41 protein-coding genes (1 of these 41 running past the window's edge) are annotated in these 57671 nt (G+C 70.9%); 20 read left to right on the top strand and 21 right to left on the bottom strand.

The window, feature by feature from the left end:
• The 7 genes from KUA19_RS38810 to KUA19_RS38780 form a co-directional block, all read left to right on the top strand.
• On the top strand, positions 1 to 901 hold the 3' portion of the coding sequence (locus KUA19_RS38810; protein WP_217404420.1) for a beta-ketoacyl-[acyl-carrier-protein] synthase family protein. Its footprint begins 365 nt before the window's first position; only the last 901 of its 1266 coding nucleotides appear in the window; the start codon falls outside the window, past its left edge; its stop codon occupies positions 899 to 901.
• 328 nt (positions 902 to 1229) lie between these two features.
• Positions 1230 to 2339, top strand: coding sequence for a 4-hydroxyphenylpyruvate dioxygenase (gene hppD / locus KUA19_RS38805; protein ID WP_217404418.1), 1110 nt, complete (start codon positions 1230 to 1232; stop codon positions 2337 to 2339).
• Positions 2340 to 2380: 41 nt separating this feature from the next.
• The gene (locus KUA19_RS38800) at positions 2381 to 3283 is read left to right on the top strand and encodes a phytanoyl-CoA dioxygenase family protein (RefSeq protein ID WP_217404416.1); all 903 of its coding nucleotides are present in this window, start codon (positions 2381 to 2383) and stop codon (positions 3281 to 3283) included.
• A gap of 35 nt (positions 3284 to 3318) precedes the next feature.
• A complete protein-coding gene (locus tag KUA19_RS38795; RefSeq protein WP_217404414.1) occupies positions 3319 to 4107 on the top strand; it encodes a DUF3050 domain-containing protein in 789 nt (262 codons plus the stop codon).
• Between the two features lie 81 nt (positions 4108 to 4188).
• Positions 4189 to 5199 (top strand): methyltransferase, encoded by a 1011-nt coding sequence (locus tag KUA19_RS38790; protein WP_217404412.1) that lies wholly within the window; start codon positions 4189 to 4191, stop codon positions 5197 to 5199.
• 74 nt (positions 5200 to 5273) lie between these two features.
• Entirely contained in the window at positions 5274 to 6236 is a 963-nt protein-coding gene (locus KUA19_RS38785; RefSeq protein ID WP_217404410.1) for a thiamine pyrophosphate-dependent dehydrogenase E1 component subunit alpha, read from the top strand.
• On the top strand, positions 6236 to 7213 hold the full coding sequence (locus tag KUA19_RS38780) for an alpha-ketoacid dehydrogenase subunit beta (RefSeq protein ID WP_217404409.1): 978 nt from the start codon (positions 6236 to 6238) through the stop codon (positions 7211 to 7213). Before KUA19_RS38785 ends, KUA19_RS38780 begins: the two co-directional genes overlap by 1 nt.
• Positions 7214 to 7319: 106 nt before the next feature.
• Here KUA19_RS38780 and KUA19_RS38775 read toward each other — a convergent pair whose 3' ends face one another.
• The 6 genes from KUA19_RS38775 to KUA19_RS38750 all read right to left on the bottom strand — a co-directional run bounded on the left by KUA19_RS38775 (position 7320) and on the right by KUA19_RS38750 (position 20266).
• Positions 7320 to 7625 (bottom strand): immunity protein TriTu family protein, encoded by a 306-nt coding sequence (locus KUA19_RS38775; protein WP_217404407.1) that lies wholly within the window; start codon positions 7623 to 7625, stop codon positions 7320 to 7322.
• Positions 7622 to 14533, bottom strand: coding sequence for a TreTu family toxin (locus KUA19_RS38770; protein WP_217404405.1), 6912 nt, complete (start codon positions 14531 to 14533; stop codon positions 7622 to 7624). Before KUA19_RS38770 ends, KUA19_RS38775 begins: the two co-directional genes overlap by 4 nt.
• A 261-nt stretch (positions 14534 to 14794) precedes the next feature.
• Positions 14795 to 15841: a S1 family peptidase gene (locus tag KUA19_RS38765; RefSeq protein WP_308167895.1), complete on the bottom strand. Its 1047-nt coding sequence runs from the start codon at positions 15839 to 15841 to the stop codon at positions 14795 to 14797.
• Between the two features lie 303 nt (positions 15842 to 16144).
• On the bottom strand, positions 16145 to 16846 hold the full coding sequence (locus KUA19_RS38760; protein ID WP_217404401.1) for an SGNH/GDSL hydrolase family protein: 702 nt from the start codon (positions 16844 to 16846) through the stop codon (positions 16145 to 16147).
• Entirely contained in the window at positions 16836 to 18701 is a 1866-nt protein-coding gene (locus KUA19_RS38755) for an MFS transporter (RefSeq protein ID WP_217404399.1), read from the bottom strand. Before KUA19_RS38755 ends, KUA19_RS38760 begins: the two co-directional genes overlap by 11 nt.
• Positions 18701 to 20266, bottom strand: coding sequence for an AMP-binding protein (locus KUA19_RS38750; RefSeq protein ID WP_217404397.1), 1566 nt, complete (start codon positions 20264 to 20266; stop codon positions 18701 to 18703). The genes KUA19_RS38755 and KUA19_RS38750 overlap by 1 nt, the downstream gene beginning before the upstream one ends.
• Before the next feature lie 408 nt (positions 20267 to 20674).
• On the opposite strand from KUA19_RS38750, the gene KUA19_RS38745 reads away from it, so the two are divergent.
• Both KUA19_RS38745 and KUA19_RS38740 read left to right on the top strand, forming a co-directional pair.
• Entirely contained in the window at positions 20675 to 21916 is a 1242-nt protein-coding gene (locus tag KUA19_RS38745; RefSeq protein WP_217404395.1) for a GDSL-type esterase/lipase family protein, read from the top strand.
• A 1-nt stretch (position 21917) separates the two neighbouring features.
• The gene (locus tag KUA19_RS38740; protein ID WP_217404393.1) at positions 21918 to 23144 is read left to right on the top strand and encodes a cytochrome P450; all 1227 of its coding nucleotides are present in this window, start codon (positions 21918 to 21920) and stop codon (positions 23142 to 23144) included.
• Between the two features lie 120 nt (positions 23145 to 23264).
• On the opposite strand, the gene KUA19_RS38735 is transcribed toward KUA19_RS38740, so the two are convergent.
• The 4 genes from KUA19_RS38735 to KUA19_RS38725 form a co-directional block, all read right to left on the bottom strand.
• A complete protein-coding gene (locus KUA19_RS38735) occupies positions 23265 to 23624 on the bottom strand; it encodes a hypothetical protein (protein WP_217404391.1) in 360 nt (119 codons plus the stop codon).
• A 93-nt stretch (positions 23625 to 23717) separates the two neighbouring features.
• Positions 23718 to 23840 carry a hypothetical protein gene (locus tag KUA19_RS44325; RefSeq protein ID WP_302563713.1) on the bottom strand — a complete coding sequence of 41 codons (123 nt, stop codon included), beginning with the start codon at positions 23838 to 23840 and terminating at the stop codon, positions 23718 to 23720.
• 1 nt (position 23841) lies between these two features.
• On the bottom strand, positions 23842 to 24576 hold the full coding sequence (ppgK, locus tag KUA19_RS38730) for a polyphosphate--glucose phosphotransferase (RefSeq protein ID WP_217404389.1): 735 nt from the start codon (positions 24574 to 24576) through the stop codon (positions 23842 to 23844).
• 9 nt (positions 24577 to 24585) lie between these two features.
• The gene (locus tag KUA19_RS38725) at positions 24586 to 25968 is read right to left on the bottom strand and encodes a pyridoxal phosphate-dependent decarboxylase family protein (protein WP_217404387.1); all 1383 of its coding nucleotides are present in this window, start codon (positions 25966 to 25968) and stop codon (positions 24586 to 24588) included.
• A gap of 80 nt (positions 25969 to 26048) precedes the next feature.
• On the opposite strand from KUA19_RS38725, the gene KUA19_RS38720 reads away from it, so the two are divergent.
• From KUA19_RS38720 to KUA19_RS38705, 4 genes are all read left to right on the top strand, one after another.
• On the top strand, positions 26049 to 26657 hold the full coding sequence (locus KUA19_RS38720) for a GNAT family N-acetyltransferase (RefSeq protein WP_217404385.1): 609 nt from the start codon (positions 26049 to 26051) through the stop codon (positions 26655 to 26657).
• 78 nt (positions 26658 to 26735) lie between these two features.
• Positions 26736 to 27959 (top strand): cytochrome P450, encoded by a 1224-nt coding sequence (locus KUA19_RS38715; protein WP_217404383.1) that lies wholly within the window; start codon positions 26736 to 26738, stop codon positions 27957 to 27959.
• Positions 27960 to 27970: 11 nt separating this feature from the next.
• Positions 27971 to 29161: a macrolide family glycosyltransferase gene (locus KUA19_RS38710; protein ID WP_217404381.1), complete on the top strand. Its 1191-nt coding sequence runs from the start codon at positions 27971 to 27973 to the stop codon at positions 29159 to 29161.
• Positions 29162 to 29194: 33 nt separating this feature from the next.
• Positions 29195 to 30064 (top strand): hypothetical protein, encoded by an 870-nt coding sequence (locus KUA19_RS38705; protein ID WP_217404379.1) that lies wholly within the window; start codon positions 29195 to 29197, stop codon positions 30062 to 30064.
• 24 nt (positions 30065 to 30088) lie between these two features.
• Here KUA19_RS38705 and KUA19_RS38700 read toward each other — a convergent pair whose 3' ends face one another.
• From KUA19_RS38700 to KUA19_RS38690, 3 genes are all read right to left on the bottom strand, one after another.
• Positions 30089 to 31633, bottom strand: a complete 1545-nt coding sequence (locus KUA19_RS38700) for an AMP-binding protein (protein ID WP_217404376.1) — start codon at positions 31631 to 31633, stop codon at positions 30089 to 30091.
• 184 nt (positions 31634 to 31817) lie between these two features.
• Complete coding sequence (locus KUA19_RS38695) at positions 31818 to 32381, bottom strand: hypothetical protein (RefSeq protein ID WP_217404374.1); 564 nt, start codon at positions 32379 to 32381, stop codon at positions 31818 to 31820.
• 46 nt (positions 32382 to 32427) lie between these two features.
• Positions 32428 to 34077 carry a hypothetical protein gene (locus KUA19_RS38690; RefSeq protein WP_217404372.1) on the bottom strand — a complete coding sequence of 550 codons (1650 nt, stop codon included), beginning with the start codon at positions 34075 to 34077 and terminating at the stop codon, positions 32428 to 32430.
• A 57-nt stretch (positions 34078 to 34134) separates the two neighbouring features.
• On the opposite strand from KUA19_RS38690, the gene KUA19_RS38685 reads away from it, so the two are divergent.
• A complete protein-coding gene (locus tag KUA19_RS38685) occupies positions 34135 to 35409 on the top strand; it encodes a hypothetical protein (protein ID WP_217404370.1) in 1275 nt (424 codons plus the stop codon).
• Positions 35410 to 35471: 62 nt separating this feature from the next.
• Complete coding sequence (locus KUA19_RS44835) at positions 35472 to 36236, top strand: CBM35 domain-containing protein (RefSeq protein ID WP_217404368.1); 765 nt, start codon at positions 35472 to 35474, stop codon at positions 36234 to 36236.
• Between the two features lie 14 nt (positions 36237 to 36250).
• Here the strand turns inward: KUA19_RS44835 and KUA19_RS38675 are convergent, their stop codons facing one another.
• From KUA19_RS38675 to KUA19_RS38660, 4 genes are all read right to left on the bottom strand, one after another.
• On the bottom strand, positions 36251 to 37222 hold the full coding sequence (locus KUA19_RS38675; RefSeq protein WP_217404367.1) for a quinone oxidoreductase family protein: 972 nt from the start codon (positions 37220 to 37222) through the stop codon (positions 36251 to 36253).
• 469 nt (positions 37223 to 37691) lie between these two features.
• Positions 37692 to 39818, bottom strand: coding sequence for a RecQ family ATP-dependent DNA helicase (locus tag KUA19_RS38670; protein ID WP_308167894.1), 2127 nt, complete (start codon positions 39816 to 39818; stop codon positions 37692 to 37694).
• Between the two features lie 327 nt (positions 39819 to 40145).
• On the bottom strand, positions 40146 to 40868 hold the full coding sequence (locus tag KUA19_RS38665) for a TIR domain-containing protein (protein WP_254550802.1): 723 nt from the start codon (positions 40866 to 40868) through the stop codon (positions 40146 to 40148).
• Positions 40869 to 40885: 17 nt separating this feature from the next.
• The gene (locus tag KUA19_RS38660) at positions 40886 to 42070 is read right to left on the bottom strand and encodes a helix-turn-helix domain-containing protein (RefSeq protein WP_254550808.1); all 1185 of its coding nucleotides are present in this window, start codon (positions 42068 to 42070) and stop codon (positions 40886 to 40888) included.
• 659 nt (positions 42071 to 42729) lie between these two features.
• Between KUA19_RS38660 and KUA19_RS38655 the strand changes: the two genes are divergently transcribed.
• Positions 42730 to 43698 (top strand): GNAT family N-acetyltransferase, encoded by a 969-nt coding sequence (locus KUA19_RS38655; RefSeq protein ID WP_217404363.1) that lies wholly within the window; start codon positions 42730 to 42732, stop codon positions 43696 to 43698.
• A 147-nt stretch (positions 43699 to 43845) separates the two neighbouring features.
• Here the strand turns inward: KUA19_RS38655 and KUA19_RS38650 are convergent, their stop codons facing one another.
• Positions 43846 to 45336: a SigE family RNA polymerase sigma factor gene (locus tag KUA19_RS38650; protein WP_217404361.1), complete on the bottom strand. Its 1491-nt coding sequence runs from the start codon at positions 45334 to 45336 to the stop codon at positions 43846 to 43848.
• Between the two features lie 105 nt (positions 45337 to 45441).
• Complete coding sequence (locus tag KUA19_RS38645; RefSeq protein ID WP_217404359.1) at positions 45442 to 47367, bottom strand: FAD-dependent oxidoreductase; 1926 nt, start codon at positions 47365 to 47367, stop codon at positions 45442 to 45444.
• 105 nt (positions 47368 to 47472) lie between these two features.
• Between KUA19_RS38645 and KUA19_RS38640 the strand changes: the two genes are divergently transcribed.
• Positions 47473 to 48174 carry a hypothetical protein gene (locus KUA19_RS38640; RefSeq protein ID WP_217404357.1) on the top strand — a complete coding sequence of 234 codons (702 nt, stop codon included), beginning with the start codon at positions 47473 to 47475 and terminating at the stop codon, positions 48172 to 48174.
• A 46-nt stretch (positions 48175 to 48220) separates the two neighbouring features.
• Here KUA19_RS38640 and KUA19_RS43550 read toward each other — a convergent pair whose 3' ends face one another.
• Positions 48221 to 53884 (bottom strand): ThuA domain-containing protein, encoded by a 5664-nt coding sequence (locus KUA19_RS43550; RefSeq protein ID WP_308167893.1) that lies wholly within the window; start codon positions 53882 to 53884, stop codon positions 48221 to 48223.
• Between the two features lie 355 nt (positions 53885 to 54239).
• On the opposite strand from KUA19_RS43550, the gene KUA19_RS38615 reads away from it, so the two are divergent.
• From KUA19_RS38615 to KUA19_RS38605, 3 genes are all read left to right on the top strand, one after another.
• The gene (locus KUA19_RS38615; protein WP_254550801.1) at positions 54240 to 54803 is read left to right on the top strand and encodes a YceI family protein; all 564 of its coding nucleotides are present in this window, start codon (positions 54240 to 54242) and stop codon (positions 54801 to 54803) included.
• A gap of 218 nt (positions 54804 to 55021) precedes the next feature.
• A complete protein-coding gene (gene dusB, locus KUA19_RS38610; protein ID WP_308167892.1) occupies positions 55022 to 56143 on the top strand; it encodes a tRNA dihydrouridine synthase DusB in 1122 nt (373 codons plus the stop codon).
• A 38-nt stretch (positions 56144 to 56181) separates the two neighbouring features.
• Positions 56182 to 56733 (top strand): DinB family protein, encoded by a 552-nt coding sequence (locus KUA19_RS38605; RefSeq protein ID WP_217404353.1) that lies wholly within the window; start codon positions 56182 to 56184, stop codon positions 56731 to 56733.
• A gap of 45 nt (positions 56734 to 56778) precedes the next feature.
• Here KUA19_RS38605 and KUA19_RS38600 read toward each other — a convergent pair whose 3' ends face one another.
• Entirely contained in the window at positions 56779 to 57501 is a 723-nt protein-coding gene (locus tag KUA19_RS38600) for a helix-turn-helix domain-containing protein (RefSeq protein WP_217404351.1), read from the bottom strand.
• Positions 57502 to 57671: the final 170 nt, after the last annotated feature.

The following is a 57671-nucleotide window of genomic DNA, read 5'->3' as shown; positions in this document are numbered from 1 at the left end:
CCGGACCCAGAAGGGCAGGCTCGGGGTCAGCCCGTACCTGCTGCCGGGGATGCTGCCGAACATGGCCACCGCCCGCATCGCCATCAAGTACGACCTGCGCGGCTACAGCTCCTCCATCGGCACCGCGTGCGCGGCCGGCGCCCAGTCGATCGCCGAGGGCATGCGCATCCTGCGCAACAACGAGGCGGACGTGGCGGTCGTGGGCTGCGGCGAGGCGCCGCTGTTCCCGACCCTGGCCGACACCTTCGGCAACACCCGGGCCCTGGCCAAGGGGTGGGCCGACGACCCGGCCGCGGCCAGCCGCCCGTTCGACCGGCGCCGCAACGGGCTGGTGCTGGCCGAGGGCGCGGGCGTGTTCGTGCTGGAGCGGGCCGCCGACGCGGACGCGCGCGGGCGTGCGGCGTACGCCACCCTGCACGGCTGGGGCGGCACCACCGACGCCCACCACCCGACCACGCCCCGCCCGGACGGTGAGGGCCAGGCCGTGTGCATGCGCCGGGCGCTGGCCGATGCGGGGCTGACCCCGGCCGACATCGGCTACCTCAACGCGCACGCCACCAGCACCAAGCTCGGCGACATCGCCGAGTCGCTGGCGGTCAACTCGGTGTTCGCCGGGGCGATGCCGCCGGTGAGCTCGAACAAGGGCGTCACCGGGCACATGCTCGGCGCGTCCGGCGTCATCGAGGCGGCGGCGACGGTCATGGCGGTCGGGCGCGGTGTCCTACCTCCGACAGTCAACCTGGAGGACCCTGATCCGGCGTGCGATCTCGACCATATTCGGGGCAAGGCCCGGCATAATCCGATCACTTTTGCTCTGTCCAATTCATTCGGATTCGGCGGACATAATGTGAGCCTTGTCCTGGGTCGACCCACCACGCGACTCAGCCGTTTCGGTGATTAGCGACTCCACGGAACGGCCAGTCGAATCAGATAACTGTCGCAATTAAATATTTGCCTAGCTAGGTATTGAGACACGTAAGCCGGGCGGCTAGCGTGGCATACGACAGGTTTTGGCGCCGGTGCGGGGACCGGGCCACCTGCCGAATCGGACGTCACAGGGGCACGACGGCCAATCGGAGCATGGGGATTCTTTCGGCGTACCGCGCACGCGGTATGCCGAGCGAAGCCATGCCCGGAAGGACCCGATCCGAGCCCAAGCCACCCGGCGCGAGGAGCGAGTCCGCAAGGAACGCGAACCCGGACATCGCACGCCAAGGGGTAGGTAACAGATGAACATTCTCGGCATCGACCACCTGGAGTTCTACGTCGGTGACGCCCGCCAGACTGCTTATTTTCTGTGCACGGCGTTCGGCTTCCGGATCTGCGGGCAGGGTGGGCCCCAGACAGGCCTGGTCGACCAGCGCTCGCTGCTGCTGCAGCACGGTGACATCCGCGTCGTGCTGACCTCCGGGCTGGTGCCAGACCATCCCGCCACCCAGTACGTGGGCCGCCACGGCGACGGCGTGGCGATCGTCGCCTTCCAGACCGACGACGCCGCCGCCCTGTACGCCGAGGTCGTCGCCCGCGGGGCCACCGCGCTGATGCCCCCCGCCGAGTACGCCGACGCCGACACCCGCGTGGTCACGGCCAGCGTCTCCGGCTTCGGCGACGTCACCCACCGGCTGGTGGAGCGGCACGGCGCCCGCTGGGAGTTCATGCCGGGCGCGATCGAGATGACGCTGCCGGAGCAGAACTTCGACGGCGACCTGCTCAAAGTCATCGACCACCTGGCGGTCTGCGTCCCCGGCGGGGACCTGTCCGCCACCTCGCGCTTCTACCAGGACGTGTTCGGCTTCGCCGAGATCTTCGAGGAGTACATCGAGGTCGGCGGGCAGGGCATGGACTCCAAAGTGGTGCAGAGCCCGTCCCGCCAGGTCACCTTCACCCTGATCGAGCCGGACCTGTCGCGGCGACCGGGCCAGATCGACGACTTCCTGTCCTGGCACGCCGGGGCCGGGGTGCAGCACGTGGCGTTCCGCACCGACGACATCGTCACCGCCGTGCGCACCTTCAGCGAGCGCGGCGTCGGCTTCCTCAGCACCCCCGGGGCCTACTTCGACGCCCTGGAGCAGCGGCTGAGCAGCGTCGACCTGCCCATCGCCGACCTGCGCGAACTCGGCGTGCTGGTCGACACCGACCACTACGGCCAGCTGTACCAGATCTTCACCCAGTCCATGCACGTACGCCGCACGCTGTTCCTCGAACTGATCGAGCGGCACGGCGCCCTGACCTTCGGTACCAGCAACATCAAGTCGCTGTACGAGGCGAAGGAGCGCGAGCTGGGCGCGTCCGCCGACCAGGCGGCCGCCCGCGATCACGCCGGACTGGCGACCGCATGAGCCGGCCCACCCCCTCCACCCCGACCGCCGAGGAGCACACCATGGGTGAACAGTTCACGCTGACGGAAGAGGAGCGCGAGCTGCTCCCCTCCGACGAGGACGTGGCGTTCTACGCCGAGCACGGCTGGTATCTGACGAAGAAGCTGTTCACCGACGCCGAGATCGACGAGCTGGTCGACGCGAGCGAGCGCTTCTACGCCGGAGAGCGCAGCCGGTCGCTGCCGCTGCGACCGCGACGGCTGGCGTACTGGGAGCCCTCGCACGGCGCGGTGCAGCGGCACAACGACTACGTGCACTACGAGCACGACGGCCTGGCCAAGCTGCTGCGCAAGCCGCTGATCGGCGCGGTCGCGGCCCGGCTGGCGCAGGCCGACGAGATCCGGATCTTCCAGTCGACGCTGATCTTCAAGCCGCCGCGTCCGGAGGAGCCGACCAACATCGTGCCGTGGCACTTCGACCGCCACTACTGGGCGTCGTCGACCTCGGAGCGGATGCTGACCGCGTTCATCCCCTTCCACGACTGTGGTGAGGAGATGGGCACGATCACCATGGTCGACGGCAGCCACCGGTGGGCCGAGATCGAGAACGACGACACCACGGTGCGCCACTTCGCCGAGCGCGACAAGGAAGACCTCGAGGTCAAGCTCGCGCGCAACGCCGAGTTCAACGGCACCGAGGTGACGAAGATCCCCATGATCATCCCCAAGGGGCACATGAGCTTCCATCACTGCCGCACGTATCACGGCAGCGCGGGCAACCACAGCGACCGCCCGCGACGCGCCGTCTCCCTGCACCTGCAGGACGGCGCGAACGAGTACCGCCCGTTCGCGCTCAGCGACGGCACCATCGTCGGTTACAACCACGACGAGCTGGTACGCAAGACCCCCGACGGACGTCCCGACTACGCCGACCCGGATTACTGCCCGGTCCTCTGGCGCCGGTGATCGAACACCAAACCCACACATCCAGGGAGAGAGCAATGTCGCGTTACGACTGGGGTCAGACGCACCCGGGCATCACCCGCCTCGAGGAGGCGGTCAGTGCGGCCCGCACCGGCGTGGTCACCCACCCGCTGTACGCCGCCCTCGACAACCACGAGGCGATCGTCACGTTCATGCAGCACCACGTCTTCGCGGTGTGGGACTTCATGTCCCTGCTCAAGTCGCTGCAGCGCAACCTGACCAGCGTCACCGTGCCGTGGATTCCGAGTGGCTTCACCGGCAGCCGCCGGCTCATCAACGACATCGTGCTGGTCGAGGAGAGCGACGAACTGCAGGGCGGCTTCATCAGCCACTTCGAGCTGTACGTCGGCGGTATGGACCAGGCCGGCGCCGACACCAGCGTCATCAACCACTTCATCGACCTGCTGCGCACCGGCAGCACGGTGGAGTCGGCGCTGGTCGAGGCGAACGTCAACCCGGTCTCGACCGAGTTCGTGCGCACCACCTTCAAGTTCATCGAGACGCTGCCGATCCACTGCCAGGCCGCGGCCTTCGCGTTCGGCCGCGAGGACCTGATCCCGGACATGTTCCAGCAGGTCATCAAGGTCAACCAGGAGGGCGGCAAGCTCGACACGTTCGTCGACTACCTGGCCCGCCACATCGAGGTCGACGGCGAGGAGCACACCCCGATGGCCATGCAGATGGTCACCGACCTGTGCGGCGACGACGACACCAAGTGGGCCCAGGCCGCCGAGACCGTCAACGCCGCGCTGGCCGCGCGGCAGCAGCTGTGGACCGGCATCCTGGCCGCGATCAACGCGGGCTGACGTCGTACCCCCTTTTTTCGATCGCGGCTCACAACCGGCACCGACCGGTTGTGAGCCGCGATCACCAGCACCGGAGCGAACGTGAACGAAGCACTGGCCCGCCGCAAACTGCTGGGCATCCTTTCCGGCTCCTGGGTCGCCCAGGGCGTGTACGCCCTGGTCAAGCTCGGGGTGCCCGACCTGATGGCGGCCGGACCGGTGCCCGTGGCGGCGCTGGCACACCAGTGTGGCGCCGACCCCCGCGCACTCGGCCGCCTGCTGCGCGCGCTGACCATGATGGGGCTGTTCACCCAGCCCGCCCCCGGCGTGTACGGCCTCACCCCCACCACCGAGCTGCTGCGCGCCGACGTGCCCGGCTCGGTCCGACTCAACGCGCTGATGCAGGGCGACCAGGTGTTCCGCTCCTTCGCCGAGATCATGCACACCATGCGCACCGGCCGACCCGCCTTCGAGGCGGTCTACGGCCGACCCTTCTACGACTACCTCGGCGAGGACCCCGAGGCCGCGGCGGTGTTCCACCAGTCCATGGCCGACGAGCAGCCCCCAGCCGCCCTGGCCGCCTGCGACCTGAGCTGGGCCAAGACCGTCGTCGACGTCGGCGGCGGCAACGGCAACCTGCTCGCCCGCCTGCTGGCCGAACAGCCCGACCTGCGCGCGGTGCTGCTGGAACTGCCCGAGGCCGTGCTGGCCGCCCGGTCCCGCCTGACCGAGGCGGGCCTGGCCGAGCGGGTCGAGTTCGCCGAGGGCAGCTTCTTCGACGGCGTCCCGGCCGGGGCCGACGCGTACCTGCTGGCCCGGGTGCTGCACAACTGGAACGACGAGCACGCGCTGCAGGTGCTGACCCGGGTGCGGGCGGCGGTGCCGCCGCACGGCCGGGTCGTGGTGCTGGAGGAGCTGCTGCCCGAGCAGGAGACCGCGAACCGGCCCGGGGCCGGGCTGGTCGACCTGCTCATGCTGGTCACCCAGGAGGGGCACGACCGCACCGAGGCCGAATACCGCGAGCTGCTGGTCAAGGCCGAATTCGAGATCGTCGCGGTACGGCGGGCCGACGGCTCCCCTACCTCTGGAGCATTGGAGGCGCGCCCCGCATGAACGAGCGAAGCGAACGAATCATGGGGGACGCAAGCCTGAGCCGAGCGGAGCGAGGTGAAGGCGAAGACGAGTCGATGTACCGCGTGATGCGGCTGATCCGCCGGTTCGAGGAACGCTCCATCGAGCTGGTGCACTCGGGGCACATCGTCGGCGGCATCCACCCGTACATCGGGCAGGAGGCGATCGCGGCCGGGGTGTGCGCGGCGCTGCGCGACGACGACATCATCACCAGCACCCATCGCGGCCACGGCCACGTGCTGGCCAAGGGCGCCGACCCGATCCGCATGCTGGCCGAGCTCACCGGCCGGTCCACCGGCCTCAACGGCGGCCGGGGCGGTTCGATGCACGCGGCCGACTTCGGCAAGGGCATCTACGGCGCCAACGGCATCGTCGGCGCGGGCGGCGCCATCGCCACCGGCGCGGCCTGGGCCCGCCGCAACGACGGCAGCGACGTGGTCACCGTCAGCTTCTTCGGCGACGGGGCCGTCAACCAGGGCGTACTGCTGGAGACGTTCAACCTGGCCGCGCTGTGGCGGCTGCCGGTGCTGTTCGTCTGCGAGAACAACGGCTACGCCACCACGCTCACCGTCGCGCAGGCGGTCGCCGGGTCGATCACCGCACGGGCCGAGGCGTTCGGCATCCCGTCGGTCAGCGTCGACGGCACCGACGCCCGCGCCGTGTACGCGGCCGCCCAAGCGGCCGCGGCACGCGGCCGAGCCGGTATGGGTCCGAGCTTCATCGAGTGCACCGCGTACCGCTTCGACGCCCACCACACCTGGGAGCACAAGGCCCGCGTCCGCTACCGCAGCGACGACGAGGTGGCCGCCGGACGCTCCCGCGACCCGCTGGACGTCCTGGGCCTGGCCGACGAGGTCCGCGACCGCGTCGACGCCGAGATCGAGGCGCTGCTGGCCGAGGCGGTCGCGTTCGCCCTGGACAGCCCCGCGCCCGATCCGGCCGGGGCCCTGGACCACCTGTACGCGACCGGTCTGCGGACACGCGACGGCAACGGACTACTCGACTCGGCGGTGCGGTGATGGCGAAGCTCTCCTACCTCAAGGCCCTGTCCCGGGCGCTCAACGACGAGATGGCCCGCGACGAGAACGTGTGCGTGCTCGGCGAGGACATCGGCGTCGCCGTCAACAACGTCACCACCGGGCTGCTCGGCAAGTTCGGGCCGCACCGCGTGGTCGACACGCCGCTGTCGGAGCAGGCGTTCACCAGCTTCGCCACCGGCGCGGCGCTGGCGGGCAAGCGGCCCGTGATCGAGTTCCAGATCCCGTCGCTGCTGTTCCTGGTGTTCGAGCAGATCGCCAACCAGGCGCACAAGTTCTCGCTGATGACCGGCGGGCAGGCGAAGGTGCCGGTCACCTACTTCGTGCCGGGGTCCGGGTCGCGCAGCGGCTGGGCCGGGCAGCACTCCGACCACCCGTACGGGCTGTTCGCGCACGTGGGTGTGAAGACGGTGGTGCCCGCGACGCCCGAGGACGCGTACGGGCTGTTCCTGAGCGCGATCCGCGACGACGACCCGGTGGTGCTGTTCGCCCCGGCCGGGGCGCTGGGCGTACGCGCAGACGTGGACATCGCGGCGCTGGACGCGGTGCCGCTCGGGGTCGGGCGGGTGCACCGGGAGGGCAGCGACGTCACCGTGGTCGCGGTCGGGCACCTGGTACAGGACGCCTTGGCCGTCGCCGAGCAACTGGCCGATCAGATCTCCGTCGAGGTGTTCGACCCGCGCACGCTGTACCCGTTCGACTGGGCGGGGCTGGCGGCGTCGGTGAACAAGACCGGACGCCTGGTCGTCATCGACGACTCCAACCGGATGTGCGGCATCGCGGGCGAGATCCTGGCGACGGCCTCGGAGGAGATGCGGCTGACGGTGCCACCGAAGCGGGTCACCCGGCCCGACGGGGCGGTGCTGCCGTTCGCCCGTGAACTGGACCTGGCCGTCCAGCCGCAGGCCGACCAGCTGCTCACCGCGGTCCAGGAGGTCTTCAAGGCGACGCCGCGCTGACCGAGCGGCAGGCCGACAGAATCGGAATGGCGCCGCCACTGTCCGTGGCTGCGCCATTCCGATTGCCGTTGATCACACCATCACATGGTGGCCGGGTGATGGTTCATCACCGATCGACCCATCGCCATACGCGTTCGAGTATCCGGTACAGCTCATCGCGATCAGGGATGAACTGCTGTTCCGTCTGCGCCTGACCCTGGACGATGTCTGCGAGATCGAGCTCTGCCCGGCCGTCTTCCCATACGACGAGCTGCCCCATCGTCTCCGGGCCCTCCAGGATCCAGCTGATCGACCGAGGACTCCGGTCTCCGGAAGACTCTTCGACTCCGGAGATCAGATCGGCCGCGGCGGCATCGGTCTGGCGGGCATCGATCCAGGATCGAACCGCGTTCAAAAGCTCCGCGTCTCTCAACACACGACTCCTCCAGCTCCCACGATCTTGATGTTCTTGGCTTCGGGGAGCCGTAGTTCAGGGCCGCCTCGCTTCACACTCAGCCGCGAGAAGATGGTGTCCGAGTCCGAGATCTTGTAGTCACCGGGTCGACCGCCGTCGATCAGCGTCGACTTCGGTACGTCGAACTCGACGTAGACCGAGCCCGGACGCGACGAGATGTAGGCGTCCCTGTTCGCCGGATAGACGACGTAGGAGAAACCGCCACCGCCCCGCTGGACCATTCCGGTCTTCACCATGGCATCGTATTCGGCGGTCGACATCCAACGCCCCACCGTGACCAGGCTGTCGTCATTGTGGACGAGGATCGGCGTCTCTCCGGCGAGAACGTAGTACGTGTGCAGGAGATCCACCGTCAGGTTCCGCATCTCGCGTTGCCCCGTCCAGGTGTGGACGCCGGCGACTTTGGCGACATGCCCGTCCGCCGTCTTCAGCGAATCACCTGGGCGAAGTCGCCCGGCCGCGGACCAGTGCTGCCCGGACTCGTTCCAGAACAGGTGGTGGGTCGTCGTGTGGATGACGGCCTTGACGTGACCGTCGATCACCACCGTCAGATCGGTGAGCGCGGCATCCTGGTTGACGTGGAGGCGGGTGACGCGCTCAGACCGGGTCTGTCCGGTCACCGGATCGGTCGACAGCACCACATCGCCGACCTTGACCTCCTTGATCGGCTTACTCGTGCCGTCGCCCATCAGGACCCGCGTGTCCGGATCGAAGCTGTTGCAGTGGACCAGGGACTCTCCGAGCACTTCCTCGGCGATCAGCGAGTCCTCGGCGATCAGAGCCTCGAGCTCCATGGTGGCTTCAGCCGTCAGGACCTCGGATTTCTGCTCCAGCGTCACACTGCACATGCCCTCTTCGATACAGAAGATGGGCAGCAGTGCGATCGTGATCGTGTTGTTGGCCCCTTCCACGGCAGCCCAGACGTAGTCGCCCCCGGTCGGAGCCTTGTAACCCGGAGGCTGCTTGCACTGGTCCGCAGTGCCGCCGAAGATGTTCTGGCACGCGTAGCGCCAGTGCACGAGCGCCGAAGCAGACCAGTTCATGACATCCGCGTACGTGGGGTCGTTCGGACCCGTGTACCCGTGCAGGCGCATGAAGTTGAGCTGGTCCGGGGTTACGCCCGCGCTCCGCTTCAGCTGGCAGGTGGTGTCACAGGTCACCTTGACCTGCGTCGTCGTGTCGTCGGTGGTTGGCTTGGGGTCGTGCATGTGGCCGTCGCCGCAGGGGGTTCCGGGGTCGTTGTGGGCCGCGCACAGCCCGGTGGGGTCACTGTGGCTGATCGGGCTGTTGCCCGCGTACGAGTAGCCGCCGAGCTGGTTGGTGTCAGTGGCTTCGAATACGGGGTCGGGGCTGATGAACCTGCCGGTGGTCGGGTCGTACTGGCGGGCGCCGATGATGTTCAGCCCGGTGGTGCTGTCGGTGGGCTGACCGAGGAAGCCGTGAGTGTCCGGCCACAGACCCGGCTGCGTGCCGCGGGGTCCGCCGTACGGGGTGAACGGCTTCCAGCTCGGGTTCTGGCCGGTGCGGTCGGTGGACAGGGTCGCGGTGCCCTGGTTGTTGTTGATCAGGTAGCTGAAGGCGGTGGATGTGGTGCCGGTGCGGACCGCGGTCACGCCCGCGCCGGAGTAGTACCGCTTCCCGGTGGTCACCCCGCTGAGCGTGTTGAGGGTGAGTTCCTCACCCGGTAGATACACGGTGACAGTGCCTGGTCCGCGCTGGACCAGGATGTTGCCGCCGGCGTCGTAGGTGTATGTCGAGGTCGCCGCGCCGCTGTTCTTGTCGACGGCGGCCAGCTTGCCGAGACTGTTGAAGGTCATCGTCTGGGCGCCGTTGGCGGTGGTGGTGCGGGTGGCGAGGTTGCCCGCCAGGTCGTAGGTGTAGCCGCTGGGTGAGCCGTTCGGGCCCTGGACGGTGACCGAGGTCAGGGCGTGCGGCTGGGTGCCGCCGCTGGTCGGGTAGTTGTAGGTGGAGGTGGTGTCGCCACCGCTCTGCCCGGTCAGCGCGTGCTGGACCTCCTGCGACCGGTCGCCCCGGTCGTTGAACGTCCAGCTGGTCCAGTACGGGTCGATCCCGCCCACGGTCGCGTTCGAGCCGGTGACCGCCACGTCGGCGGCGCAGTCGTCGTTGGCCGTCCACGCCGCGGTCAGGCGGCCGAGCAGGTCGTGGTCGAAGCACTGGGTCTCGGTGATCGTGTCGTTGCGCTTGTCCACGATCGCGGTGACCGTGCCCGCCGGCAGCGTCCGGTAGGTCACGTCGTCGACGTGGATCCCGCCGGTGCGCTCGACGTGCGTGCTCGCCAGGCGCAGGTCGTGGTCGTCGTACATGGGGGTCAGGTACGACGCGTTGGTGCCGGTGTTCATCTGGACCTGCGACACCAGCCCGTAGTCGTTGTACAGGGTGGTGTTGATGTAGGCGCCGAGCAGGCTGCTCGTGCTGGTCGGCAGGTCCAGTACGTTGTAGCCGAAGTTCACCGTCTCCGCCGGCAGCGCACCGGTGGTCACCGGATACGCGACCTTGGTCAGCAGCTCGTTGTTCAGGCTGTAAGTGTTGGTGAACAGGTAGCTGCCGGCCAGGGTGCCGTTGCGCGGATCGGCGGGGATGCCGACCGTGACCGACTTCGCCTGATACCGGTTGGTGTAGCCACCGACTGTGGTGGTGTAGGCGTAGCCGTTGTCGTAGCTGGTCGACGACGCCAGCTGCCCCAGCCCGTTCGTGATGGTCGTCGAGTCGTAGGACCAGGACGCCAGCAACGGAGACGACGTATTCGGTCCGTCGTAGACGTTCGTGGGCCGGTTGAGGTCGTCGTAGGTGTGGAAGATGGTCTTGTTCCGAGCGTCCTTGCTGGACTGCAGGTTGCCGTTGGCGTCATAGGTCAGGTGCGTCGCGCCGGTGTCGGGGTCGGTCTTGTCGGTGACCTGGCCGAGCAGGTTGAACGTCGACGTCCAGGTGTTGGCCGGGGTCGCGCCGTCGGTGACCGAGGACTGGTTGCCACGCAGGTCGTAGCCGTAGGTCAGCTTCGTGAAAGACCCACCGGTGACCTGCCCGCCCACGACTGACGGAGCGGCGGTATAGGAACGAAGCTCCACCTGGCGGCCGAGCGCGTCCTTGATCGCGGTGACCGGAGTGGAGCCCGGCGGCCCGAGCAACGTGGTGCGGTCACCTTCGTACACGGTCTGTGTCTGCCACTTCGCGACACCCGCCCGCTGCGACTTGTCCAGCACTACCCGGCCGACACCGTCATAGGTGACCAGGTTCTCGTTGAGCATCAGGTTGTCCTGGCCGCGAAGGTCCACCAGGGTGCTGCTCGGCGCGGAGGCGTCGTGGTACTGGTGGATGGCCTTGACCACCCAGCCATGGCTGTCGTAGAAGGTGTCGTCGACGAGCCGGCCGCCGGTCGGCGACTGGCTCTGCACCTGGCGCGGCCGGGTCAGCGCGTCGAACAACGCCACCGAGACCCGGTAGGAGCCGTTGTCGTTCATCATCTTCGTCGTGATCGCCGACGGCACCGTGTTGGAGATGTCGTACTGGAAGACGATGTTCGCCGGATTGGTGGTGGTGTTGTTGCCCGGCAGCCACTCCGCAGTCCGGCGACCGAGCTGGTCGTAGGCGAGATCTACCTCGAGATTGTTCGCGTCCACCGCCTTGGTGACCACGCCGCGGGTGGGGTCGAGCGTGTCGATGCTGAACCGGCCCCGCGCGTTGGTGCTTTTGATCTGCGTGGTCAGGCCGTTGGTCTGGGTGTACGTAGTCGTCGTCGGCGGGTTGCCGATCGCGTCTGTCGTCGAGGTCACCCGGCCGAAGCTGTCGTACCCGTTCCTCGTGCTCGTCCGGTACTGGAACGCGCCGCCGGTGTAGTCGTACGCGGTACGCAGCATCGTGACGTCATTGTTGGCCGGCGCGCTGGGCTGCGGCCAGGTGGTGTCGAACGTCGGGTCGTTGTAGTAGGTGCGAACCTTGCTGATCACATCAGCGGGACGGTTCAGGCTGGTCGGTGCGGTGAGCCCGTTGACGCCGCTGCCACCGCACGCCTTTGCGTCCTTCTCCATGTCCGCGGGCAGACTGACCAGGTTCAGGCTGGTGTTGGCCGGCGCGTATCCCACGGTCGTGCAGGTCGCCTGCGACGGCACCGCGAGGTCGCCGTGGTTGAAGACGACGGTCGGCAGGCCCGTGCTGGTGTCGTAGGTCGTCTCGGTCTTGGTGGTGCGCCAGGTCGTGGGTGTCGACGACGTGATCGCGGTGGTGGCGTACCCGACGACCCCCCGACGGAACGTGGCGGTCAGATCAGGCACGCCGGTGCGGGCGCGGGTCGCGTGAGCGGCGCTGACCCACTGGTCGGTCGCCGACGCCGAGATCGGAACCCCACCGTCACCCAGATAGGTGACGGTTTCGCGGACCCCCCCGGCCAGCTCCTCGCTGTCGGTGACACTGGCAGCGGGTCCGCCCGAGGGCCAGGGCACGTCCGGCGACAGGGTGACGGTGCCACCCATACCGCGGAAGAAGCGGGATTCCGTCAGTGTCTTCTGCGCCGAGCCGGTACGGGTACGCACTACGGCATAGCCGCGCCACTGTCCGTAGGTCCGGTACTTGGCCTTGGTCAACTCGTTGTCGTCGATGTGCCACGCTGGGGTGCCGACGTACTGGTACTCCGTCGCCTTCGGCGGGCCGTATCCGGTCGGATCCTCTTCACCGACCGAAGTAACCAGGTACTTGTTGAACCAGTCGAGCTTCTGCTGGGTCTGTCCCGGCGGGGTCCAGTACACGGGGTAGCAGAGGCTGGTGTTAGTCGCCGGGTTGATCGTGACTGGGGCGGTGCACTGCTGGCCGGTATAACCGATCCCGATCTTTCCACCCGTCTCCGTCACGATCTGCGTGAGGCGCTGGTGGTTCATCGCCGGGGCGAAGTCGGCCGTGTCCACCCGGTTCGGCATGTTCGAGCCGGTGAACGTCACGGGCAGCATGGTCATGTTGCCGCCGACGTTGCCGGTGCGGGTGATCGTCGACAGCCACAGCGACGGGCTGGTGCTGTCCTGGCTGGCCGGAAACGTCTGCGTCAGCGCGTACGTGTCGACCGGGCTGTAGGCGGTGCCGTTCCAGACGTTGGTGACGATCGAGGTCAGCCGCAGCCGCGACCAGAACGTCGGCGAGTGCACGTTGCAGACCGCGCCGGAGTTGCAGTTCAGGTCCGCGTACGGGGTGTCGGGCCAGTTCGACGGCGTGGTGGTGATGTTGCCGGCGTTGCACGCCGTGCCGGTGGCCACGCACCGCTCGGAGGTGTTGAACTTGATCCGCGCCGGGGCGCTGGCCGCGTACGGCGTCGGGTCGACCATGCCGTAGTCGACGTGGTCCAGCTCGCCGCTACGGATGTAGGAGACCCCGGTCGTGCCGCCGTTCTGGCCGTAGTAGTTCGTGTAGGCGTTGTAGAAGTAGCCCGTGGCGTTGTGATGCGTGTCGACCACGTAGTCGAGGTTCCACCGGTACGCCATCGTGCACAGGTGGTTGGTCTTGGCGTAGCACGGGTCGCCCGAGTACGGGCTGTACACCGGCTCCGTCCACGCCGAGTTCGTCACCGCCTTACCCGACACCCACCCCGGCAGCTGGTTACGCCCGAAGTAGAACTGCATGCCGTCCTGCGTGGTGATCTTCCAGTACAGGCCGTCGAACGTCCCGTTGATCCCCAGCGTCCGGACCTGCTCGACCTTCTCACCGTTGTCGTTCGACAACTTCCACTTGGTCGGCAGCGTCGCGTCGTAGACCATGTCCGCCGAGGTCGAGCCGAAGCTCACGTGCAGGATCTGGCCTGCCCAGCAGGCGTCATCGGTGTTCTTCGCCGTGCCCTGCGGATTGTCCTTGCAATTCACATACGTCTGCTCGACGAACCCCGGTGTGTAGTCCCAGCCGTCACCGATCCAGGAGGACTGGCTGTTGGTCGACACCATCTTCCCGTCGACCGCCTGCGAGCTGTACGACAACGCCACCGACGGCCCGCTGCCGGCCGGCACGGGAGGACCGAGAATCGGATAGGAGTACGAGAATCCGCCCGAGTTGCCACCCGCCGACCAGGAACCACTGGGTGTCAGCGAGGTGGCTCCGAAGTCACCCGCGTTGCCCGAAGCACCGGCGGTGGCTGCCAGCACCAGCATCCCGGACGAGCCGGCCGCGCTGTCGACACCCGCCACGGCGCCCTGCGCCGAGGTCGCGGTCAGCGCGTCCAGCGCGACCGTCGCGGTGAGGGTCCGCGTCCGGGCATCCCGGCTGGTGGCAACCGGTGTCTGGACCTGGCAGGACGGCACCGTCGGCGTGGTCAGCGCACACGCCGGAAGGCGCACGAGCCGGGCCCGCCCGAGCCAGTCCGCACCGTACTCGCCGGCGATCGACGAGAGGTCCATGCTCACCGTGACCGGTCCGGCGCCGGTGGCGTCGACCGCCTCGGCGGACACGAGCAGACCGGTCACCCCGGCCGCCTTCGACGCGTCACGGTCCGACAGGGTGACCTTCACCCGTGATCGCGTGCCCCGTCGGCGGCTGACACCGGCCGGCCGACCCACCCAGACCGGCAGCTCTGCCGCGCGCACCTTCTGGGCCCCGACCTCGGGCGTGAACGACGACGTCGGGTCGGCTGCCAGATCGACGATGGCACTGCCGGCCGTCGGCCAGGCCACCGGCGGCGCCTGCCACGGCTTGGCCGCTTCCTGGTAGTGCGTCACCGGTTTGGCCGGCGGGGTGCGCAGTGCCGGATGGGCGAACTGCTGGGTTTTCGGACTCGGCGGCTGCGCGACCGCGGGCGCCGGCGTCACTGCCAGCGAGGCCCCGACCACGACGGACACTGCACCGACCACGCCGACCAGGCGGATCAGTCGTGAACGCATTGAAACAGCTCGAAGTGAGATGTGCTTGAGGGCAGCTGAGGACATGCTTGTCCCAGGCGCGGCCATAAAATCCCCCGTGGATGCAGGCGAAACGTCGAGCGGACGCTACCCTGATCGCCCAATCTCGACAAGGCCTGTGTTCGATCATGAAGGCCGCCACCGGAACCCGACGCCATCGCCGAGCGGGCCGCCCGCATGCTTGCGGACGGCCCGAAATTCAGCCCGCGACCGGAACCCGTCCGGTTCGGAGTGGATCGTGGATCAGTAGACGCTCACGCCGTAGACGGCGAGGGGCTCGGTGACGGGCTGGAAGTAGGTGGTGCCGCCCGAGCTGCAGTTGCCGCTGCCGCCGGAGGTGAGACCGAGCGCCACGGTGCCCGCGAACAGCGAGCCGCCGCTGTCGCCGCCCTCGGCGCAGACCGTGGTGCGGATCAGGCCGGTGACGGTGCCCTCGGCGTAGTTGACCGTCGCGCCGGTCGCGGTCACTCGGCCGCTGTGCAGGCCGGTGGTGCTGCCACTGCGGTACACGGTCTGGTTGACCACGGCGTTGCCCGCGCTGGTGATGTCCTGTGTGGTGCCGTTGTACAGGTTCACCGTGCCCGGGTGGGCGATGGCGGCGTTGTCGTAGCGGACGATGCCGTAGTCGTTGCCGGGGAAGCTGGTGCCCACGCGGGCGCCGATGAGAGTCGTACGAGCCGAGTTGGTGTACCAGCTGGTCGCCAGGTTGGTGCAGTGACCGGCGGTGAGGAAGTAGTAGGTGCTCCCGGCCCGGACGTTGAAGCCGAGCGAGCAGCGGTACCCGCCGCCGTAGACGGCGTCGCCACCGGCGAGGAAGCGGCTGAGCGTGCCCGCCTCCCGCTCGACGCGGACCGCGTCGCCGAAGCGGGCCGTGACCGCGTTGAGCCGGGCCAGCTTGAGGCCGGTCACGGTGCTGTCGGCGGTGACCACGACCTGGTTGCTCACCGGGTCGACCGCCCAGGTGGTGCCGGGGATGCGGGCCAGCTTGTCCAGATCGGCGCGGGCGGCCTCGAGCTGGGCGGCGGTGTGCTTGACCAGCTTGGCCACGCCGCCCGCGGCGCGGACCTTGTCGGCGGCGGCCGCGTCGGTGACGGTGACGACCATGCGGCCGTCGTCGCCGACGTACGCACCCGGCGAGGCCAGGTCGGCGGCGAGTGTCGTGGCGGCGGTGGGCGACAGCGGGGCGGGAGCGGCCTGCGCGGGGGCGGTCGCCAGCATGCTGCCGGCGAGCGCGAGGGCGGCGACGCTCACGGTGGCGCGGCGGCGCAGCAGGTTCGGGGTCGAGTGCACTGATCCTCCTCGGGGTTGTGGCACGTGGGGACATGCCGGAGGTTCGACCGCCTTTGCCCGGTTAGGCATGGAACGGTCGTGCAACATGCTGCCAGAGGAAGGAAAGGTTCTTCAATATTCGCGGAGATAGATGAATGTGCCAAAGTTGCGTCTCGGGGAACCAGAGGTGCACATTCCGCGTCGTGGCGGGGCTGTGGGTGAGTGCAGTTTCGGGGAAAGTGCACGAACAACGCCCAGGATTCCAGCAGTTTCCCCGAAACTGCACGGAACCCTGGGCGGGGGGCGCGGCGGAGGAGGGACGCGTCAGCGGCCCAGGTGGGTGCCGAGGCGGCGGATGGTGAGGGCGGCGCAGATGCCGTGGCTGCGCAGGTTGCCGTGGATGCCGTCCGCGCTGTAGCTGGCCGGGTCGCGTTCGGTCGGATGCCCGGTGCAGTTCACGTGCAGCGTGCCCAGCCGGGCCGCCAGCGCGGCCGTACGCCGGGACAGGGTCATCATCCGCTCGCTCACCTGCGGCTTCACCGCCACCGGGAACGACGGCGCGTACGAGGCGTCGAAGATGCCGACCGTGATCACCTCGGCGCCCGCCTCCTGCAGCGCCTCGACCATCGCGGCCAGTTCGGTGTCGACCGCGTCCGGCTGGTACGACCGCCGCAACGCGTCGTTGCCGCCGGCGACCACCAGCGCCAGGTCCGGCCCGAACCGCAGCGCCTCGTCCAGCTGGGTGGCGCGCACCTCGGCGGCGCGCAGTTCCCGCACGCCGAGGTTGAGGTAGACCAGGTCGGGCTGCTGCGCGGCCAGTTCGACCCGGATGCGGTCGCACCAGGCCAGTTCGACGTAGCCGGGGACGGGGTCGCCGACGCCGGAGGCGACGCTGTCGCCGATGACCGCGAACCGTTTCCACGGATGCCCGGCCAGCAGCCGCGCCGCCTCCCCCGCCGCCAGGCAGTACGGGTCGGTCGCCTCGGCGAGCCGGTCGTACCCGGCGAGCGGGTCGTCAGCCGCCATGGCTGTTCGCCTTGCCGCGCGGGTCGGGCTGTGCGGGCAGCCGCACCTCGCTCAGCTCGGCCATCTCCGACAGCCCGGCCAGCTTCGCCTCCAGCTCGGCCAGCTCGGTGCGCATCCGCTCGGCCTGGCGCGTCGCCTCGGTCTGGTCGGCGGCCAGGGCCTCCTCGACGGTGCGGCGTACGCCGGGCACGTCGAGCAGGGTCAGCATGCCCAGCGCCTCGGAGCTCTTCACCAGGTGGCGGGCGCCGAGCAGGTTGCGGCCCTTGCGCACCTCGACCAGCCACTGGCCGTTGGCGTAGGCGAGGGTGACCGCGAGCCGCGCGGGCAGGCGCGCCGCCCCGGTGAGGATCGCCGGGGCGTCGGCGTTGAGCTGGCGCCAGGTCCGGTACGCGAGCACCGGCAGCAGCAGCGCCACCAGGTACGCCCCCACGGCGACGGCGAGCGCGGTCCGCAGCTCGTACCGGCCGGTGACCCAGCCACCGGCCACGGTGCCCACGGGGATGCCCAGGTATGCCAGTGCCGCGGCGTAGCCGCCGACCCGGCTGCGCACCGGCGCGGGCACCCGCTGTGACAGCAGCGTGCCCAGCGCGGGCGTCACCGACGACATGGTCGCGCCGCTGAGGAACGCCACCACCACGACCAGCAGCAGCACCGGCCGCAGCCCGTCGAGCACCGCCAAGGTGCCGCCCCCGGCGATGAAGCCCAGCGCCACCAGCAGATAGCGCAGCGGCTCACGGGCCAGCCCGGACAGCACCACCGCGCCGGTGACCGCGCCGAGCGCGAACGCGCCGCCGAGGAGTCCGAGCAGGTCCGGTTCACGCAGGGCCTCGCCGACCCAGACCAGCACCAGGATCACGGCCCCGGCCTGGACCAGCAGGTTGGTGCAGAACAGCACCGCGGCCAGGCGACGGACCAGGCCGTCGGAGCGCAGTTCGGCCAGCGCGCCGCGGCGCAGGTCCCGGCGCGAGGTCTGCGCGATCGGCGGCGCCTGGGCGTACGGGCTGCCCTTCTGCGCGCTCGCGGACTGGGTCTGCGTGGTGGCCTGGGCGGCGGACTGCTGCGGCTGCCGCTGGGCGGGCACGCCGGCCGCGACCGGTTCGTCGCCGCCGTCCACATCGTGCACCTCGACCGGCTCGGTCACCACGTCGCGCGACGACGCGGCGGCCCGGGTGCCGGGCTCGGCGGGCAGCACCTCGCCGACCATCGCCTCCGACATCGGCTGGGGCGCGGGCGCGGTGCGCACCGACGCGGCGTACACGGTCAGCGCCGCGGCGGCCGCGCACACCAGCGCGGCGCACCACAGCACCCCGGCCGGGCCGAGCCACACGGCCAGCCCGCCCGCGGCGACGCCGAAGCAGACCAGCAGCACCCACTGAACGACGGTGACCAGCTCGGACCGGGGCGGCCGCACCCCGCTCGGGCCCGCCTCACGGTGTAGCGCGTCCTTGGTGCGGTCGCTGAGGGCGCGCAGCGCGCCGACCCCCGCGGCCAGCCCGGCGACCGCCGCCACCGGGGCGGTCGGCAGCGCGAAGAAGGCCAGCCCGGCCAGCCCGGCCACCGACAGCAGGTCGAACAGGACCGTCGCGGTGCCCGTGTCGCGGCTGCGGTCGGCCAGCCTGGTGCCCAGCGGACTGGCCACCAGGTATGCCAGCAGCTGTGCGACGCCGACGATGCCGACCCGGATCAGGGCGTCCCGGGTCGGCTCCTGCGCGGCGAGCACGAGCCACGCCACGGCCAGGAAAGACACCCGGGTGGCCAGGGTGGAGACCGCGTCGGCGGCCAGCGCGGCCAGCGTTCCGGCGTGCTGGGTCTCTTCCTCGACCTCGGGCTCGATCAGCGTCTCGGGGATGGTCATCACGCCTCCTGAACGCCCGCGAGGTACCGCTCGCGCAGCGCCTTCTTGTCGACCTTGCCCGACTCGGTGAGCGGGAACGCCTCGATGAACTCGATCTGCTGCGGCGCCCACATCGCGTTGAGCTCGGCGGCGGCGTGGGCGCGCAGCTCGTCGCCGGTGACGGTGGCCCCGGCGGCGGGCACCACGTACGCGTAGACGGCTTCGCCCTCCAGCTCGTGCGGGACGCCGATGACCGCGGCGGCGCGCACCTGCGGATGGCCCGCCAGCGCGTCCTCGACCGGGCGACAGAAGACGTTGGTGCTGCTCAGACCGGTCACGATCATGTCCTTGACCCGGTCCAGCAGGTACAGGTAGCCGTGCTCGTCGAGCCGGCCCACATCACCGGTGCGCAGCCAGCCGTCGACCAGGGTCTGCTCGGTCAGTTCCGGCATGCCCCAGTATCCGGCCATCAGCAGCGAACCCGACACCCAGACCTCGCCGACCGCACCGGCGGGCAGCACCTGGTTGTCCTCGTCGCGGATCTGCACCCGGACGTCGCCGTAGGGCACACCGCAGGAGGCCAACCGCTCCGGGTGGTCCGGGTCGTGGTCGAGGTTGGCCATGGCGGTGATGAACGGGGACTCGCTCATGCCGTACACGATGCGGATGACCGGGCCGAACCGGGCGATCGCCTGGGTGAGCCGGGCCGGGGAGGCCGCGGCGCCGGAGACGGTCAGCGTCACCAGGCTGCTGAAGTCGGCGTCGGCGGATTTCGGGTCGTCGAGCAGCACGTAGAGCAGCGGCGGGGCGAGCAGGGTGCTGTTGATGCGCTCCCGCGCGACCGTCTCGTAGAACAGCGGGTACTCCAGCCCGTCGTGCAGGAACGCGGTGCCGCCGGAGAACAGCGTCATGAACACCGCGGTCTGCGCGCTGACGTGCCAGGTGCCGGCGACGAGCAGGTGGCGCAGCTGCGGCGCGCCGCTGGCCAGGTAGAACTCCGACAGCAGGTGCAGCGCGGCGAAGAAGCCGTGCCGGTGGTGCACCAGTTTCGGCGAGCCGGTGGTGCCGCCGGTCTGGAACAGCGAGCTGGGCTCGTCGGTGACGTCGGCGGGGTCGAACGGCAGCTCGGTCGCCCTGTCGGCGTTCAGGTCAGGTCCGACGCCGCCGGGGCCGAAGCAGAGCACCGGGCGGTCCTGCGCCAGCGCGGCCAGCTCGGCGCCCATCTCGGGCAGGATCACGGCGTCGTACACGAAGAAGTCGACCTCGGCCAGGTCGAGGAAGCCGCGCCGGAACCGGTCGGGGGCGTTGTTGGCGATCCACGCCGTGCGGCAGCCCAGCAGGTGCGCGGCCAGCTGCAGGAAGACGGATTCGGCCGGGTTGCGGGCGAGCACGCCGATGGCGGCGCCGGGCCGGACGCCGTGCCGCCACAGCGCGGCGGCCATCGCGACCACCTCGGCGTGCAGCTCGGCATAGGTGTATCTACGTCCGTCGACGGCCACCAGCGCTTCGGCGTCACCGTACTTCGCGAACAGCGTCAATGCCCGGTGGGCGTAGTTGGTTGCGGGATCGAAGGACTGCTCGCCCACGAGACGTCACCCCTGTTTGGTCCGGCTGCGCTCATGGCCCGCGATTGCGGGGCGAGCTGATTAGCTGGTGGCAGGCCACTTCCCGTGGTGTGGGCGCGACCTACGCGGGGACGATACCGGGGCGTCGGTGGATCGGCCACTGGCAACTCGTATCGATCTAATCTGCAATCGGGACATTTGCCAACGCAAACGTCTGGTGTGGATCGGGAGGCCGACCGGCCCGTTCCCTCGGCGCCCGCAGCGGCCTACACTGCCGATCTGGCGCCCCACCGGTGATCGACGGGCTTGGACCCCCGCACCGCACCGGCCCGCCGTTCGCACTGTCCCCCCAGTGACCGAGAGGCCTGCCCACCCATGAACAGCCCCCGGCAACGCCAACTTCTGATGGCCCTGGTCACGATCGTGGCAGTGGGCTCGACCCTGCTGGTCGCGACCGCCAACAGCATGGCTGTGGCACCCGAACCGGAGCGCTGGACCGGCTCGTGGTCGGCCGCGCTGACCGCCGCGGGGGCGGGCAAGTCCAAGGACGGCTTCGCCGACCAGACGATCCGCATGTTCGTGCACACCTCCGTCGGGGGCACCGCCGCGCGCATCCGGCTGTCCAACCGGTTCGGCACCGCGCCGCTGACCATCGGTCACGCCACCGTCGCGCTGCCCTGGCCCGAGGCGGGCCCCGGCGACATCAAGCCCGGCTCGGCGGTCGACGCCACCTTCAGCGGGCAGCGTTCGATCACCATCCCGGCCGGTGGCAGCGCTGTCAGCGACCCGGTGCGCATGGACGTGCCCGCGTCGCAGGACGTCGCGGTGAGCCTCTACGTCCCGGTCGCGTCCGGTCCGTCGACCTGGCACGTGTACGCCCGCGAGACGTCCTTCATCGGCCCCGGCGACCACGCCAACGACGCCAGCGGCGCGAAACTGCCCGAGACCCGCAACAACTGGTACTACCTGACCGGCCTCGACGTGCTCAACCGCACCGGGCAGGGCTCGATCGTGGTGCTGGGCGACTCCATCACCGACGGTTTCAAGTCGACCGTCAACGCCGACCACCGCTGGACCGACTACCTCGGGTGGCGGCTGAACAAGGAAGCACCGGGCGGCAAGGCCCCCGGCATCCTGAACGCGGGTCTGGCGGGCAACCGGCTCACCCTCAACGGCAGTGACGGCGGCTTCAACGAGCTGGGCATGAACGGGTCGGCCCGGTTCCACTTCGACGTGCTGGGGCAGACCGGGGTGCGCACCGTGATCCTGGAACTGGGCATCAACGACGTGTGGCTGAGCCAGGACAACGCCGACAACATCATCGCGCGGCTGCAGGCGATGGCCCAGCTCGCGCACCAGTCCGATCTGAAGATCCTGGTGTGCACGCTGAGTCCGTGGAACGCGTTCGAGTCGGCGCCCGGGGTGGTGGCGTACACGCCGACGCTGGACTCGGTGCGGCTGACGGTGAACTCCTACATTCGGACCACCACCGACTTCGACGGGGTCATCGACTTCGACTCGGTGCTGCGCAACCCGGCCGACCCGTCCAAGCTGCGCCCGGAGTGGGACAGCGGCGACCACATCCACCCCAACGACAAGGGCAACGAGGCGATGGCCGCCGCCATCCCGCTCGACCTGCTGCTGCTCGACGAGGACGAGGACCTGCGCTGACATGGTCGCCGAGGTCTCGCTGGCGTCGCTGCACACCGACGAGGTGCGGCGCGATCCGTACCCGTTCTACGCCGACCTGCACCGGCACGGCCCGGTCTGCCGGGTCGCGCCGGGCGACCGGTACTCGTACGTGGTGCACGGCCATGACGCGTCGGCGCAGGTGCTGCGGGACTCGGCGACCTTCAAGGTGATGGACGAGACCCTGCTGCCGTCCCCACCCAGCTGGGAGAACGACCGGGCGCTCGCGGTGTTCATGAACTCGGTGTTCTTCACCAACGCGCCCCGACACACCCGCATGCGCAAGATGTTCAACCAGGCGTTCACGCCGCGGCGGATCAACGCGCTGGAACCGGCGATCGACCGGCTGACGGCGGACCTGCTCGACCACCTGGCCGCGCAGGCCGCCGGCGGCAGCAAGATCGACTTCATGGCGGAGTTCGCCTTCCCACTGCCCGCCAACGTGCTCGGCGAGCTGCTCGGCGTACCCGAGGAGCGGCGTGCCTGGTATCGCCCCCGGGCCATGGCCCTGGGCGCGATCCTGGAGCTGGGCGGCAGCACTCCGGCCAACGTCGCCGCCGCCAACACCGCCTCGCAGGAGATCACCGCGTACTTCGCCGAGCTGGCCGCGGCGCGGCGCACCGACCCCCGCGACGACATGATCACCGCGCTGACGCAGGCGCTGGAGTCCGACGGCGACCAGCTCAGCGAGCACGAACTGCTGGCCAACCTGATCGTGGTGTTCAACGCCGGGTTCGTCACCACCACCCACCTGCTCGGCAACGGCCTGACCCTGCTGCTCGACCGCCCGGACCACCTCGCCCGCCTACGCGCCGACCCCGCCCTCGCCCCGCAGTACGTCGAGGAGATCCTGCGCTACGAGGTGCCGACCCACTTCTCGGTGCGCTACACCGCCGCCGACACCGAGGTCGCGGGGGTCGACATCCCCCGGGGCAGCTGGGTGCTCGTGCTGCTGGCCGCCGCGAACCGCGACCCCGAGCACTACGCCGACCCGGACGTCTTCGACCCGATGCGCACCGAGACCTCGACGCTGAGCTTCGGCGGCGGAGCCCACTACTGCCTCGGGGCGGCACTGGCACGGCTGGAGGGCCAGCGAGGGCTCACGATGCTGCTGGACCGGTTCGCCGACATCAGCCTGGCCGAGCCGCCGGGAACCCCACGCCAGCTGATGCTGCGCGGCCACGAGCAGCTCTGGGTCAATCTCGGCTGACGCCGGGTGCCGGGGTGCGCGGTGGAGCCGTGCAGTTTCGGGGAAAGTGCACGAACGAGGTCCAAGATTCCCGCACTTTCCCCGAAACTGCAGCCTGACGTCGGGCTCAGGGCGTCGGGCTCAGGGCGTCGGCGGTTCGCCGGTCGTGACGGCGGGGCGGGGCGGGAGCTCACTCTGGATGCGGCGCCAGTGGTAGATGTAGACCGGCACCGCGATCAGCAGCATGGTGCCCGAGCTGACCAGGCCCAGCACCGAGTTGCGCCGCTGGGAGTCCTTGGCCTGCTGCTCCAGCCGCTGCTGCTCCTCCGGGCTGATCTTGTTGTCGGGCACGCCGTAGTAGCCGTAGCCGGGGTCGGGGTAGAGCAGTTCGACCGTGCCGCGGACCAGGCTCACCGCGGCGAAGATCGAGATGATGAGGGTGATCAGGCAGACGAGGTACAGGTACAGGTTGCGCAGGGTCATCCGGTCGCCGATGGACATAACCGCTCCCCTTCCAGCCCACCCCGGCGGGGCGGGCACCTGGGCACATTGTCCGCCGCCGATGGCGGCCGCGCCTGAGGAACAGGGCCAGACTCAGCGGCCGATCAGGTTGACTCCGACCGTGCAGACCACCGACAGCAGCAGCGAGATCAGAATCATCGCGAGGCAGCCCCAGCCCCCACCCAGCGGCCTGACCTCGACGTTACCGATACGCATGTCAGGCGTGGGAGGCGGCCAGGGCGGCGCCGACGATGCCCGCGTCGTTGAGCAGGGCGGCGGGGACCAGCGGGGTGCGTACGTCGATGTGTGGGAGGAACTTCTCCGACTTCTTGCTCACCCCACCCCCGATGATCATCAGATCGGGGTTGAGCAGGCGCTCCAGTTCACGCAGATAGTCCTGCACGTTCTTGGCCCACTCCTTCCAGCCCAGATCCTCGACCTCGCGGGCGTGCGCCGAGGCGTGCAGCTCCGCGTCCTTGCCGTGCAGTTGGATGTGGCCCAGCTCGGTGTTGGGCACCAGCTGGTCGTCGAGGAAGACGGCGCTGCCGATGCCGGTACCGAAGGTCAGCATGATGGTGACGCCCTTGCGCCCCTTGCCCGCGCCGTACGTCATCTCGGCGATCCCGGCCGCGTCCGCGTCGTTGAGCACCACCACAGGCAGGCCGAGCGCCTCGACGAAGAGGTCACGGGCGGGGGCGCCGATCCACGAGTGGTCGACGTTGGCCGCCGTCCGCGTCACGCCGCCCTGGACCACGCCGGGAAAGGTGACGCCGACCGCTTCGATGTCGGCGAACTGCCCGGCGACCTCGGCGACAGTGGCCACCACAGCCTTCACGTCGGACGGCTGCGGCGTCTCCAACCGCACCCGCTCTTCGGCGAAGCCGCCCTGTTCGAGGTCGACCGGGGCGCCCTTGATGCCGGAGCCGCCGATGTCGATGCCGAGGATCGCCATGCGGCCAGTCTATGCGGCCGCCGCGCGTCGTACGGCCTCGATCGAGGCGGCCACATCCGCCTCGTCGGTGGACCAGTTGCTCACCGAGACGCGTAGCACGTCGCGGCCCTGCCAGTGCGAACCGGACATCCAGGCGGTGCCGTCGGCGAGCAGCCGCTCGGTCACCGCACGGGTACGTTCGTCGCTGCCGAAGCTGACGCAGACCTGCGTGAACACCACGTCGTTGCAGACCCGCGCGCCCTCGATCGCGCCGAGTCCGGCGGCGAGCGCGCGGGCGTGCCGGGTCAGCCGGTCGACCAGGTCGGCGACGCCGTCGCGGCCGAGCGAGCGCAGCGCAGCCCAGACCGGCACGCCCCGGGCCCGGCGGGACAGTTCGGGAGCGCGCTCATGCGGGTCGCCGGGGCCCTCGGTGCCCGCGTGCACCAGGTAGCTGGCCCGGGTGCCGAAGGCGGCGCGCAGCGCGGCGGGCCGGGCCACCACGGCGATGCCGCAGTCGTACGGCACGTTGAGGGTCTTGTGCGCGTCGGTGGCCCAGGAGTCGGCCAGGTGGTGGCCGTCGAGCAGATGGCGGGTCGTCGGAGCGGCCGCCGCCCACAGGCCGAAGGCGCCGTCGACGTGCACCCAGGCGCCATGGCGGTGGGCGAGTTCGCAGGCGGCGCCGATCGGGTCGTACGCGCCGGAGTGGACGTTGCCGGCCTGCAGGCACACGATGGTCGGCCCGGACCCGGCGGCCAGCTCGCGCTCCAGCGCGTCCAGGCGCAGCCGTCCCTGTGCGTCGGCCTCGACCGGGGTCGGGGCGCCCAGGCCCAGGTAGCGCAGGGCCAGGTCGACGGTGGCGTGGCGTTCGGCGCCGACGAGCACGCGGACCCGGGGCGCGCCGGTGAGGCCGTCGCGGTCGAGGTCCCAGCCCGCGTCGGTGAGCACCTGTTGGCGTCCGGCGGCCAGGCCGGCGAAGTTGGCCATGGTGCCGCCGGTGACGAAGCCGACGTCAGCCCCGGCGGGCAGGCCGAGCAGGTCGAGCAGCCACGCCCCGGCCACCTCCTCGGCCGCGGCGGTGCCGGGGGTGGCGAACCGCATGCCGCTGTTCTGGTCCCAGGCGCTTACCAGCCAGTCGGCGCCGAGCGCGGCGGGCAGCGTGCCGCCGATGACCCAGCCGTAGAACCGGCCGGACGGCATCGTCATCAGGCCCGGCTCGATCTCGCGGGCGAGCAGGTCGACGACCTCGGCCGGGTCGGTGGGTCCGGCCGGGAGCGGGCCGCCGAGGCATTCGCGCAGCTCGTCGGCGTCGGCGCGGGGCGGGATGGGGCGGTCGGGCACCGCGGCGAGCCAGTCGTGGGCGTGTGCCGCGGCGCGGGCGAGCGCGGCCTGGTACTGCTCCGGGCGAGCGGTCATGACCACAAGTCTCTCCCGCCAGTCGGGCGCCAAACTCATGGGGCTGCTCGTGGGAGCGCTCTCACGATATCGTCGCGATCATGCCGAAGATCCGCCCGTACCGTCCCTCCGATCGCGACGCCGTCTACGAGATCTGCGTCCTGACCGCCCACAACGGCGGCGACGCCCGCCCGCACTACCAGGACCCGGGCATCCTGCCCGAGATCTTCGCCGGCCCCTACGTCCACCTCGACCCGCAGTTCGCCTTCGTCCTGGCCGACGACGAGGACCGGGCCGTCGGCTACATCATCGCCACCGGCGACACCGAACGGTTCGTGCGCCGCTTCCGGCAGGAGTGGCTGCCGCTGGTGGCCGACCGCTACCCGCCGCTGGACGGCGAGGCGGCCACCTCGGACGAGGTCATGCGGTGGCTGCTGCACCGGCCGGAGCGGATGGTCGTGCCCGCGCTGGTCGACTACCCGGCGCACCTGCACATCGACCTGCTCCCGGAGTACCAGCGCCAGGGCTGGGGTCGGCAGTTCGTGGACACCCTGGCCGAGGCGCTGGCCGCCGCCGGGGTGCCCGCGGTGCACCTGGGCATGGTCACCGAGAACACCGCCGCCCGCGCCTTCTACAACCGCATCGGCCTGCACGTCATCGATGTGCCCGACGCGGGCGTGTTGACCTACCTCGGCCTGAAGCTGGGGTGACATCGCACTTTCCGCCACTGTAGACGGTCCGATGGTCGCTTGTTACCTCAGCGATACATATAAAAACTGTCCTACATCATGACCGGCGGCATCTCGTTGCAGCCCCTGCGCTCGGCGCAGGGGCGGGCAAACCCCTATCCCTTCTACGCGCACCTGCACACCCTCGGCGGCCTGGCGCTCGTCGGCGGCGAGGACGAGCGCTACGACGTCGTGGTGCACGGCTACGACGCGGTGCAGCAGGTGCTGCGCTCGCCGGACTTCCTGACCGTGGACGCGCGCCACCTCGACCGGAGCATGCCCGAATGGCGTGCGCACCCGTCGCTGACCACGCTGCGCGCTTCGATGTTCTTCACCAACGCGCCCGACCACACCCGGGTGCGGCGGCAGTTCAGCCGCGCCTTCACCGCGCGCAGCCTGCAGAGCATGGGCCCCGCGATCACCCGGATGACCGACGATCTGATCGACCGGATGCTGGCCCGAGGCGCTGGCGGCACGGCGGTGGACTTCATGGCCGAGTTCGCGTTCCCGCTGCCCAGCAACGTCGTCGGGGAGCTGCTCGGGGTGCCCGAGGACGATCGGGCCTGGTTCCGGCAGCGGGTGCTGGACTTCGGCACCGTCCTGGAGCTGGGCGGTCGCACCGAGGAGAACCTGCGCATCGCCGACACCGCCGCCGGCGAGCTGATGGCATACTTCGCGGACCTGGTCGCCAAGCGCCGCGCCGAACCGCGCGACGACCTGGTCAGCGCGCTGATCGCCGCCGAGGACGCGGAACTGCTCAACGAGACCGAGCTGCTGGCCAACCTGATCACCGTGTTCAACGCCGGGTTCGTCACCACCACCCACCTGTTCGGCAACGGCCTGGTCCTACTGCTCCAGCGGCCGGAACTGCTGGCCGCGCTGCGCGACGACCCCGACCTGGCCACCGGGTACGTCGAGGAGATCCTGCGCTTCGAGCCGCCGGTCCACTTCGTGGTGCGCTGGGCGGCCCGCGAAGCCGAGATCGAGGGGGTACGGATCCCCACGAACGCGATGATGCTGGTGCTGCTCGGGGCCGCCAACCGCGACCCGCGCAGCTACCCCGACCCGGACACCTTCGACCCGACCCGCGGCGACAGCCAGCCCGCCAGCTTCGGCGCGGGCGCGCACTTCTGCCTGGGCGCCGCGCTGAGCCGCATCGAGGGGCAGCTCGTCTTCCCACACCTGCTGCGGCGACTGCCCGGACTGGCCCTGGCCGCCCCGCCCGGCGACCGGCGGGCGCTGATGCTGCTCGGCTACGACACGCTGCCCGTCACCCTGGGCTGAGGCGAGACGACATGACCTGGCACATCGCGTTCCTCAACGCACCCACCATCGGCGAGGTGTTCCCGACGCTGGCGATCGTGGCGGAACTGGTCCGGCGCGGGCACCGGGTCAGCTACGCCACCGGGCAGGCGCGGGCCGAGGTGGTCGGCGCGATGGGCGCCACCGTGGTGCCGTACGAGTCGAGCCTGCCCGACGAGGCCGACCCCGCCCTGCTGCCGCCCGAGCCGGACGACTACTTCAGGACCATCCGCAGCGGCTTCCTGCGCGAGGCGTACACGACGTTCCCGCAGCTGGAGGCGATCTGCGAGGCCGACCGCCCGGATCTGCTGGTGTATCACACCCAGACGTTCGCGGCGCGGATGCTCGCGGTGAAGCACGGCATCCCGGCGGTGCAGCTGTGGACGTTCATGGCCGCCAACCCGAACTGGTCCATCGGCAAGCACCTGGGCCTGGAGGCCGCCGGATTGGCCGGGCTGGCCGAACACCAGCAACGCCTGGACGACCTGGCCGCCGCGCACGGCTGCGATCCGGAGCGGGTGCGCGCGTATAGCCCGCGGCGGCATTTGATGCTGTACCCGCGGTTGATGCAGTTCCGGCACCTGAACTTCGACGGGCGCTACCGCTTCGTCGGCCCCTGTGTGGGGGCGCGGCCGTTCCAGCGGCCGTGGCTGCCGCCCGAGCCGGACCGCCCGGTGGCGCTGGTCTCGCTGGGCACCGTCTACAACCGGCTGCCGGGCTTCTACCGCACCTGCGCCGAGGCGTTCGCGGGCACGGACTGGCAGGTGGTGGTGTCGCTCGGGGAGCGCACCGACCCGGCCGAGGTCGGTCCGGTGCCGGACAACGTGCACGTCGCGGCGAGCGTGCCCCAGCTGGAGGTGCTGCGGCACGCCCGGGTGTTCGTCACGCACGCGGGCATGGGCGGGTCCCTGGAGGCGCTGCGGGCGGGCGTACCGATGCTGACCCTGCCGCAGACGCCGGAGCAGCAGGTGAACGCCGCGCGGCTGGCGGAGCTGGGCGCGGCGCGGCCGCTGGACCCGGACCGGTTGACCCCGACCTACCTGCGCGCGGCGGTCGACGCCGTCGCGGGCGACGAGTCGATGCGCCGCAAGCTGCTCCGGCTCAGCCACGAGCTGCGCGCCTGCGGCGGCGCGACGCTGGCCGCCGACCTCATCGAGGCGGAACTGCCGGTCGCAGCCCATTGACTGTAAAGACTATTAACATTTAAATTGTTGTGCATGCGTCGATTTATTCGCGGCCTGATGGGCCTGTGCCTGCTCGGCTCTGTCCTTCTCCTGCCCAGCCCGGCCCATGCCTCGGTCGGCCAGAGCACCTGGTCCAGCGCCACCCTGGCGCCCGGCGGCAGCCAGACCTGGCACTGGAACAACGCCGGTTCGACCTCGGTATACGAGGTGGGCCTGTCGCCGCAGGGCGCGACGACCGCCGCCACCTGCGAGTTCGAGAAGGTGCGCGACTGGTACGTCCAGCGCCTCAACTCCGGCGTCAGCGAGCTGGAGTACTACTTCACGGTCAAGAACGTCGGCACGATCACCTGCTCTACCGACATCACGCTGGCCTGGGTCAACACGACCACCACCCTGGGCACCACCACCGTCCCGGCCGGCACCGGCGGCGGAACCTGGTACTACTACGACGACCCCGGCACCACCACCTCGGTGATCCCCGCGTTCACCCCGCGCGGGGCGACCGCGGCCAACCCGTGCCAATTCGAGGTGTCGCTCATCCAGATCGCCACCGCCGAGGGCAGTCGGCGCCACGCCATCACCATCGAGAACACCGGGGCCATCAGCTGCCAGGTCGACGTACGGCTGGCCGCGATCCCGATCGGCAATTCGTGGGCGAGCGGGACGATGTCGCCGTACACGACGAAGACCTGGCACTGGAACAATGCCAACCCGGCCACCGCCGTCTACGCCGTGGGGATCACCCCGGCGCAGGAGTTCAAGTGGTGGGGCGTCGAGCGCACCTGGTACGTCCAGCGCATCAACAGCGATGGTTCGGCCGAACGCGAGTTCTTCCTGACCATCCGCCACTACAACTCCGCCGCCAGCGGCTCAGCCCAGATCCTCCTGACCCGCGCCGCCTGACCCCGGCCAGGCCGCCGCCCGCCCTCAGTGGGCGGCGGCCGCGGCGGCGCGGTGGGCGCGCAGGGCCTTCTTGTCGACCTTGCCGACCTCGGTGAGCGGCAGGTCGTCCAGGAACTCCACCGTGTGCGGCGCCCACAGTTCGTTCAGCTCCGCCACCGCCCATTCGCGCAGCTCGGTCGGGGTGATCGCGGCGTCGGCGGCGGGCACGACGAAGGCGTAGACGGCCTCGCCCATCTGCTCGTGCGGCACCCCGATCACGGCCGCGGCACGCACCTGTGGGTGGCGGCTCAGCGTGTCCTCGACGGTACGGGAGTACACGTTGGTCGAGGTCTGCCCCGTCACGATCATGTCTTTGGCCCGGTCGACCAGGTACAGGTAGCCCTCGGCGTCGAAGTGGCCCAGGTCGCCGGTGCGCAGCCAGCCGTGCACGATGGTGTGCCGGGTCAGGTCCGGCTGGCCCCAGTACCCGGCCGTCATCAGCGGCGCCGACACCCACACCTCGCCGACCACCTGGGGCTCGACCGGCCGTCCCCGCTCGTCGCGCACCTCGACCCGCACCCCCGGGTAGGGACGTCCGCACGAGGCGAGGCGTTCCGGGTGCGCCGGGTCGACCGCCACGTTCGGGTACGCGGTGATGAAGGTGGCCTCGCTCATGCCGTACACCGGGCGCAGCACCGGGCCGAACCGCTCGATCGCCTGCGCCAGCCGCACCGGCGACACCGCGCTGCCCGCGCACGACAACGTGACCAGGCTGCTCGTGTCGGCGTCGGCCAGGCGCGGATGGTCGAGCACCTGCGCCAGCATCGGCGGCGGCAGGATCGCGCTGCTGATCCGCTCGCGCTCGACGGTGTCCAGGAACGCGCCCGGCTCGAACCGGTCGTGCAGCACCAGCAGCCCGCCGGTCCACAGCGTGATCATCGCGGCGGCCTGCTGGCTGGAGTGCCAGAAGCCGCCCACGGCCAGGTGGCGCAGTGCCGGCCCGCCCGCGGCCTGGTAACCGTCGGCGGCGGCACGCACGGCCTGGAAGAAGCCGTGCCGGTGGTGCACCAGCTTGGGCCGACCGGTGGTGCCGCCGGTCTGGAACAGCGACTGCGGCTCACGCCCCGACGGCGGCAGACCCGTCGGCGGCGCGCCCACCGGCCGGGGCGCGGCCAGGTCGGCCCCGACGCCCTCGCCGAAGCAGAACACGTCCAGCTCACCGGCGTGCGCGGCCAGCTCCTCGCCGAGCATGGCGTGGGTGCGGCCGTCGTAGACGAACGCGTCCACGTCGGCCAGGTTCAGGTAGTCGGCGCACAGGCGCGGCGGGGCGTTCGGGGCGATCCACACCGACCGCGCCCCCAGCAGGTGCAGCGCGAACTGGACCTGCACCGCCTCGGGCGGGTTGCCGGCCAGGATCGCCACCGCCGAGGAGGAGCGGACGCCGTGGTCGTACAGCAGCCCGGCCATGTTGCGGATGCCCGCGGCGAGTTCGGCGTAGGTCAGCCGCCGCGCACCGTGGACGACCGCCTCGGTGTCGCCGTAGCCGTCGAACACGGCCAGCGCCTGGGCGGCATAGTTGTCCAGCTCCATGACGGAATCCCCCGTCTCGCCTCGACCGGCCGCGCCACCCGTCGACGCTGGCGAGGCACGCGCTCGATCCGGGACCATACTCCGGTAACGAGATCGCGACCATGAGTCGACAATGGCGTTACGGCTGCCTCCTCAGTGGACGCCACAACATCGACATCTGTGGTATGGAGCGCTCTCGCCATCGTCAGCCCCGTAAGGCCGCGACCAGCGCCTGAGCCAGCACGACCGTCTGCGCGGCGTCGCGGCCCGACGGCACCGAGGCCGCCAGCTCGATCTCGTAGCCGTCGACGAACGCCCACAGCAGCACCGTCGTACGGGTCGCGTACGGGGTCACCGTCATGGCACCGCCATCACCGAGGTCCAGCACGGTCACCGTCTCGCCCAGCCACTCCTCGGCGAGATCCTCGGCCACGCCCTGGCGGGTGCGGAACAGCTCGGTCGGCGCTGCCCAGGCCACCGATGCGAGCAGGGGCGCATCCGACCCCGGGCCGACCGAGCACTGTCGGAACAGCACGCCCCGTTGGTTGCGGCCGCTGGTGTCGCGCCGTCCCGCGTCCGGCCCGACCAACGCCGCCACGGCCGGTTCGGGCAGATGGGCACAGACGTCGAAGGCGATCTCATCGCTCGGCCGCTGCCTGGTGGCGACGGCCAGCACCGCCGACGCCACGACCACGGCGGCGGCCGCGCCCACGACCACCCTGCGGCGGCGCACGAACCAGCCCGCCAGCCCACCCAGCTGTTCCGACACCGTCGCCCCCGCTTCCCGGCCCCGTACTCCGGAGCCGCCGCGCAGGCTACCCGACCTGATCAAGGCCGATCTGGGCGGCCAGCTCGGCGGCCTCCTCCCGGGTACGCCGCGAACGCGCGCCAAGCGCCTCGCGGACCGTCCCGGCGACCTCGGCCGCGTCGCCGGTCAGCTCCCACAGCGCCCCGGCGGCGGCGAACCGGTCGCGGATGTCGGCGCCGCTGTCGCGGATCTCGCGCAGCCGCTGGGCCACGTCCGGGTCGGCGTCGCCGAACACCTCCGCGGCCACCACCGCGGCGAGCACGTCCAGCCGGGGCGCCACCGCCAGCGCGTCGCGCAGCGGCTCGACGTCGCCCCCGGCCAGCCACAGCAGCCGCAGGTAGGTCACCTCGCCGTTGGCGATCGCCGCGATCGCCGCGATGACGGCCGGGTCGTCCGTGCCCGCGTGGGCCAGGTGGTGGGCGATCCACAGCCGGGCCGGGAACGTCATCTGCGGCAGGTGCCGGGCCAGCGGCGCCACCGTCATCGCCGGGGGCAGCAGATCCAGCAGCCCGCGCAGCTCCCGCTGCTGGGCTGCCGACTTCGCGGCCTGGCGCACGTCGATCGCGGTGGCCAGGTGCACCACCCGCGCCAGCATGGCCTCGTGCACGGCCGGGTCCGGCGGCAGCGTGGCCAGGGCGTCGGGCAGGTTGTGCGGGGTCCAGCCGCCGCGCAGCGACTCGACCGCCCAGTCGCGCCAGCGCTTGTCACCGACGCGGATCAGCGCGCCCAGCGCCGAGCGGCGGTTGCGGCCCCGTTCGATCGCCTGCACCAGCCAGTCGGCGTGCCGCAGGGTCAACGTGTCGTCGTCGGCGACCAGCGCGTACGCCCGTTTGCGCACCCGCTCGCCCTCGTCGTCGAGCAGCACGGTGACCAGATCCGCCACGGCGGGAGGCAACGCGCCGGGCAGGGCGGCCACGGCGTCGACCACGTCGCAGCGGGCCTGCTCGGTGCCGGTGCGCGCGATGGTGGTGAGCACCGCGGCGGTGCGACCGGGGTCGCCGCCCACGGCGTACGCCAACAGGCCCCGCAGCGACGCCCGCAGGGTGGCCCAGCGCAGCGCCTCCGGGTCGGCGGCCCAGCCCTCGGCCAGCGCCGCCTGCGCCGCCTGGTCGGGGGCCAGCCCGGCCTCGCGCAGAGCCAGCACCGCCGCGACGCGTACCGTGGCGGGCTGTCCCGGGGCGAGCAGCGCGGGCAGCCAGCCCGCGGCCGCGGCCGGGTCGAGCCGGGCCGCGGCCACCAGCGGGGTGACCCGGCGGTAGAGGTCCAGCTCGTCGTCGGCCCGTTCGCGCAGCGTGGCCGCCAGCGCCGGATCGGGCCCGCAGAAACCCAGCAGGGCCGTGGCCGTCTCGGCCACCCAGTAGTCGTCCATGTCGGACAGCGCGCGCAGGTTCACCGTGAAGAAGCGCAGTTGCTCGCGCGCCGCCGCGCCGCCCTCGTCCGTCACCACGCCGACCAGCAGCCGCAGCAGCTGGTCGGGCAGCAGCGCGGCCGGATCACCCGCGTACGCGATGATCGGGGCCACCAGCATCGGCGCCTGTGGGTGCACCCCGCCATCGGCCGGGAGCAGCACCGCTTCCAGCCGATCCATGCCGTCGTAGTCGCTGGCGGCCAGTCTGATCAGGCCCAGCAGATCCACAGAGTCCACGCCACCGGTCACCGGCTGATAGTAGGCACGCGCACCCCGAGCGGACACCCGGTCCCGTAGTCTCCCTGCGTGCGGTGGGTCCTGCGTGTGTCGATCATCCTGTTGGCGTTGACGTTCACCGCGCTGGCCGGTGTCCAGTTCGTACGGTTGCACGCAGACAGTCCGCTCGACCGGACCGACGCCGAGGTCGTCGCCGACGCGCTGCCCCGGCTGGCCTTCCTGCGCGACGCCCTCGACTCCGGCAGCGCCGACCGGATGCAGCAGCTGTTCCCGGAGGGCTACTTCTTCAGCTACGCCCTGTACGGCCTGGCCTGGGTCGACGTCGGCGCCCGCGACACCGCGCTGCGCGAGCGGGCGCTGACCGAGGCCCGCTGGGCACTGGCGCACACCGACTCCGCCGCCGGTCGGGCGGTCTTCAGCCAGACCCTCGACCCGCCGTACGGCGTCTTCTACCAGGGCTGGTCGACCTGGCTACGCGGCGGCGTCGCCCAACTGCACGGGCCGGACGCGCCGGAACTGCCCCGGCTGCGCGCCGACGCGCGGGCGCTGGCCGCCGCGTTCCAGGCGAAGCTGGACGGCAGCGGGTCGCCGTTCCTGACCGCGTACCCCGGGCAGGCCTGGCCCTGCGACAGCGTGGTCGGCCTGGCCGCCGTGCGCCGCGCCGACCGGCTCACCGGCGACGACCACGCCACCCTGGTCGGCACCTGGCTGGCCGCCGCCGACAGCCGCCGTGACCAGCGCACCGGGCTGCTGCCACACACCGTCGACCCGACCTCCGGACAGCCCACCGACCTGGCCCGAGCCACCTCGCAGGTGATCATTCTGCGATTCCTGGCCGAGGTCGACCCGGCTCACGGCGCCGCCGACTGGACCAGGTTCCGACAGCACTTCGCCTCGACCGTGCCGGGCGTGCCCGGCATCCGCGAGTGGCCCGTGGGCGTGGACCGGACCGGCGACGTCGACTCGGGCCCGCTGCTGCTCGGACTGAGCGCCTCGGCCAGCGCGGTCGCGCTCGGCGACGCCGTCATCTACCGCGACCCGGCGGCCGCGGCCGCCCTGACCGGACTGGCCGAAACCACCGGCCTGGCGATCGAACTGCGGGGCAAACGCCGCTACCTGGGCGGGGCGCTGCCGATCGGGGACGCGTTCCTCACCTGGTCACTGACCGCCCGACCCGGTGTCGTGGCCGCCGAGGGCGACGGTCCATCATGGACCTGGCGACTTCCCTGGTACGTCGTGCTGCCGAACTCGATCGCGCCGTGGTGGATGCTGGTGGCCCTCGCGGTACGTCCGAGGTCGAAACTGTCCGAGCGGGGGGTCCCGCCGACCCGGACCAGCCACTAGGTTGCCGGGGGACGTGACGGGCCGCGACTGCGGCGTAGAGACGAAACGGCAGGACAGCGGCGGTGCAGGACGATTTCGGGTATGAGGGTCGGCGCAGGCGCCGGTTCCCGGTGCTGGAGCGGCTGCGCACCCTACCGCTGATCGGGGCCGCGGTGTTCACCGTGGCATTGCTCCTGCTGGTGTACCAGATGCTGCAGACGCCGATGATGTGGAGCAACGCCGAGCCCGCCGACTCGCCCGTGCCAGCGGTCGGCGCGCCGTCGCCGCGCAACCCCGACGTGCCCCCGCCGAACTCGCCGCCGCCCGCCGCCCCGGCCAGCCCCGGCGCCACCGGAACCCCGGCCCCCGGCGCCTCGCCGTCCGCGATCTCGATGGCACCGTCCAGCTCGGCGTCACCGTCGCCGGCCCCGCCCGCCCCGCCGGCGCCGCCCGCCGCCCCGCGCACCACCCGCTACGAGGCCGAGTCCGCGTCGATGAGCGGCGCCCGGTCGGCCAGCGACCACCCCGGCTTCAGCGGCGTCGGATTCGTCGACTACGACAACACCTGGGGCAGCTGGGTGCAGTGGGACGTGACGGCGCCCAAGTCCGGCCCGGCCACGGTGGTGCTGCGCTTCGCCAACGGGTCGGGCCGCAGCCGCACCATGTCGATCAGCGTCAACGGCGTGCCGGTCCTGGTCGACCTGCTCTTCGACGACACCCGCGGCTGGGAGAACTGGCAGAGCCGCACCGTCAGCATCCAGCTCAACGCCGGTACCAACACCATCCGGGCCACCGCGGTGAACCCCAACGGCGGCCCGAACGTGGACTTCCTCGAACTGACCGCCTGACGCCCCGCCGGGTCTCAGGGGATCAGCAGTAGCTTGCCGGTGGTACGGCGACCCTCCAGGTCCTCGTGCGCCCGGCGGGCCTCGGCCAGCGGGTAGCGCTCGCTGATCGCGACGTGCAGCGTGCCCTCGGCGACCCGACCGAGCACGTCCTCGGCACGTTCCAGCAGCTCGGCACGGGTGGCGGTGTAGTCGACCATCGTCGGTCGGGTCAGCCACACCGAACCGGCCTGCATCAGCCGGATCGGGTCGACCGGCGGGACCGGACCGCTGGCGGCGCCGTACAGCGCCAGCACGCCGCGGCGACGCAGCGAGGCGAGGCTGGCGTCGAAGGTGGAGGCGCCGACGCCGTCGTACACGGCGTCCACGCCGAGGCCGTCGGTCAACTCGCGGACCTTCCCCGCCACGTCGTCGACCTCGGAGTAGCGGATCACCTCGGCCGCACCCGCGCCCCGGGCCAGTTCCTCCTTGGCCACGGTGGAGACGGTGCCGATGACCCGGCCACCCATCGCGGTCACCAACTGGGTCAGCAGCAGGCCCATCCCGCCCGCGGCCGCGTGCACCAGCACGGTGTCGCCGGACCGGACGTGGTGGATGTCGTGGGTGAGCATGTGCGCGGTCATGCCCTGCAGCAGCACCGCCGCGGCGGTCTCGTCGGAGACCGCGTCGGGCACCGGCACCAGGCGCTCGACCGGCACGGCGGCGTACTCGGCGTACGCCCCGATCTGGTTGGCCCAGGCGACCCGGTCGCCGACCGCGAGCGAGTCCACGTCCGGCGCGACGGCGACGACCCGACCGGCCGCCTCCATGCCCGGGGTCAGTGGGAGCTGGTTCGGGTAGCGGCCGGTGCGGTGGTACACGTCGATGAAGTTGACGCCCGCGGCGGCGACCTGCACCACCGCCTGGCCCGGACCCGGCTGCGGCACCTCGCCCACCGCCGGGGTGAGCACCTCCGGCCCGCCGAACTCGCTGACCTGGATCAGATGCATGGGTCGTGCCCCTTCCGCCTCGCTTGATCGCCGCGACCGAGTCTGCCACGGCCACCGCCACCCGGTTCACATCCCGCGCGAACGCCCCCGCCCCGTGTTGCGCCCACCACTTCCAATATGGAGCCCCCAGCCACAGCCCACACCGCCCGCCCAGAGGTGCGCCGCACGCTCCGCGGGCGGCACGTCGCGCTCTATAGCCCGCACCTCGCTCCGCAGCCCGCACCTCGCTTCGCAGCCCGCACCTCGCTTCGCAGGCGGCGCCGTGCGGCGCATGGTCTGCCCGCACGGGCTGATCGTGCGGCTTGGTCCCGCCTGAGCCGGCTCTGGCTCGCATGATCCGTGATTGTGGACGCTGGGTGCTGCTATAGCGACACCAGGCGTCCACAATTACGGATCATCACGCGCCCAACCCCGCGTACTTGAGTCCGGGGCGGGCCGGGCCGCGGTCGCTCGCGGAGCGGCCGTCGGCTCAGCCCGCCAAGGCCAGGGCCAGGGGCAGTACGCCGGGGGCGCCGGCGAGGAGCAGTTCGCGGGCCACCAGGGCCATGGTCCAGCCGGAGTCGACCAGGTCGTCGACGAGCAGCACGGGGCCGGACAGCCCGCCGAGGGCGGTGCCGACCTCGGGCGGCAGGTCGAAGGTGCCGTAGCGGGCGCGTACGCGCTGGGCGCTGTTGGCGCGGTTGGCCTGCAGGCGTGGCTCGCCGACGCTGCGCACCTCCCCCAGCAGCGGCAACCGACCCACCCGGGCCACGTGCTCGGCGACACTGGCCACCAGCCGGGGGCGCTTGCGCGACCCGATCGCCACCACCCCGGCCGGACGCTGCGGCCACGGCTCGTCGCCCTTGGCCCAGTCCTTCAGCACCTCGACCACCACAGCCAGCACGTCGTCGGGTGCCGGACCGTCGGCCGCGCCCTCGTCGACCAGCGACCGCAGCCGCGAGCCCCAGCCCAGGTCCGACAGCCGTCCGACGGCCCGGCCGGGCCACATCTGCTCCTCGGCGGCGATCTTCCCGGTCAGCGGCACCCCCACCGCGGCCAGGCCCGTCGGCCACATCCGGCGCGGTTCGATCACCACCCCGGGCCGCCCCAGGAACGCCTGCGCGGCGGCCAGGGCCGGGCCGGAGACCTGTGCGTCGTACGCGGGACCAGCGCAGTTGTCGCAGCGCCCGCATCGGGTGGCCGCCGGGTCGTCGAGGGTGCGGCGCAGGAACTCCATCCGGCAGGCGGTGCTCTCGGCGTACTCCCGCATGCTCTGCTGCTCGGCCTCGCGCGCCCGCGCGATGCGCTGGTAGCGCTCGGTGTCGTAGCGCCACGGCGTGCCGGTGGCGACCCAGCCGCCGCGCACCCGCCGCACCGCGCCATCCACGTCCAGCACCTTCAGCATCAGCTCCAGCCGGGCCCGGCGCAGATCGACCTGCACCTCCAGCGCCTGCGTGGACAGCGGCCGCCCCGCGTTGTCCAGCGCCGACAGCACCCGCAGCACCTGCTCCTGCGGCGGGAACGCCAGCGACGCGAAGTAGCGCCAGATCGCCGCGTCCTCACTGCCCGGCAGCAGCATCACGTCGGCGGCGGCGACCGAACGCCCGGCCCGGCCGACCTGCTGGTAGTACGCGATCGGGGAGCTCGGTGCGCCCAGGTGGATCACGAAGCCGAGGTCGGGCTTGTCGAAGCCCATGCCCAGCGCGGACGTCGCGACCAGCGCCTTCAGTTTGTTGTCCAGCAGGTCCTGCTCGGCGACGCGACGCTCGGCGTCCTCGGCCTGCCCGGTGTAGGCGGCCACCGCGTAGCCGCGCGAGGCCAGGAACTGGGCCGTCTCCTGCGCGGCCGCCACGGTCAGGGTGTAGATGATCCCCGAGCCGGGGATGCGGTCCAGGTGGTCGGCGAGCCAGGCCAGGCGGTGGGCCGGGGTCGGCAGCCGCAGTACGCCCAGCCGCAGCGACTCCCGGTCCAGCGGCCCCCGCAGCACCAGCGCGTCGCCGAGCTGCTCGGCCACGTCGGCGGTGACCCGCTCGTTCGCCGTCGCCGTCGTCGCCAGAACCGGGGTGCCCTGGCCATCCGCACCAACTGGCAGTTCGGCCAGCATGGTGCGCAGACGGCGGTAGTCGGGGCGGAAGTCGTGGCCCCAGTCGGAGACGCAGTGCGCCTCGTCCACGACGAGCAGGCCCGTCGTGGCGGCCAGGCGGGGCAGGACCGAGTCGCGGAAGTCGGGGTTGTTCAGCCGCTCGGGGCTGATCAAAAGTACGTCGACCTGCCCCGCCTGGATCTCGGCGGTGATCTGCTCCCACTCCTCCAGGTTCGCGGAGTTGATCGTGCGGGCGTGGATGCCCGCGCGGGCGGCCGCGTCGACCTGGTTGCGCATCAGCGCGAGCAGCGGAGAGACGATGACGGTGGGGCCGTGGCCGCGCTCGCGCAGCAGAGCCGTGGCCACGAAGTAGACGGCGGACTTGCCCCAGCCGGTGCGCTGCACGCACAGGACCCGGCGGGAGCCGGTGACCAGGGCGTCGATGGCGGTCCACTGGTCGGGGCGGAGGACGGCGCGCTCACCCGCCAGCTTGCGGAGGATCGCTTCGGCTCTGTCCCTGATGTCCGCTGTCACCCCCCATTCCTACCAGCCTGGCCGGGCGCGCCTCCGCTTGGTCATGCCACGGGCGCCGTTGGGCATCGTCGCGCGCTCTCCCAGCTGGTAGCGCGATGATCCGCGCCGCCGCGCTGGTGCCGCGCGATGATGATCGCGGTTCGCGGTCAAAACCTCGGCTAACAGCCGACATTCCGACCGGCAACCGCGATCTTCGGAGGCAAGCTCGGATGATGATCGCTCCGTTGGCCCCCGATGGCAGGGTTCGGCCGCAAGCGCGCAGTGAAGTGACCCAAAACCGTGATCTTCGAGGAACGTTCGACCGCTGGACTGCTCCGACTGCACTGGTCAGTGGTTCACCACGGCCGGACGGGCATCGTCCGGCAGGTGGATGAGCAGTTCGGAGACGACCGCACCGTCCCGACGCACGTCAACCCGGGCAGCCCAGGCACGCAGTGTGAAGCTCGGCGCCGGCGACCAAGCCCACAACACCCGTGCCGATACAAGCTCCGCGTCCAGTTCCGCCCGCCAGCGGCCGAACTCGCCGGTGCGCCATACCAGCAGTGGCACCTCCCGGTCCGCCCCCGTGCGAAGGGCGCCGACGCCGACTATGTCCAGCGCCGCGGTGACCGTGTCCGGCAACTTGTCGCGCACGGGCACGCCGTTGGCCTCTGCCGCGCGTCGCAGGTAGTGCACCTTGACCGCCTCGGGCGGCAGCCCGAGCACGGCCCGGCCGGAGCCCTCGTTGCGCCCGAACTCCAGGTTGGTGGTCAGCCCCGGCAGCCGTTGCATGTCCCGCGGAACCCAGAACAGGATGACGTCGACCACCGCCATCCACCGTTCCTCCCACACCTGGCTGACATAGCCGACCGGCGGGTGGTGGCGGTCCCGGGCCTCCGGCACGAAGACGACCAGCAGTCCATCGTGCTTCCACGCGTCCGCCAGCAGCATCAGCGCGTCCGGTCGCCATGAGACGACGTTCGGGTCCCGGGGCATCGGGCCAGCCAGGAAGATGGACGCCTGCCAGCTCGCCGGAGGCTCTTCCCCGGCGTGGACGGCGATCGTGTTCAAGCGTGCCAACCCACCAATCAGATCTGAACGCCGACGCGTTCGCAGAGGCCGCGCAGTTCGGTCCACCCCGCACCCCGGCGAGCTCGTTCGAGTGCACCGCGCAGGGTCTCCGCGACTATCGGCGAGAGCCGGACGCGCTGCGGTGCCAGTCGCTCGCCGACGAGCAGCATCCGTACCGCTTCCTGGTCCTTTCCGATGTTGCTCAGTGCACGGGCCACGTCGATGTAGAAGCCGACCTGCCGGGATACCGCGGGCACGAGCTGAGGGTTGACGGTCCGTGCGATTTCCACCGCACGACCCGGATCCCGACCGTCGGCCTCCATGGTGATACGCCAGAAGGCGATGTTCGTCGGCCCGAAGTTGAGGCCGAGGGCATCGGACTGTCCGGTCCGCTCGGCGAGCTGCGCGGCCTCCTCGACCGCGGCCGACGCCCCGGCGACGTCGCCCTGCGCGTACTTGGCGAAGCCGGAGACCGTGATGAGCTGGCCCAGCAGTTCCAATGAACCGGGCGCGCGGTGCTGGCCCCGGAGCAGGCCGACGCCCTGGTCGGCGATGATCTGGGCCCGGGTGTACAGGCCGATGCCGGTGGCGGCGTGCGCCTGCGACCAGGACGCCATACCCAGCATGATCGGGTCTGCGAGCGCGGCCGCCGCCTGCCGGGCACGATCGGCCACCAGCACCGCCGAGGCCGGTTCGCCCAGGTAGCGGATCACGAACGAAGCGGTCTCGGCTGCCAGCACCATCGCCCGCAGCGCTGCTGCCCGTTCCGGCCCGAAGGCTGCCGTGTGCAATCCGGACAGCAGCTCTGGGAGCAGTCGGGCGGCGCCGAGATAGTCGCACTGGAACCGCAGCGCGACCACCGTGTCGAGCTGAAGGAGCAGCGGGGCGACCGGCCCGAGCGGAACGCTCGCAGGGTAGTCGAGATCCGCCTCGATGATCGCCCTGGTGATCCCGTGGACGGCTTCCCGGACCTGGCCTCGGTCGCCTGGCAGGACACCGGTCGTGGTCAGATCCGAGAGCGACACCCGCAGCGCCGTGGCTATCTCCGCGAGCAGGAACCTGTTGTCGGCCGAACGCAGTCCGTTCTCGATCCGGGACCACTGGGTATGGCTGATGCCCGCCACGCTGGCGGCATGTCGGACAGACCACCCGCGCTGCTGCCGCAGCAGTCGAATGCGTTCACCAATGGGCTCGGCTGACATCAGGTGCGGCGGTCGCATCGGGCTTCCTCACCACTAGACGATCATCGTTCTCTATCGTCGCTCACCACAGTAGAACCGACGGTGCCACTTGGCACCAGCGGCATCCGTCAATCGGACTACGGTCGGTAGAGAGAAAGTGACGACCCGTTACAGAACGTTCGGGCCACAGGATCGAAGCCGGAGGCGGGACTGCTTGGTTGGTCGCCGCGCCCCGCCTCCCCACAACTCCACAGGAGGTGGTTCATGCCACTCTATCTTTCCGCCACCGCTGCCGAACAGGCCGTCTCGGCTGTTGGCACGCCGTTCGCACGGGTATTCGGCGGTGACGAGTCATGACTTCGGACTCGACCGGCGCTCCGGACATCGTCAAAGCAGCCGACGCCGTCCTTTCCATCCATGTCTCGGACGAATTCGGGTGCTGCACGGGCTGCTTGTCCGAATACGGCATTACCACCCCGCATCCGTGCCCGGCGCACCAGTGGGCGACGCGCACCTACGTGATAGTCGGCGAGAGTCCGACTTCACGCCACTGAGCTTGCCGCTCTGGTGCCACTCGATGCGCTGCGGGATCCATACCGGCGGCAGAGTCCTGCGGTGCGTTGCCCGTCAACCGTCGAAATCCGGTTGTCGGCTGTTCTGCTCGGCGCTAACTTCGCCGCATGTCCCACCTTGAGGTCCGGCCGTTCGCCGCAGACGACATCCCGGCCGCCGCCGAACTGCTGGCGCAGCGCCACCGCCGTCATCGGCAGGCGCAGCCGCTGCTGTCGCCGCGCTACGAGCAGCCGTCGGCGACCGAGGAGGTCGTCCGCGCCGCCGCCGAGGCCGAGCACGCCTGCGGCGCGGTCGCCTTCCGGGGCGGTGCCATGGTCGGTTACCTGCTCGGCTCACCCAAGACGTCGCCGACGTGGGGCGACAACATGTGGGTCGAGGCCGCCGGTCAGGCCGCCACCGAGCCGGAGGCGATGCGCGAGCTGTACGCAGTCGCCGCCGACCGCTGGGTCGCCGAAGGGCGCAAGGCGCACTACGTGCTCACCCCGGCTGATGACGCCGACCTGGTCCGGGCCTGGTTCCGGGTGGGCTTCGGCCAGCAGCACGCACACGGCCTGCGGCCGCTGCCGCAGCCTGGCGAGCTGATCGAGCCGAAGGTCGCCATCCGGCGCGCCGAGCGCGCCGACATCCCGGTGCTGGCCCAGCTGGAAGTGACGCTGCCCGAGCACCAGATCCGTACCCCCGTCTTCTCGGCGGCCCCGCCGCCCGCGATCGAGGAGTCGCTCGCCGAGTGGGCGGAAGATTTCGACAATCCCGACTTCACCACCTTCGTCGCCGAGCACGAGGGCGAGGTGATCGGGTCGGCGGTCGGCTGCGCGCTGGAGAAGTCGAGTTCGCACAGCACGCTGGCCCGGCCGGAAAATGCCGGGTTCCTCGGTTTCGCGGCCGTGCTGCCGCACGCGCGCGGGCTCGGCGCGGGCCGGGCGCTCGGCGAGGCGGTCCTGTCCTGGGCGGCCGAGGCCGGGCACACCTGCGTCGTCACCGACTGGCGGGTCACCAACCTGCTGTCCTCGCGCGCGTGGCCCGCGCTCGGTTTCCAGGAGTCGTTCCTGCGTCTGCACCGCCTGGTCGGGTACTGATCCCGGTCGTACCCGGCCAGGCGGCGCCCGCCGTCAGCGGGTCCGCGTGCCGTCGAGGCAGTGGCACCCTCGGTCCGCGCCAGAAAGAACGGCACGGCGTGGCCACGATCCGTGCGACTCCGGGAGGCGGCTACCGACCGGTCAGGTTCATCCGGTGACGGACCAGATCGTCAGGTACCAGTCACCCGTCAGGTACTGCGGTTCCACGGTGACGGTGACGTCGGTGCCCGGTGCCGGGTGGAAGCCCGCGTCTTTCAGCGCCGGTGTCGCGGAGTCGATCTGCGCCGACCACCCGCCCTGCCGGTAGTCCCACCAGCTCATGGTCTGCACCTCGATGCCGTCGACCCTGATCCGCAGCAGGCCCGGGGTCTGGGACCGGCACAGCAACTCCAGTTTGTCCCCCCAGCGGACCGTCGAGCTGTGCGTACCGCCGCTCTCGATCATCGCGGCCGACTCCGGGTCGCCCCCGTCGTACGTCCGGGTGAGCGGCTTCAGCTCGGCCGGACGCGGCGGCAGCGGGAACTCGTCGAACGGCACCGGCTCACCGATCACCACGGCGATGATCCCGTCCGCGGGCGGCGTGCCACCCGATCCCCAGGTCTGGACGCTGCCGGGTGCCGAGTCGGCCAGGCGGGTCTCGACCTCGCCGATCGTCAGCGTGACGGTCGCGGGTTTGCCCACCTGCACCCCGGCTGCGCGCAGGCCCTCGCGTGACGCGGTGATCCGGCCGCCCCCCACCAGCTCGTCGGGGTAGCAGCTGCTCCCGGCGACGTACGTGCCGTTGATGCTGATCTTCGTCATGACGTGGAGGTCGTCGCCGAGCACCGCCTTGCACATCGGGAACACCGCGAAGTCGAGAGTGGACGGGGTCCAGGTGAAGCTGGCGGGCCGCTGGTCGAATCTCACCTGAGCGCGCAGCACCGTGTGGTAGCCGTTGTAGTACTCGGGGAAGTCGGAAACGTCCTGAATCTTGGGGCGGTCGGCCGCCTCGTCGCGGTCGGCCCGTGGCGCCACGAGGTATCCGCCCACGGCGGCCAGCAAGACCGCGCATGCGGCGATGAGGGCGGCCAGCCGTCCCCGGCGGCGCTGGGCGATACGCTCCCGCACCGCGGCCACCCGCTCGTTGCCCGCGGGTACATCGTCGTCGCCGGGCGACGGCAGCACACGCAGGGTCGGGTCGAGGCGCAGCTTGGCCAACGCCTTGGAGGCGTGGCTCTTGACCGAGCCGTTGGAGATGCCCAGCGCCGAAGCGATCTCGGCCTCGCTGAGGTCTTCGAAGTAGCGCAGCACCAGCACCAGCTTCTGCTGCCTCGGCAGCCGGGACAGGGCGCGCCACACCTGGTCGCGTTCGTCGACGGCGACCTGCGGTGCGCTGATCGGCTGCTCCGGCAGGGCCTCGGTGGGGCGCTCGCCGTTCCAGCGGCGGCGCCACCAGGAGTTGTACGTGTTGACCAGCACCTGCCGCACGTACGCCTCCGGGTCGCCGTCGATGCGACGCCACGCCGACCACGACCTGGCCAGCGCGGTCTGCAGCAGGTCCTCGGCGAGCGCGTGGTCGCCGGTGAGCAGATACGCGATCCGCAGCAGATGCCGCGAGCGGGTCCTCACGAACTCGTCGAACTCCGCCGTCCCGGCCATCCCCGTCGCCCTCCCTGATGCTGCGGTCAAACCCATGTACCGGATGGCTCCCGGCCGTGGTTGCCCTGGCATCGCGGATTCTCACGGGCCTCAGCCCGTCGAGGTTCACTCGCCTCCGCTGTCACCCGCATCCGAGGCCGATGAGGAGTCCGTCGCATCCGCCGACGAGTCCGTGCCGGCCCCGCCCTCGTCATCCGACTCCGGCTGGGCGACATCCTCCTCGACAGCGCCGGACCCGGCTGCGGCACCATCCGCCTCTCCCGGTGCCCGCGACCCCTCGGCCGCCGGTTCGACCGAGCTCTCCATGGCCGGAGCGTCCTGCTCCGGCTCGATGAGCGCGGTGTCCGCCCCGGCCACGACCGCGGCCGCCACCGCCGCGCCGACATCCGCGCCAACCTCAGCCTGGTCCGCGGCGCCGGTCGGAGCGGGCGAAGCCTCGGGCGAGTCGCCCGCCGGTCCGTCCAATACCCCCTCGGCCGCCAGCACGCCGATCAGGACCGCGTCCAGGGCCCGCTGCGTCCCCTCGATGCCCCGCTGCTGCTGCGCCAGCGTCACCAGCGGAAGCTCGGTCGTCGGTTCCGCCACGGCGGCAGCCGCCGGGGCCGGGGCCGCCGGGGGAACAGCGACGACGGGCGTGACCGCGACCTCGGGCACCAGCTCGACCGGCCCGCCCTTCAACCCGGGCGCCAGCCGCGAGGTCCGCAGCACCCGCAGCACCATTCCGGGCGTACGCAGCACGTCCGGCGGCACCAGCAGATGCTGCACCGTCGTGAACAGTTTGCGCAGCTCCGGATCGACCTGCGTGGCGAGCTGGATCCGCCGCGAGTACTTGTTCAGCACCGCGATCCCCTTCGGCCGGTCCCCGGCCGTCTCGGGGTACGCGAAGTCGCCGCCGGAGGCGAACTGCCACGGCGTGGCCACGATCCGGGCCGCCTCCTGGTAGAAGGCGCGCGCCATCGCGGCGGTCGGGACGCCGTGCTCGTCCAGCAGCCGTCCCAGCGCCACCGCCTGCATCGCCGCGCAGGTCATGCCCTGCCCGTAGATCGGGTTGAAGCAGCAGAACGCGTCGCCCATGGCCAGGTATCCGGCGGGCACGTACGTCAGCTGCTCGAAGTGCCGTCGACGACTGGACGGGAACCCGAACGACACCACGTCGGTCAGCGGTTCGGCCCGGTCCAGCAACCGGGTCAGTCCCTGGTACGGCAGTGCCCGCGCGTGCGCGGCGAACCCTTCCCAGTCGCCGCTGGCCGGGAACTCGCCGTGCCAGCCGCCCATGGTGACCAGCCACCGGTCGCCCTCGATCGGCAGCGCCATCCCGGCCCGTTTCTCGTGCGGGGGCGCGGGCAGGATCAGCAGTGCCTTGCCCTCGGGCAGGTCGCCGGGGGCGCGGCGAAGCAGGCGGGTGGCGTACCCAACGTTGATCTTCACCTCGGAGGCTTCCGGAGTGGGGAAGCCCAGCGCGGCGATCCAGCGGTCGGACCGCGCCCCGCGGCCGGTGCAGTCGACGACCATGTCGGTGGCGAAGTGCCGCCCGTCGGCGAGCGTCACGCCGGTGACCTGCGTGCCGTCGCCGGTGAGCCCGGCGACGGAGGTGTCGTCGTACACGGTGACGTTGGGCAGGGCCGCGAGCCGCTGCCGCAGCGTCAGTTCCAGCAGCGGGCGGCTGAACGAGACCAGGCTCAGCCCGACCGGTTCACGCGGGTAGAGCGCCCCGAACCGGAACACCGCCATCTCGACACCCGGCTCGAACGGCACCGCCCCGGCCGCGACGAGGTCGTCGACCAGCCCGGGGAAGATCGCGGTGAGCGCCTGCTGCCCGGCGGCGAGCAGCACCGCGCCGTGGTAGCCCTGCGGCACGCCGCGCCGGGGCACGGCCTGGTCCGGCAGGCGGTCGCGGTCAAGCACGATGACCTGGGCGTATCCGCCGGCAAGGACGCGGGCGACGCTGAGTCCGGCGATACCGGCGCCGATGACGACAGCGGTTCCACTGCGCGGCGACGGCCCATTGGGCATGTGATCGGGGTGGGTCACCGGGACATCTTCGCGCCACGGAGCGCCGAGGTCGAGTGGGCCTGGCACAGACCGGACAGCCCCGGGGCCTAACGATCAATGCGAATCGATACTAAGGTCGAGCAGGTGACGCAATCAGCCGCGATGCTGCTGGGTGGGCTGCCCGTCACCCTCTTGGCGATCGTGTTTTTGGGAATCACCGTCCACGCGCAGCAACGGCGCGACGGCGGGGCACCGCCGCGCCTGAACGCCGCCGACCGGGAAAAGCTCGCCGTCGAGGCCGACGAGCTGGAACGGGTCGCGGCCGAGGTGCTGGAGCTGGCCCGCGAAGCCGTGCACACCGCCGAGCGGACCGCGGCCGAGCTGGCCGAGGCCGAGGCGGCGCGCGACGTCGCCTGGCAGGAGCACGTGGCCGCGACCGAACTGCTGGACGAGGCGAACGCCGCGGCGGCGGCGCTGCCGACCGAGACCCCGCTGCCCGAGGGCGACCTGCGCGAGGTCGCTCGGGCGGCCCGCGCCGCGTTCAAGCGCGGCGACATCACCGCGCAGCAGCTGCACGCGGTCTGGCAGCACGTCGACGGCTGGGACCAGCAGCGGCAGGACCACTACCACGACCTGCTGCGCCGCCGGGCCGACGACGCCGAGGCGGCGCGCCGCTTCCACATCGCGGCGGGCAAGGAACGCGCCGCCCGGCGGGCCGCCGAGGTGGCCCGGCAGGCGTCGCACGCGCTGACCCAGGAGGCGGCCGACGCGGCGTACGAGGCACAGGTGGTCAAGAACCTGATCCGCGACACCGCCCGCCGCCGCTGGCGCCGCACAAACGCCTGACCCCCGCCCCGCCGGCGCGGGAACGGGGGTCAGGACGGACTGCTCGCTACGAGGCGTACACGGAGAACGTCGCGACCTGGCCACCGGTGGCGCCGGTGTTGGCCGTGAAGTTCAGCCGCACGTAGCGGGCCGAGGCGGCGGTGAACGTGATGGTCACCGTGTTGCCGGTGGTCGGGTTGAAGGTGAGAGCCGCGGATGCGGCAGCTGTGGTGAAACTCGACCCGTCGGTGCTGCGCAGCACGGACAGGGTCTGGGTGCGGCTACCCCAGCCCGAGGGCAGCGCCAGCACGACCTTGCCCACGGTCTGGGCGCTGCCCAGGTCCACGGTCAGGGTCTGCGGGAACCCGCTGCCGCTCTCCCAGTACGTGCCCGCGTTGCCGTCGACCGCGTTGGCCGCCGCGTACGTCTGGGTGTGGCTGCTCTCGCTGATCGACCTGTTCAGCGCCAGGTCCGGGTTGCCGGTCCCGCCACCCGTGCCGAGCACCTGGAACTCCGCCAGCTGCCCGGCGGGCCAGCCGCTGTTGGCCGTGATGTTCAGCCGGACATACCGGGCCGACGCGCTGACCGGGATGGTCGCCGTGTTACCCGTGGCCGGGTCGAACGTGTACGTCGCCGACGGCACGAGCGTGGTGAACCCCGAACCGTCGGTGCTGCCCAGCACGGACAGCGTCATGGTGCGGGTGCCCCAGCTCGGCGGCAGCTTCAGCACGACCGAGTTGAGCGTCGCCGCCCCGCCCAGGTCCACGGTGATCTGCTGCGGGAACTGGTTGTTGGCGCTCTCCCAGTACGTGTTGAGGTCACCGTCGACCGCGTTGGCCCCGACGTACGTCTGCGACACGCTGGTGACCGTCACCGGCTTGCCCTGGGCCAGGTTGCTGACGCCGCTGATCCCGTTGCCGGACAGGTTGATCGTCAGCGTCGGGTTGGTGGCGTTGCTGCTCACGGTCACCGTGCCGGTCTTCGCCCCCGCCGAGGTGGGCGCGAAGGTCACGTTGATCGTGCAGCTGGCCCCGCCCGACAGCGCCGTGCCGCAGGTGTTGCTGCCGAGGGTGAACCCGGTGCCGGCCGCGGTGATCGAGGAGAGCTGCGCGGCGGTGGTGCCGGTGTTGGTGACTGTCGCGGTGCGGACCACGCTGGCGCCGACCGCGGTGTCCGGGAAGGACACCGCCGAGGCGGTGAGTGTGGCCGGGGTCTGGCCGGGCAGGCCGTTGCCGGACAGCGGGACCGTCAGCGTCGGGTTGCTGGCGTTGCTGCTGATCGTCAGCGTGCCCGAGCGCGAACCGGTGGTGGTGGGCGCGAAGACCACGTTGACGAAGCAGTTCGAATTCGCGGCCAGGGTGCTGCCGCAGCTGCTGCCGGTGCCGACTGAGAAGCCCGCGCCCGACGCGGTGATGGAGTTGAGCGTCGCGGCGCTGCTGCCGCCGTTGCTGACATACACCTGCCGGACCACGCTGGACCCGATCGAGGTGTCCGGGAACGTGATGCTCGGCGGGCTGACCGACAGCGTCGGCGGGATCGGGTTGATGCCGGTGCCGGACAGGTTGACCGTCAGCGTCGGATTGGTCGCGTTGCTGCTGACGGTGAACGTGCCGCTCTTGGCACCGGTCGAGGTGGGCGCGAAGGAGACGGTGGCGAAGCAGCTCGCCCCGGCGGCCAGGGTGCCCGTGCAGTTGTTGGTCTGGGTGAACTGCGCCGAGATGTTGGTCGCGGACAGGGTGGCCGCGGCGGTGCCGGTGTTGGTGATCGTGACCGTCACGCCGGGAGTGGTCGTGTTGATCACGGTGTTGCCGAAGGCGAGGCTCGCGGGCGAGGCCTCCAGGGTGGCGCTGCCGGGCGGCGTACCCCCGCCGAAGATCTGCAGCTCGGCGAGCTGCCCGGCGGGCCAGCCGGTGTTGGCGGTGATGGTGACCCGCAGGTAGCGCACCGACGTCGCGGTGAACGACGCGCTGGCGGTGTTGCCGGTGTTCGGGTCGAACAGGTAGCCCGCCGACGCCTTCAGCGTGCTGAAGTTGGTGCCGTCGGTGCTGCCCTGGATCGTCAGCGTCTGGGTGCGCGCACCCCACGACGTCGGCGGCGGCAGCTTCATCGTCACCGAGCTGACCGACTTGGCCGAGCCCAGATCCGCCTGCAGCCACTGCGGGAAGGCGTTGTTGTTCGACTCCCAGTAGCTGCCGGTGTTGCCGTCGTTGGCGTTGCTCGCCGGGAAGCCGCCGCCGCTGGTGCTGGCCGACATCGTGGCCCCGATGGCCAGGTTGGTGTTCGGGTCCGCACCGGTGCCGGTCAGCGCGACCGTGATCGGCTGCGGCGTGGTCGAGTTGGTCACCGACAGGGTGCCGTTGCCCGCGCCGACCGCGGTCGGCGCGAACCGCACCGTGACGGTGCAGGAGCCGCCGGCGGCCAGGCTGACCGGGCAGTTGTTGCTCTGGGTGTACGGACCGGACACCGCGATCGCCGACACCGACGCCGCACCCGTGCCCGGGTTGGTGACGGTGACCGTCTGCGCGGCACTGGTCTGCCCGACCGTGACCGACCCGAACGCGAGGCTGCCCGGGGTGACGGCCAGCGTCGAGTTGTCCGACACGCCCCGGCCGACGAAGTCGACCCAGTTCACGTTGAAGATCGAGCCCTGGCCGGTGTCACCGACCGGGTTCTTCGCGATCAGGAACAGCGGCCCGGTCGCCGAGGTCACGCCGGAGAGCGTGGCGGTGGCGTCGACGTACGTCTGCCAGCCGCCCGTGCCGCCGAAGGTGGCCGTGCCGACCAGCGTGCCGGTGACCGACCCGGTGCGGATCTCGACCCGGCCGCCCGAGCCCGGTGAGGCCACCCGCACACGCACCGAGTCGATGTTGGTCAGGTTCACCGGGGTGTACGACCAGAAGTCGCCGTCCTCGATGAAGCCGAGGTTCTGGAACCCGCCCGCCGTGTCGGAGGTGGTCTCCCGCTGCACGCCGGGGTCGCCGCCGCCGATGCCGCTGGGCGCCCGACCGGTGGTGTTGAAGAACTCGGCCTGCTTGTGCTTGGGCTGCAGCACCCGGGTCGACCGGCCGGTCTGCGCGCCGACCCCGCCGGGGCCGCCCTTGTCGGTGTAGGTCGCCTCGATCACGCCGAAGGTGTTGGCGTCGTCGCCGTGGCCGGAGCCCAGCGAGGTCTGCACGATGCCCGAGCAGCCGGTGTAGGTCTGCATCGGGTGCGCGTGCTCGTCATGACCGAGGTAGTACTGCACGGTGACCCGCGAGCAGTCGATCGTGCCGTCCTCGGGGTCGGTCACGGTGACGGTGAAGCGGACCTGGTCGCCCCAGGTGAAGAAGCCGCCCTCGACCGGGGTGGTCAGGTTGACCGTCGGCGCGGTGTTGCCCACCGCGATCGGCACGTTGGCCACGCCGGTCTTGCCGCCCGGGTCGCGTACGGTCAGCTGCGCGGTGTAGTTGCCCGCCGTGCCGTACGTGTGCGACGGGTTGGCCGCCGTCGAGGTCTGCCCGTCGCCGAACGCCCACGAGTAGGTGATCGCCTGCCCGTCCGGGTCACGCGAGCCCGCGCTGGAGAACTGCACGGTCAGCGGCGTCGGCCCCGAGGTCGGGGTGCCGGACGCGACCGCGATCGGGGACCGGTCGCCGGAGTTGTAGTCGATGCGGTAGATGCCCGAGTCGGCGTTGTTGCCACCGAAGCCGGTGCCCCACTCGATCAGGTACATCGCCCCGTCGGGCCCGAACTCCAGGTCCATCGGACGCAGGAAGCTCAGCGACGGGAACAGGTTGTTGATGTCGACCAGCGACCTGCCGTCCGGGGTGACCTGCATGGTGTAGAGCTTGTTCTGGTTCCACTCGCCGAACAGCGCCTTGCCGTCGTAGTACGCGGGCCACTTGCGGTCCGACACCAGCGCGGCGTTGTACCGGTACACCGGACCGGCCATCGGCGCGCCGCCGCCCCCGATCTCCGGGAACAGCGGGTTGCCGCCGTAGTCGTAGTCGACCGTGGCGGCCCGCGCGGCGGGCAGGTTGGTCAGGCCGGTGTTGTTGGGCGAGTTGTTCACCGGCGCCGCGCAGTTGTAGGCGCCGTTGCTCGGCCCGGACGGGAACGTGTAGTCCACGTAGGCGTAGTTGTTGCCCACGCAGTACGGCCAGCCGTAGTTGCCCGCCGAGCCGATGATGTTCCACTCCACCGTGCCCTCGGGGCCGCGGCTGGCGTTGGCGGCGCCCGCGTCGGGACCGTAGTCGGCGACGTACAGCGTGTTGGTGGCCTTGTCGATGCCGATCCGGAACGGATTGCGGAAGCCCATCGCGTAGATCTCGGCGCGGGTCTGCGCGGTGCCGGGCGCGAACAGGTTCCCCGACGGCACCGTGTACGTGCCGTCGGCCTGCGGCCTGATCCGCAGGATCTTGCCGCGCAGGTCGTTGGTGTTGGCCGCGGTCCGCTGCGAGTCGTAGTCCTGCCGCCCGGCCCGCTCGTCCAGCGGGGCGAACCCGTCGGACTCGAACGGGTTGGTGTTGTCGCCGGTGGCTAGGTACAGGTTGCCCGCGGTGTCGAACGTCATCGAGCCGCCCTGGTGGCAGCAGGTGTTGCGCTGCGTGGTGACCTGCAGCAGCACCTTCTCGGTGGCCGGGTCGATGGTGTCGCCGGAGACCGTGAACCGCGACACCTGGTTGCGGGTGCTGCCGGTGGACGGCGAGTAGTAGAGGTAGATCCAGCCGTTGGTGGCGAACGACGGGTCCAGCCGCATGCCGAGCAGGCCGTCCTCGTTGCCGTTGAAGACCGGCAGGGTCAGCGCGGTGACCGTGGTGCCGGTGGTGGGCTTGATGATCTGCACCCGGCCGTCGCGCTCGATGTAGAAGACGCGGCCGTCGGCGGCGACGTCGAGCTCCATCGGGTTGCTGGTGTTGCTGTCCAGGGTGACCTTGGAGAAGCCCGCGTCGCGGGTGGCGCCGCAGTCGGCGCTGACCGCGTTGGCGGTGGTCTGGATGCCGCCGAGCAGATGCGCCCGGAACGCGGTGTCGCTGAACGCGGCCGCGTCGTGGCCCGCGGCCGTGTACCAGGAGCGGCCGCCGTCGTAGTTCTGGCACCAGGCGATCGGGTGGTCGGCACCCATGGTCGCGGTGCCCGGCGTGTAGCTGCGCTCGTCCAGGCTGGCCAGCACGTGTACGCGCGAGCGCGGGTTGCTCTGGAAGGCGTACCACTCGTCGGAGCGGGTCCACTTCGCGGGCAGCGAGGCGGTCGACGGGTGCGCCGGGTCCTCGACCTTCACGGTGGCGTTCTGCACCGCGGGGTGGCTGGAGAAGTAGGCGCCGACGAGGTTGCCGTACCAGGCCCAGCCGTACTCGGTGTCGGAGGCGGCGTGCACGCCCGCGTAGCCGCCGCCGGCGCGGATGTAGCGCTCGAACGCGGCCTGCTGGTTGGCGTCGAGGATGTCGCCGGTGGTGGACAGGAACACCACCGTGGCGAAGCGGGCCAGGTTGGCGTCGGTGAACGCGGCGGCGTCCTCGGTGGCCTCCACGGTGAACCCGTTGGCGGCCCCGAGCTGCTGAATGGCGGTGACGCCCGCCGCGATCGAGTCGTGCCGGAACCCGGCGGTCTTGGAGAAGACCAGCACGTTGTAGTTGGCCGCGTGGGCTGCAGCGGGCAGGCCGACCAGCCCGGTCAGGGCTAATGCGGCGACGGTGAGGACGCGCAGCAACGCTGCGCGTAGGGACGGACGCGCGGGACGGGCGCGGAACACGAGAGTCTCCTCGTCGTTGCGGGACGTGGGAAGACCCTTCGGGTGAGCGGCCCCGGAGGGGGTTTGTAGCGCCGGTGTTTCGAAGTAGTGACAAATTTGCACGCATACAGCAACTCTTGTCAATGAGAGTTCGGAAATTTGCACGCCCTCCACAGTGGATGGCACACCCGGACCCCCGAGACCACGAAACCGGCCCGCGGCACGAATCCGGCATGCCGGAAATGCTGGAGGGTAAAGTGGCGCAGGTCACATACCCGCGAAGGCGCGGAATAGTTGAACCTTCAATGACATTGAGTAGGCTGTAGCGGTAGTTGAACAATCAACGACCAAGAAATGCCTGCTGAAGGAGTACATGATGAGCACGACGACCAGCCCGACCCTGGCGGAACTGACCGGCACCTACACGCTGGACGTGGCGCACAGCACCATCGGCTTCGTGGCCCGGCACGCCATGGTCACCAAGGTCCGCGGTGCCTTCAACGAGTTCGACGGCGGCGGCTACCTCGACGGCAACGACGTCAGCAAGTCGCACGTCAAGGTCACCATCCAGGCCGCCAGCATCGACACCCGCAACGAGCAGCGCGACGGCCACCTGCGCAGCAACGACTTCCTCGACATGGAGAAGTACCCGACGATCACCTTCGCCTCGACCGCGGTCAAGCAGACCGGCGCCGAGACCTTCCAGGTGACCGGCGACCTCACCATCAAGGACGTCACCAAGCCGGTGACCATCGACTTCGAGTACCAGGGCGCGGCCAAGGACCCGTTCGGCAACCACCGGATCGGCTTCGAGGGCTCTGTCGCGATCAACCGCAAGGACTGGAACGTGACCTGGAATGCGGCCCTGGAGACCGGCGGTGTCCTGGTCAGCGACAAGATCACCCTGGAGTTCGAGATCTCCGCGATCAAGAACGCCTGATCTCCTCGCGCGACCCGCAGCCGGGCCCCGAGCGAAGGAAGGGCCCCTTCTTATCGGAATACGAGGTAGAAGGGGCCCTTCCTAACCGCGGCCGATGCGGGGGCCTTGGCCGCGCCATCGCCGACCCGGCTGGACCGGGTGCCCCATCCCGCCCGTGCCAGGGTGGGGTGGGGCACACGTCTGTGGGGACACCGCCACCGTGTGGGATTCTTGACGGCGTGACTCTGCAGCTCGCAACGTTCCCGGTGGACCCGCCGGTGGTGCTCGCACCCATGGCCGGGATCACCAATGTGGCGTTCCGCCAGCTCTGCCGCGAGCAGGGTGCGGGCATCTACGTGTGCGAGATGATCACGACCGTGGCGCTGGCCGTCCGGAACCCGAAGACCGACAAGATGATCGAGTTCGGGCCGGACGAGAACCCTCGCAGCATGCAGCTATACGGTGTCGACCCGGTGATCACCGCCAAGGCGGTGCGTCGCGTCGTCGAGGAGAACCTGGCCGATCACATCGACCTCAACTTCGGCTGCAGCGTCAAGAAGATCACCAGCAAGGGCGGCGGCTCGGCCATCCCCTGGAAGCGCAATCTGTTCGGGGCGATCGTCAAGGCCGCCGTCGACACCGCCGCCCCCGCGGGCATCCCGGTGACGATCAAGATGCGCAAGGGTATCGACGACGACCACCTGACGTACCTGGAGGCGGGGAAGATCGCCCAGGACGCGGGGGTGGCCTGGGTCGCCCTGCACGCTCGCACGGCCGCCCAGCGCTACTCCGGCGAGGCCGACTGGGAGTCCATCGCCCTGCTCAAGCAGGCCCTCGACGTGCCGGTGCTCGGCAACGGCGACATCTGGGAGGCCGACGACGCGCTGCGCATGGTCCGCGAGACCGGCTGCGACGGCGTCGTGGTGGGCCGCGGCTGCCTCGGCCGCCCGTGGCTGTTCGCCGACCTGGCCGCCGCGTTCGCCGGGCGTCCCGAACGGGTCATGCCGACCCTGGGCGAGGTCGCCCAGGTCATGCGTCGCCACGCCGAGCTGCTGGTGCGGTGGTGGGGGGCAGAGCGCGAGGCGGTCACCGACTTCCGCAAGCACGTGGCCTGGTATCTCAAGGGCTTCCCGGTCGGGTCGCAGCTGCGCCAGGCGATGGCCATGTCGTCGTCGCTGATGGAACTCGACGACCTGCTGGGCAAGCTGGAGCACGACGAGCCGTTCCCGGTGGCCAACCTTGGGCAGCCGCGCGGACGCACCAACTCCCCGGCCAGGGTCGTGCTGCCGTACGGCTGGCTGGACGACCGCGACAGCTCCGCCGTCCCCGAGGACGCCGAACACGACGACTCCGGCGGCTGAGCCACCCCCGGCCCCACCCGGGGTGCGAGACTGCGGGCATGGCGGAGGTCGCGTGGGGCGATTTGATCATCGGGCAGCTCGGGTTCTACTGGGACGTGCACCTGTGGCCACGACTGGCCGGGCTCACCGACGAGGAGTACCTGTGGGAGCCCGTCACGGACTGCTGGACGCTGCGCCCGGCTGAGGACGGCGGTGGCCTGCGCGCCGACGGCGGCTGGCCGGAGCCCTCTCCCCCGCCGGTCACCACGATCGCCTGGCGGATGACGCACCTCGCGATCGGCTGCTTCGCCGAGCGCACCGCGCTGTTCTTCGACGGTCCGGCACCCGCTGTGGACCTGCCCGGCACCGCCGCCGAGGGCGTGGCCTACCTGGAGCAGACCTATCGAGCCTGGTTCGACGTGATCTCGGCGCTGGACGGCGAAGGGCTGGCCCAGCCGCTGGGCGCCAAGGGCGGGCCGTACGCGCGTGAGCCCATGGCCGCCCTGATCGTGCACCTCAACCGCGAGGTCATGCACCACGGCGGCGAGATCGGCCTGATGCGCGACCTCTACCGCGCCACCGCCGCGGACGCCCACCGCCTGCGCGGTTAAGAAGGGGCCCTTCCACCTCGGAAAGCGATAAGAAGGGGCCCTTCCTTACCTCGGGTTGTGGGCTTGGGCGAGGACCCAGTCGATGCGGGTGGCGGGGAGTGGGACGAGGTCGCCGACGAGCCCGCCCAGGTGGGGCCGGACCGGGTACGCGTAGGTCAGGCCCGACTCCGGCAGGGCCGCTCCAGCCAGCGCGAACAGGTCGTCGACGCGCAGGTCGAGGGCTTCGGCCAGGGCGGTGAGCTGGTCGGGGGCGGGGGTGCGGTCGCCGGTCAGGAGGCGGGTGAGCGCGCCCTCGGTCAAACCTGTGATCGCGGCGAGGCCGGGGGTGGACAGGTTGCGGTTGGCCAGCAGCGCCCCGAGCAGCGCGCCGAAGCCGTTACCGGTGACGAGATCGTCGGCCGCGGCGGGTGGTTCGGGCTGGGTGGGCCACAGCGAGCGGGCGAAGCGGCGCAGCCGCAGCAGCTCGGCGGGCTCGCAACCGCGTGCCAGCAGCACCAGCTCGGTCACCTGCGGCCGGGCCTGTGGCGCGACCGGACGCAGCTCGACCGGCACCGGCCAGCCGGACGCCGCGAACAGGTCGGCCGGGCGCAGGGCGAGCGCGGTGGCCAGGGTACGCAACAGCACCGGGTGCGGCTCCAGCGAGCCGCGCAGCAGCAGCTCCAGTTCGTCGCGGTCGAGATCGGGCAGGCGGGCGAGGTGGTCGGCATACAGGCCGCGGTTGTCCAGCAACCGCTGCAGCAGTACGCCGAAGCCCGGCGCGTCGGACATGGCGGTAACCATAGCCGTCACATCTCGCGGCCGCCTCCCCGAGCGCCCGCGGCCGGGTCGGATCGTGCGGGCCGCCCGGACACGTTTCGCCGGTGGCCTCACACGTGTGGGGTCGTGCGCACGACCCCACACGTGTGAGGCCACCGGCCCCAGGCCCCGGGGGCGCCCGC

The organism is Catellatospora tritici (assembly GCF_019083965.1).
GTDB classification, from domain to species: Bacteria; Actinomycetota; Actinomycetes; order Mycobacteriales; family Micromonosporaceae; genus Catellatospora; species Catellatospora tritici.
The sequence above is the reverse complement of the archived record's forward strand: the minus strand, read 5'-3'. Positions and strand labels throughout refer to the sequence as shown.

Bases quoted from the DNA above. Each gene is read 5' to 3' on its own strand.
- KUA19_RS38770 (WP_217404405.1), bottom strand. From the start codon at position 14,533: ATGCGTTCACGACTGATCCGCCTGGTCGGCGTGGTCGGTGCAGTGTCC.
- KUA19_RS38755 (WP_217404399.1), bottom strand. From the start codon at position 18,701: ATGACCATCCCCGAGACGCTGATCGAGCCCGAGGTCGAGGAAGAGACC.
- KUA19_RS38700 (WP_217404376.1), bottom strand. From the start codon at position 31,633: ATGGAGCTGGACAACTATGCCGCCCAGGCGCTGGCCGTGTTCGACGGC.
- KUA19_RS38720 (WP_217404385.1), top strand. From the start codon at position 26,049: ATGCCGAAGATCCGCCCGTACCGTCCCTCCGATCGCGACGCCGTCTAC.
- KUA19_RS38795 (WP_217404414.1), top strand. From the start codon at position 3,319: ATGTCGCGTTACGACTGGGGTCAGACGCACCCGGGCATCACCCGCCTC.
- KUA19_RS38605 (WP_217404353.1), top strand. From the start codon at position 56,182: ATGGCGGAGGTCGCGTGGGGCGATTTGATCATCGGGCAGCTCGGGTTC.
- KUA19_RS38675 (WP_217404367.1), bottom strand. From the start codon at position 37,222: ATGCATCTGATCCAGGTCAGCGAGTTCGGCGGGCCGGAGGTGCTCACC.
- KUA19_RS38760 (WP_217404401.1), bottom strand. From the start codon at position 16,846: ATGGCGGCTGACGACCCGCTCGCCGGGTACGACCGGCTCGCCGAGGCG.
- KUA19_RS38740 (WP_217404393.1), top strand. From the start codon at position 21,918: ATGGTCGCCGAGGTCTCGCTGGCGTCGCTGCACACCGACGAGGTGCGG.
- KUA19_RS38655 (WP_217404363.1), top strand. From the start codon at position 42,730: ATGTCCCACCTTGAGGTCCGGCCGTTCGCCGCAGACGACATCCCGGCC.
- KUA19_RS38735 (WP_217404391.1), bottom strand. From the start codon at position 23,624: ATGTCCATCGGCGACCGGATGACCCTGCGCAACCTGTACCTGTACCTC.
- KUA19_RS38660 (WP_254550808.1), bottom strand. From the start codon at position 42,070: ATGTCAGCCGAGCCCATTGGTGAACGCATTCGACTGCTGCGGCAGCAG.
- KUA19_RS38705 (WP_217404379.1), top strand. From the start codon at position 29,195: ATGCGTCGATTTATTCGCGGCCTGATGGGCCTGTGCCTGCTCGGCTCT.
- hppD (WP_217404418.1), top strand. From the start codon at position 1,230: ATGAACATTCTCGGCATCGACCACCTGGAGTTCTACGTCGGTGACGCC.
- KUA19_RS44325 (WP_302563713.1), bottom strand. From the start codon at position 23,840: ATGCGTATCGGTAACGTCGAGGTCAGGCCGCTGGGTGGGGGCTGGGGC.
- KUA19_RS38715 (WP_217404383.1), top strand. From the start codon at position 26,736: ATGACCGGCGGCATCTCGTTGCAGCCCCTGCGCTCGGCGCAGGGGCGG.
- ppgK (WP_217404389.1), bottom strand. From the start codon at position 24,576: ATGGCGATCCTCGGCATCGACATCGGCGGCTCCGGCATCAAGGGCGCC.
- KUA19_RS38650 (WP_217404361.1), bottom strand. From the start codon at position 45,336: ATGGCCGGGACGGCGGAGTTCGACGAGTTCGTGAGGACCCGCTCGCGG.
- KUA19_RS38710 (WP_217404381.1), top strand. From the start codon at position 27,971: ATGACCTGGCACATCGCGTTCCTCAACGCACCCACCATCGGCGAGGTG.
- KUA19_RS38615 (WP_254550801.1), top strand. From the start codon at position 54,240: ATGAGCACGACGACCAGCCCGACCCTGGCGGAACTGACCGGCACCTAC.
- KUA19_RS38725 (WP_217404387.1), bottom strand. From the start codon at position 25,968: ATGACCGCTCGCCCGGAGCAGTACCAGGCCGCGCTCGCCCGCGCCGCG.
- KUA19_RS38800 (WP_217404416.1), top strand. From the start codon at position 2,381: ATGGGTGAACAGTTCACGCTGACGGAAGAGGAGCGCGAGCTGCTCCCC.
- KUA19_RS38600 (WP_217404351.1), bottom strand. From the start codon at position 57,501: ATGTCCGACGCGCCGGGCTTCGGCGTACTGCTGCAGCGGTTGCTGGAC.
- KUA19_RS38780 (WP_217404409.1), top strand. From the start codon at position 6,236: ATGGCGAAGCTCTCCTACCTCAAGGCCCTGTCCCGGGCGCTCAACGAC.
- KUA19_RS38785 (WP_217404410.1), top strand. From the start codon at position 5,274: ATGTACCGCGTGATGCGGCTGATCCGCCGGTTCGAGGAACGCTCCATC.